We start from the raw sequence: 57,671 nt of genomic DNA on the forward strand, positions 1-57,671 counted from the left end.
CGATGAAGGCGCCCAGCGTCTCCAGCGTGTAGTGGATGACGTCGGGGTTGTTGTAGAGGTTCCACGGGGTGATCAGCACCGAGCCGACCGCGGCGATCATCCCGCCGGCCCGCCAGCTGATGCGTTGCGGGCTGACGTTGGAGAAGTCGAAGGCCGGCGAGATGAAGTTGGCGACGATGTTGATGCCGATCGTGGCGATGGTGAAGGTCAGGGCGCCCAGCACGATCGCGAAGGTGGAGTCGATCCGGGACACCGTCGCCACCGGGTCGGTGATCAGCTCGCCGAAGACCGGGATGGTCAGCGACGCGGTGACCACGACCAGCAGCGAGAACACCAGGAAGTTGACCGGCAGGCCGAGCAGGTTGCCGCGCCTGACCGCGGTGAAGCTCTTGCCGTACCGGGAGAAATCCCCGAAGTTCAACATCGGCCCGGAAAAGTACGAGACCACGAGCGCGATGGCGCCGAGCATGACCGGCACCGCGGACCAGCCCTTGTACTTGACGTCGCCCAGGGTCAGGTTGATCGAGCCCCAGCCGGCCTTGTGGATCAGGTAGCCGCAGAGCACGAACATCACCACGTAGACGGCCGGCCCGCAGAAGTCGATGAACCGGCGGATCGTCTCCATGCCGGTCCAGAACACGGCGGCCTGCAGGACCCAGAGCAGCGCGTACGTGCACCAGCCGAGCAGCGGCAGCCCGAGGAAGCCGTACTGGCCGACGTCGGCGTAGGGCATCAGCGACGGGAACAGCTTGAGGACCACCACGTCGAGGGCGGCCGACGCGAGGTAGGTCTGGATGCCGTACCAGGCGACCGCGATCAGCCCGCGGATGATCGCCGGCACGTTGGCACCGAGCACGCCGAACGACGAGCGGTTGATCACCGGGTACGGCACGCCGGTGACCTGGCTGGGCCGGGCGACCAGGTTGCAGAAGAAGTAGACGATCGTGATGCCGACGACCAGCGCCACCAGCACCTGCCAGCTCGACAGGCCCAGGGCGAAGAGGCTGCCCGCGGTCACGTACCCGCCGACGCTGTGCACGTCGGACATCCAGAACGCGAAGATGTTGTACGAGCCCCACGTCTGTTTCCGCAGCGGGGCGAGGTCCTCGTTGGAGAGCCGGGGGTCGTACTCCGGCTTGGTGAATCCGCTGCCCACCGGATGTCCGGCGGCCTCAATGATGTCGGCCATGGGGTCAAACTAAGAACGGACTGTTACGGGATTATGACTGGAACGGTATATCTTCCCGGGTCGACAAGGTGGCCATGAACGCCTGCAACCGCCGATGATGAGCCGCGCAGACGGCCAGCAGCCGGTCGGTGTCCCGGTCGCCGAACGCCGCCAGCATCTCCGCGTGGTCGCCGTGCAACGACTCCCGCTCGACGCTCTCCAGATGGGACATCGGCTGCAGCGGCTCGGTCATGTTCCACGCCGTGTCCAGCATGTGCAGCAGGCGACTCATCCGGCACGGGCGGATCAGCGCCAGATGGAACCGGCGGCTCTCCCGATGATGCGCCCGCACGTCGCCCAGCGTCACGGCGGCGTCGAGCGCGGCGTGCGCCTCCCGGGCCGACACGTCGTCGTCCGGGCCGGCCAGCGCCACCGCCGCCCGCAGCGCCGCCGTCTCCAGGGCCTCGCGCACCAGGTAGAACTCGCCGAACTCCCGCGCGGTCATCATCGCGACCCGGTAGCCGCCGTTCGGCCGATGATCGACCAGACCCTCACCGATCAAGGTCATCAAGGCTTCGCGTACGGGGATCCGGCTCACCCCGAACGCGGCCGCGACCTGATCGACCGGGATCGGCGAACCCGGCGGCACCTCACCGTCGAGGATGGCCGCGCGCACCTCATCCAGGATCACGCTCTGCGGGCTGCCGACGGGCTTGTCCGCGAGCCGCGAGATCAGGATCGATCGCCGTCGCGGACCAGGCATGCCTCACCCTAAGCGCTGCTGATTATCGATGCGTTTCGTCCGCCCACAGCGGAAGCCCTCCGCGTTCGGCCGGCCGGCTGGCTAGATTCGAGCGATGGACGTTCGCTGGCAACCGCGACCCGACCGGCCCACCGACCCGTGGTCCCCGCCCCCGGTCCCCGGCCCGGGCGCCCAGGTGCCCGGCTGGCTCGAGGAACGCCTCTTCGACCAGCGGATCGTCATGGTGCGCGGCGCGCTGACCGCCGGCGACGCCACCGGCATCGCGGCCGCCCTGCTCACCCTCGACGCGGCCGGTCCCGCCCCGGTCCAACTGCACGTGGCCAGCCCCGGCGGCGAGCTCGGCGCCGCCCACGCGATCACCGACGTGATCGACGCGATGATCTCGCCGGTGCACGCGGTGGTCACCAGCGAGGCCGGCGGGGCGACGCTCGCGGTGCTGGCCGCGGCCAGTCAGCGGTCGGCCTACCGCCATGCCCGCTTCCGGCTCACCGAGCCGCGCACGGCCGGCGTCACCGGCACCGCCGACGAGGTCGCGTCCGCCGCCGGCCAACACCTGCGCGAGCTGGAAGAGATGGTGCTGCGGCTGGTCGAGATGACCGGCCAGACCCGCAGCCGCATCGAGGACGACCTGTCCACCGGCCGCGTCATGAGCGCCACCGAGGCCCGCGACTACGGCCTGATCGAGACCATCGTCGGCGACGACAAAGGGCCCGCCTGAATCAGGCGGGCCCCGCAGTCCGAAGCTGGTTACTCAGCGACCTTGACACCCATCGAACGGGCCGTGCCGGCGACGATCTTGACCGCGGCGTCCATGTCGTTGGCGTTGATGTCGGGCATCTTGCGCTCGGCGATCGACCGCACCTGGTCCTGGCTCAACGTGCCGACGGTCTGGGTCAGCGGGTTCGACGCGCCCGACTGGATACCCAGCGCCTTGCGGATCAGGAAGCTGGTCGGCGGCGTCTTGTAGGTCAGCTGGTGCGAGCGGTCCTCGAACACCGAGACGATGACCGGGATGATCTCGCCCCGGTTCTTCGAGGTGGCCTCGTCGTACTCCACCTTGACGGCGCGCATGTTGGCGCCGGTCGGGCCGAGCATCTTTCCGAGGTCGACCATCGCGGCGTTACCCGCCTCAAGCGCGAGGGTTACCTCATGGGTCTTCTTCTTGGGCGGCATTGCTTTCAGGCTCCTTCTGGTGTGCTGCACGGGCCGAAAGTCGGAGCCTCGCGAGCATCTGAACGCACAACAACCCCGAGACCTTACAGCGGCGCCCAGAAGAGGGTCAAAACAGCAGGGATCACGGGTTTCCAGCGACAAGTGTAGCCGCCCGTGCTCGCCTACCGGCGGCCAGGTCGGGATGGTCCAACCAAAAGACCCAGTGTGAGGTGGCGTACGTGATACACCCCCGGGGCGGCGTCCGCAACCACCGCCCGCGACAATGGGAGCATGCAGACCCGTTCGGACCTACGCAACGTCGCCATCATCGCGCACGTCGACCACGGCAAGACCACCCTGGTCGACGCCATGCTGCGGCAGGGTAGCCAGTCCCACGCCCGCGGCGAGATGGCCGACCGCGCCATGGACTCCATGGATCTGGAGCGGGAAAAGGGCATCACCATTCTCGCCAAGAACACCGCCATCAGCTACCAACCGGCCGACGGCAAGCCGGTGACCATCAACATCATCGACACCCCGGGCCACGCCGACTTCGGCGGTGAGGTCGAGCGCGGCCTCACCATGGTCGACGGCGTCGCCCTGCTCGTCGACGCCTCCGAGGGCCCCCTGCCGCAGACCCGCTTCGTGCTGCGCAAGGCGCTCCAGGCCAAGCTGCCGATCATCCTGATCATCAACAAGGTCGACCGGCCCGACGCCCGCATCAAGGAGGTCGTCGACGAGACGTACGAGCTGTTCCTCGACCTCGACGCCGACGAGCACCAGATCGAGTTCCCGATCGTCTACGCCTGCGCCCGCGACGGCGTCGCCTCGCTGAAGCAGCCCAAGGACGGCACCATCCCCGAGGACACCACCGACCTCGAGGTGCTGTTCAGCACGATCCTCGAGACCATCCCCGCGCCGACCTACACCGAGGGCGCGCCGCTCCAGGCCCACGTCGTCAACCTCGACGCCTCGAACTTCCTCGGCCGGCTCGCGCTCTGCCGCGTCCACCAGGGGACCATCCGCAAGGGCCAGACCGTCGCCTGGTGCAAGACCGACGGCAGCGTCAGCAACGTCCGCATCTCCGAGCTGCTGATCACCGAGGGCCTCGACCGCAAGCCGGCCGAGAGCGCCGGCCCGGGCGACATCATGGCCGTCGCCGGCATCGCCGACATCATGATCGGCGAGACGCTGGCCGACGCCGAGAACCCGATCCCGCTGCCGCTGATCACCGTCGACGAGCCGGCCATCTCGATGGTCCTCGGCACCAACACCTCACCCATGGTCGGCAAGGTGAAGGGCAGCAAGGTCACCGCCCGCATGGTCAAGGACCGGCTCGACCGCGAACTGGTCGGCAACGTCTCGCTGCGCGTGCTGCCGACCGAGCGGCCCGACGCGTGGGAGGTGCAGGGCCGTGGCGAGCTCGCCCTGGCCATCCTGGTCGAGCAGATGCGGCGCGAGTCGTACGAGCTGACCGTCGGCAAGCCCCAGGTCGTCACCCGGCTGGTCGACGGCAAGATCCACGAGCCGGTCGAGCGCCTCACCATCGACGCCCCCGACGAATACATGGGCGCCATCACCAGCCTGCTGTCCACCCGCAAGGGCCGGATGGAGGAGCTGATCAACCACGGCACCGGCTGGCTGCGCATGGAGTGGCTGGTCCCGGCGCGCGGCCTGATCGGCTTCCGCACCGAGTTCCTCACCGACACCCGCGGCACCGGCATCATGCACCACATCTTCGAGGACTACGAGCCGTGGTTCGGCGAGCTGCGGACCCGCAGCAACGGCTCCCTGGTGGCCGACCGCGCCGGCCCGGTGACCGCGTTCGCCATGACCAACCTGCAGGAGCGCGGCTCGCTGTTCGTCGAGCCGACCACCGAGGTGTACGAGGGCATGATCGTCGGCGAGAACTCGCGGGCCGACGACATGGACGTGAACATCACCAAGGAGAAGAAGCTCACCAACATGCGGCAGTCGACCTCCGACGAGACGGAGAAGCTGATCCCGCCGCGCAAGCTGTCCCTGGAGCAGGCCCTCGAGTTCTGCCGCGAGGACGAGTGCGTCGAGGTGACGCCGGCCGCCGTACGCATCCGCAAGGTGGTTCTCGACCAGCAGATCCGCGGCCGGGCCGCGGCCCGGCGCAAGCACCAGTGATCAATGGTTGAGCCCTGGGGCCCGTGTCGTCAGACGCGGGCCCCGACCAGTTCTTTCTTCTTGTCCCGTGACGACTTGGCCAGGCTCGCGACCGTGGCGATGCCCAGCGTCCCGAGGATGACCAGCAGAGACAGCCAGATCGGGATCTCCGGTGCCCAGTGGAAGCCGTGGCCGCCGTTGATGAAGCTGATCGTGTTCGTGTGCAGCGCCTCGAGGACCAGCTTCACGCCGATGAAGGCGAGCACGAAGGCCAGCCCGATGTTCAGGTAGACCAGGCGTTCCAGCAGGCCACCGAGCAGGAAGAACAGCTGCCGCAGGCCCATCAGCGCGAAGACGTTCGCGGTGAAGACCAGGTACGGCTCCTTGGTGATGCCGAAGATCGCCGGGATCGAGTCGAGCGCGAAGATCAGGTCGGTGGTGCCGATCGCGATCATCACGATCAGCATCGGCGTGAACAGCCGCTTCCCGGTGGTGGCGACCGTGGTGGTCATCCGCCCGTCGCCGAACGACGAGGAGATCGGGAAGGCCTTCTTGGCCCACCGGATGAGGATGTTCTCCTTGAAGTCGTCCTCGTCGTTCTCGCCCTGCTTGAGCAGCGTGATCGCGGTGTACACGAGGAAGGCGCCGAAGATGTAGAAGACCCAGGAGAACTCCGCGATCAGGGCGGCGCCGGCGGCGATGAACAGGCCGCGCATGACCAGGGCCAGCACGATGCCGATGAGCAGCACCTTCTGCTGGAAGACCCGGGGCACGGAGAACCGGGCCATGATGATCACGAAGACGAAGAGGTTGTCGACCGACAGGCTGTATTCGGTCAGCCAGCCCGTGTAGAACTCACCGGCCGCCGTACCGCCCGCGAAGATCCAGATGCCGGCGCCGAAGAGCAGGGCCGCCCCCACGTAGAACCCCACCCAGGAGCCGGCCTCGCGCATGCTGGGCTCGTGTGGCCGGCGGCCGACGATCAACAGGTCGACGGCGAGCATCACGACGAGCGCGGCAAGGGTGGCGATCCACACCCAGCTGGAGACAATCACGGTCGGGGAACCTCCGGCAGACACGAGTTATCGCCAGATGGGGGATCCAGCGACGTGCGGCTGTCGAAGGTCTCTTCCGCCGCGACCAGCTGATCTGGCCGCGACCGCCGGCCCCGGGACCAACCCCCGGGTGAGGATCAGAACCGTGTTGACGAGACCGGCGCGGCAGGAATACTCCCCTTGCAACCTCGCCATTGTGTCGCATCCTGCTTCGTTTCCACACATGTCTCCGGCAAGAAGTGCGCGACATCTCCCCGTCACCTGGCGCAATCCTCCCACTACACACCTTGTGAGACATCCTAGGAGGCTAGCTCATTCATTTCTCACTCCGCGATGTGGCAGGCTGCGATCATGGTTCTCGAAGTCGCGCTCATCGACGTGATCCCCGGCCACGAAGACGCCTTCGCCGACGCCTACCGCCAGGCCCGGCCCCTGTTCGACGATGTGGAGGGCTGCCGCTCGGTGCGGATGACCCACGGCATCGAGTCGCCCACCCGCTTCGTCCTGCTGATCGAGTGGGACAGCGTCGAGGCCCACGACCAGAACTTCCGCGCCACCGAGAAGTTCCAGCAGTGGCGCGGCTTCATCGGGCCCCACTTCGCCGGCCCGCCGCTGGTCGAGCACTTCACCGACGTCAGCTAGGCCGTGTTTCATGACCCGGCCAGGGCCGCGGCAAGGCTCCGGCCGGGCTTGAAACACACGTTTACGGCGTCATCGGCTGAGGCTTGATGATCACCTGGTCGGGGCGGATGCCCCAGGCGGTCGCGGCGATCGACCGGATCCGGTCCAGGCCGGCCCGGTCCACCCCGCCGTCGAGGTACCAGGCGTTCATCGTCCAGTCCTTGTCGCCGCCGGGCCGGTGCTTGAAGTTGCTCGCGCCCCACCGGATGCCGGGTTCCCCGATCAGCGGGTTGCCACCGGGCTTCTCGTCCGCGCCCAGCCGCTTCCGCACCGTGACGACGAACCGCATCCCCCGCACCGTGGTCACCCGGGCGTCCCGCACTCCCGGCGCGTCTCGGAGCCGCTCGGCCAAGTGTCGAACCTCGGTCAGCGACTGGGTGCCGGTCGGGATCATCGCCGGTCCGGTGACACCAGCGGCCCGGAACGCGGCCGCCAGGTCGGGCACCGACTCGTCGTCGTTCGACCAGAGCACCGCGGAGACCCCCGGCAGGGGCCCCCAGGCGTCGTCAACGGACCGACCGGGGTCCGGCGTCCACGCGATGACCGGGATGTCGACGACCAGCGGCGCCAGCACCGGGTCGCGCTCGGCCACGGTGAGGACCGACGGCGGTGGCGGCGCGGGATCGGGACCGTCCACGACGACCACGGTCCCGGCGGCCACGCAGGCCGCCAGCACACCGGCGCCGGCGACCGCCGACCAGCGGTGACGTCGCTGACGGCGGCGGGCGCCCAGCACGACCGCGTCGAAGTCGCCGGGCCGGGCCCGGGTGGTGGCGTCGTCGGCGGCGACGCGAAGCAGTTCGTCCAGCTCAGGCATGGCGCGCCTCCAGGATCAACTCGTCGGCGGACAGCAGCTCACGCAGGGCGGCCCGGCCCCGGGACAGCCGGGCCTTGATGGTTCCGGCCGGCACACCAACCTCGGCCGCCACCTGGTCGACGCTGAGGTCACAGAGGTGGTGGAGAACGATCGCGCGGCGTTGCGCCTCGGGCAGCTGGGCCAGGGCGGCCACGATCAGCGGCGTCTCCACACCGGGCCCGGGATCGTCGCGCGCCGGGCCGGCCCGGCGCCACGCGGCGAGGGTGGACCGGGCGGCCCGCCACCGGCTCACCGCCAGCCGCCGGGCCACCGTCCGGATCCAGGCGTCCGGCGAGTCACCCGGGGCGAACGACCGGCGCCGGTTCCACCCGCGGATGAACGCTTCCTGCACGACGTCCTGCGCCTCGCTGAGGTCGCCGGTCATCAGATAGACCTGGCCCACCACCCGGCTGTAGGCGGCCGCGTACCAGGCCCGGTATTCCTCGTCCGTCACGTCGTCCCCCGATGTCGCTTCCGCGGTGTCATCCGGAGACACGCAGCCCGGGGGTTGATCGGTTGCGTGCTATTTCACGCCGGTCATGTCCATGCCGCGGAGTTCCTTCTTGAGCTCCTTGACCTCGTCGCGGATGCGGGCCGCGAGCTCGAACTGGAGCTCGCGGGCGGCGCCGAGCATCTGGTCGCTGAGGTCCTGGATGAGCTGGGCCAGCTCGGCCCGGGCCATGCCCTCGCGGGCCGGCGTGGCCGCCGAGCGCGGCGGCTTCGACCGGGTCTCGGGGACCGGGCCCTTGCCCCGCGACATCTGCCGCCCGCCGCCGCCCACGACCGCGGCGGTGCCGACCGCGGCGTCGGTGTCCTCGGCCTCCTTGTAGATGTCGTCGAGGATGTCGTGGATCCGCTTCCGCAACGCCGTCGGCTTGATGCCGTTCGCCTCGTTGTGGGCGACCTGCTTGGCCCGGCGGCGGTCGGTCTCCTCGATCGCGGCGCTCATCGACGGCGTCATCTTGTCGGCGTACATGTGGACCTCGCCGGAGACGTTCCGGGCCGCCCGGCCGATGGTCTGGATCAGCGAGCGGCCGGAGCGCAGGAAGCCCTCCTTGTCGGCGTCGAGGATCGCCACCAGCGACACCTCGGGCAGGTCGAGGCCCTCACGCAGCAGGTTGATGCCGACCAGCACGTCGTAGTCGCCCTTGCGCAGTTCCTTGAGCAGCTCGACGCGTCGCAGCGTGTCGACCTCGGAGTGCAGGTAGCGCACCCGGATGCCGTTCTCGAGGAGGTAGTCGGTGAGGTCTTCGGCCATCTTCTTGGTCAGCGTGGTGACCAGGACCCGCTCGTCCTTGTCGGTGCGCAGCTTGATCTCGTGCATCAGGTCGTCGATCTGGCCCTTGGTCGGCTTGACCACGACCTCGGGGTCGACCAGGCCGGTCGGCCGGATCACCTGCTCGACGAACTCGCCCTGCGCCTGCTGCATCTCCCACGGGCCCGGGGTCGCGGACAGGAACACCATCTGACCGACCCGCTCGAGGAACTCGTCGAACCGCAGCGGCCGGTTGTCGGCGGCGCTGGGCAGCCGGAAGCCGTGCTCGATCAGGATCCGCTTGCGCGAGGCGTCACCCTCGTACATGCCGCCGATCTGGGGGATCGTCACGTGTGACTCGTCGATGACGGTGATGTAGTCGTCGGGGAAATAGTCGAGCAGCGTGTACGACGGCTCGCCGTAGGTTCGCCCGTCCATGTGCATCGAGTAGTTCTCGATGCCGTTGCAGAACCCGACCTGCCGCATCATCTCGATGTCGTAGGTCGTCCGCATCCGCAACCGCTGGGCCTCGAGCAGCTTGCCCTGTCGTTCGAACTCGGCCAGCCGGTCGGCCAGCTCGGCCTCGATCTGGCCGATCGCCCGTTCCATCCGCTCGGGGCCGGCCACGTAGTGGGTGGCCGGGAAGATCACCAGCTCGTCGACCTCGCGGACCACCTCGCCGGTCAGCGGGTGCAGGTAGTAGAGCTTCTCCACCTCGTCGCCGAACAGCTCGATGCGCACGGCGAGTTCCTCGTACGCCGGGATGATCTCGAGCGTGTCGCCCCGCACCCGGAACGTGCCCCGCTGGAAGGCCATGTCGTTGCGCGAATACTGAATGTCGACCAGGCGGCGCAGCAGCTTGTCGCGGTCGACCTCGGCGCCGACCTTCACGGTCACCGACCGGTCGATGTATTCCTGAGGCGTACCCAGGCCGTAGATCGCCGAGACGGTCGCCACCACGATCGTGTCGCGCCGGGTCAGCAGCGACATCGTCGCCGAGTGACGCAGCCGCTCGACCTCTTCGTTGACCGACGAGTCCTTCTCGATGTAGGTGTCGGACTGCGCGATGTAGGCCTCGGGCTGGTAGTAGTCGTAGTAGCTGACGAAGTATTCGACCGCGTTGTTGGGCAGTAGCTCGCGGAACTCCTTGGCGAGCTGGGCGCACAGCGTCTTGTTGGGCGCGAGCACCAGCGCCGGCCGCTGCAGCTTCTCGATCAGCCAGGCCGTGGTGGCCGACTTGCCCGTGCCGGTGGCGCCCAGCAGCACGGTGTTGCGGTCGCCCCGGCGCACCCGTCGATCGAGCTCGGCGATGGCCGTCGGCTGGTCACCGGCCGGCTGGAATTCACTGATGACCTCGAAGCGGCCGTCGAGTCGTGGGATGTCGAGCGCCATGCTGACCACGGTACGTCGGGGGTACGACAAGTTCGGCCCGGCCGCGGTTTGCGGGTGATGCCAATTCGCCTCGCCGCCGGATGCAACCGGGCACGGGGGTCCTACTCTGGTGCGGTAGGCCGCTTGCGGCGGCCGCCCGGCGAGGCTTCCGGACCCACCACACGGTCCCTCCCCGCCGGGCATCGAGATCGCAGCACCCGGGTCATACCGGCGAGCGCGAACCGATGGCCTTCACGGGCCGGCCGCCGCGAGCGGCCCATTATTTCTCCTGTGACGCTGAGCCTGCCTGTGACGCACTCAACACACTCTGAGTAGTTTCTGAGATACCACCCGTCACCAGCGGCGCTAACAACCCGGCAATACGGCGTCTACCTGCGGCTTCTTGAAGATTGAGCTTGCAACTTATTAGCGTGTATCAATCTCCATGACCCCAGAAGCCAGGGAGCACCATGAGCACGCACAAGTACGCCGGACCGATCTGGTCGCTCTTCCGCATCGTGGTCGGCCTGCTGTTCACCCTCAACGGCACGGTCACCGTGTTCGGCGTCCTCGGCGCCGCCGGCAAGCACGCCGCGCCCCTCGGTCAGTGGCCGGGCTGGTGGGCCGGCCTGATCCAGCTCGTCTGTGGACTCTTCGTGCTGGCCGGCCTGTTCACCACGCCGGCCGCGATCGTGGCCTCCGGCTCGATGGCGTACGCGTACCTCACCGTCCACCAGCCCCAGGCCCTGCTGCCGACCCAGAACGGCGGCGCCTCGGCCGCCCTCTACTGCTGGGCCTTCCTGGCCATCGCGGTGCTCGGCGCCGGCCCGTGGTCGCTCGACGCCGCCTTCCGCCGCGACGCCAGAACCAAGGACCTCGTAACCAGCAGCTGATGAACGTCTGTTGCTAGTTCCGCCGCCTCCGTCAGCATCTGTCGGAGGCGGCGGGAGGAAGCACAGTTCTGAGGTTCTCGATGAAGGCGGCCACGGCCTCGTCGGCGTTGCCGCCGATCACCTCGTGTGCCGCCGCGCGGACCTCCGGGACGCCGTTGGCCATCGCCACGGCCCGATCGGCGACGGCGAACATCGGCAGGTCGTTCGGGCTGTCGCCGAAGCAGATCAGCGACGTCGCGCCGACCTCCTCGCGCACCTCGGCCAGGGCGGCCGCCTTGGTCGCCCGCTCCGAGGTCAGCTCCAGCCACCAGGTGCCCCGCACGTAGACGTCCTCGCTGTAGACCGTGTGGCAGATCGCCGCGTGGACCTCGAGGGCGGTACGGAGCGGCGCCAGCCGGGCCGGGTCGCCGAGCAGCGCGATGCTGATGACGGTGGCCGGGTCGATCTCGGCCCACGAGGTCAACGGGAGCAGCCGCGGGTCATCCCGCCGGGTCTGGAGGAACGGGGACATGGCCGGGGTGGCGAGATCGGCGAGGAAGCAGAGGCGGTCGCGGTCCTCACGCATGACGAACAGGACGGGCTGCAGATCGGGGTGGGCCGTGGTGTGCGCGAGCACGGTCTCGACGACCGCCGCGTCGAGCAGGCGGGGTGGCCGGGCCGCGCCGGTGCGGGGGTCGACGATCATCGCCCCGCCGTAGGTGATCACCGGCAGGGTCAGGTCGAGGGCCGCGGTCACCTGCCCGGCGGAGGCGAAGGATCGGGCGGTCGCGTACGTGAACAGCCCACCGTCGGCCAGGAAGCGGTTGATCGTGTCCACGCTGCGGGCGCCCAGGGTGCCGTCGGGCCGCAGCAGCGTTCCGTCCAGGTCGGAGATCAACAGCTCGCTCACCGCTGCGGGCCTTCCGCCCGGACGCGCACCGTGACCGGGCAGCCGGGGTCGGCGCTGGCGAACTCCCCCGGGGCGATCCGCGGGAAGCCGGCGGCGGTGAGCCGATCGGCCTGGTCGGCGGCGCCGGCCTCGACGATCAGGTCGGAGCCGCTGACGGTGATCCGGGCCTCGGCGCCGAGGGCATGCTGGACGCGGGCGACCAGGCGCGCGGGCGGCACGGCACGGTCGCCGGAAGCGGCGCGGCCCAGGCGCAGGTTCTCCTCGAACGGGACCAGCCGGTCGCGCCACAGGGCGGCCAGGAAGGCGTCGAGCTCGTCGAGGGCGCTGTCGTTGGGGATCAGCACGTCGGCCACGGCGGCCCGCTCGGCGTCGCTTGCCTGGGCGGCGATGCGGGAACGGGCCTGGTCGGCCGGCATGCCGCGGGTCTCGGCCAGCCGGCGGACCCGGGTATCCAGGTCGGCGGTCACCACCAGGACCAGGTGGTACGAGGGCGCCTGGCCGGTCTCGACCAGCAGCGGGACGTCGTTGACCAGGATCGCGTCGGCGGGCGCGGCGGCGGCCAGCTCGTGCGCTCTGGCGCGTACCCGGGGATGAATGATCTTCTCGAGCCGGTGGCGGGCCTCGTCGTCGCCGAAGACCTTGGCCCCCAGCGCGGGGCGGTCGAGCTCGCCGCCGGGGCCGAGCACCCCGTCGCCGAACGCGGCCACCACCTCGGCCAAACCGTCGGTTCCGGCCGCGACCACCTCGCGGGCCAGCTTGTCGGAGTCGACGATGACCGCTCCCCGGCGGGCGAGCCGAGCCGCCACCGCGCTCTTGCCCGCACCGATCCCGCCGGTCAGACCCACCTTCAGCACGGGTCGAGTATTCCGGAAAGGCGAAGGCCCGCCCACGACCGGGGTCGCGGGCGGGCCTGCCTTACTACAGGGCGGAGTTAGTTCACTTGCCGCCGGCCAGCTTCTCGCGAAGCGCGGCGAGCGCCTCGTCGGTGGCCAGGGTGCCGGCCGGCTCCTCCGACGCGCGCGCCGGGGCCGGCGAGCTCGAGGAGGTCGCGCCGCCGCCGCCACCGGGGGTGGAGGAGGAAGCGCCGGGAATCACGGCCGGAGTCGGGTTGAGAGCAGCCTCGGCGTCGGCCTCGCGGGACGCCTGCACCTGCTTGGTGTGGGCCTCCCAGCGCTCGCGGGCGTCGGCGTACTGCTTCTCCCACGTCTCGCGCTGCTTGTCGAAGCCCTCGAGCCACTCGCCCGTCTCGGGGTCGAAGCCCTCCGGGTAGATGTAGTTGCCCTCGGTGTCGTAGGTGGCCGCCATGCCGTAGAGGGTGGGGTCGAAGTGCTCCTCGCCCTCCACGAAGTTCTCGTTCGCCTGCTTCAGCGAGAGCGAGATCCGGCGACGCTCGAGGTCGATGTCGATGACCTTGACCATGACGTCCGAACCGACCTGGACGACCTGCTCGGGCAGCTCGACGTGACGCTCGGCCAGCTCGGAGATGTGCACCAGGCCCTCGATGCCGTCGTCGACGCGGACGAACGCGCCGAACGGAACCAGCTTGGTGACCTTGCCCGGCACGATCTGGTTGATCGCGTGGGTCCGGGCGAACTGACGCCACGGGTCTTCCTGGGTCGCCTTCAGCGACAGCGAGACACGCTCGCGGTCGAGGTCGACGTCGAGCACCTCGACCTCGACCTCCTGGCCGACCTCGACGACCTCGGAGGGGTGGTCGATGTGCTTCCAGGAGAGCTCGGAGACGTGCACCAGGCCGTCAACACCGCCGAGGTCGACGAAGGCGCCGAAGTTGACGATGGAGGACACGACGCCCTTGCGGACCTGGCCCTTCTGGAGCTTGTTGAGGAACTCGGTGCGGACCTCGGACTGCGTCTGCTCGAGCCAGGCCCGGCGGGACAGGACCACGTTGTTGCGGTTCTTGTCCAGCTCGATGATCTTGGCTTCGAGCTCGCGGCCCACGTACGGCTGCAGGTCACGGACACGACGCATCTCGACCAGCGAGGCGGGGAGGAAGCCCCGGAGACCGATGTCGAGGATGAGGCCGCCCTTGACGACCTCGATGACGGAGCCGCGCACGACGCCGTCGTCCTCCTTGATCTTCTCGATGGTGCCCCAGGCGCGCTCGTACTGAGCGCGCTTCTTCGAGAGGATCAGGCGGCCTTCCTTGTCCTCCTTGGTGAGGACGAGGGCTTCGATGTGGTCACCGACCGACACCACTTCCGCGGGGTCCACGTCATGCTTGATCGACAACTCACGAGAGGGGATCACTCCCTCGGTCTTGTAGCCGATGTCGAGCAGGACCTCGTCCCGATCGACCTTGACGACGGTGCCTTCGACAATGTCGCCGTCGTTGAAGTACTTGATGGTCTCGTCGATGGCCGCGAGGAATGCTTCCTCCGAGCCGAGATCGTCGACGGTGACCTTGTTGGCGCTCGAGGTGGCCTCGATGCTGCTCGTCATGTGGACTGTTGCTCCGAACGGATGGTGTCGTGGTGTCTCTCGCGCCCCGCGGAACTGCCGGCGGGCACAGCACGAACATCCTTCAGTGATCATGACGGGCGGTCTGATCAAGACGACGTAGAACGGGCTGAAACCGACGACTTGCGGAACCTGCTCCCTGCCGAGGTACACGATCCGCGAGCGCATCGACTAGCTTACCGTGCGCATTACCACAGGTTGCAAGCCCTCCCGAGGACCCGGGCAGAAACTTCACCGAGACGCGAGGTTTGCCCCGGTTTGGGGCCGTCCCTGATGTGTCTAGGCTAGCGCAGTGATCGATAAGGTTACCCGTCGGCCCGTGTCGGATGCCGAGAGCCGGGTCGCGAGCCGCGGGTGGTGGGACGCCGACGCCGACGAATATCAGGACGAGCACGGCGCCTTCCTGGGCGACGTCGACCTCGTCTGGTGCCCCGAGGGGCTGCGTGAGGCCGAGGCGGGGCTGCTCGGCGACGTCCGCGGCCGCCGGGTGCTCGAGCTGGGGTGTGGCGCGGCGTCCGGCTCACGCTGGCTCCAGGGCGCCGGCGCCGAGGTGGTCGCCCTCGACCTCTCGGCGGGCATGTTGCGGCAGGCACGCGAGACCTCAGACCGTTCCGGGGTACGCGTACCGCTCGTCCAGGCCGACGCGCTGGCGCTGCCCTTCGCCGCGGGCAGCTTCGACATCGTGTTCACCGCCTTCGGCGCGGTCCCGTTCGTGACCGACTCGGGCGCGGTGATGCGCGAGGTGGCCCGCGTGCTCCGGCCGGGCGGCCCCTGGGTCTTCTCGATCACCCACCCGATGCGCTGGGTCTTCCTCGACGAGCCGGACGAGCGCGGCCTGCTCGCGGTCAACTCGTATTTCGACCGCCGGCCGTACGTCGAGGAGGACGGGTCGGGCACGCCGACCTACGTCGAGCAGCACCGGACCCTCGGCGACCGGATCCGCGAGCTGGTGGCGGCCGGGTTCCGGATCCGGGACCTGGTCGAGCCGGAGTGGCCCGAGGGACACGAGCAGGTCTGGGGCCAGTGGAGCCCGCTGCGCGGCCGGCTCTTCCCCGGCACCGCGATCTTCGTCTGCGACAACGGGTGAATGACCAGAAATGACCACGAAGACGGCGGACGAGACGCGGACCGAGTTCGGCGAGGCGGTCACCGTGACCGCCTCGCGGCTGGAGAAGTGGCTGAAGACCGACGAGTCACGCGAGGTCGGGCAGAAGGCCGGCGGCGCGCCGGCGCCGGTCAGACGGCCACGCCGACCGCGTCGGTCACGGCGATCAGACCGGCCATCAGGGCGATCGCCGCGGGCACCAGCCGGTAGTAGACCCAGGTGCCGCGGCGGTCGCTGTCGACCAGACCGGCCTCCCGCAACACCTTGAGGTGGTGCGAGATGGTCGGACCGGTCAGCGCGAACGACCCGGTGAGGTCGCAGACGCAGACCTCACCGCCGCCGGCCGACGCGATCATCGAGAGTAGCCGAAGGCGGACCGGGTCGCCGAGGGCCTTGAACATCGGCGCGAACGCGGTCGCCTGCTCGGCGTCGAGCGCACTCCGCGTGATCGGTTGCCACGCGGGCGTGTCTGTGCGTGACGTCGTGTCCATGGAAGAGCCTGGCATGTGGCACAGCTAAGCAAAGCCTCGCAAGTCCATTGTCTGCGCAGGTCGGAGCTGCTTGCTTCGAGGTTTGCCGAAATCCCTGCACCGGTTCACAGAGTTCACATCGATATGACGCTCAGTGGTCGGCGCCGTTCCAGTCGCGGCCCGCGCCGACCGACACCTCGAGCGGCACCGACAGTGGGTAGGCCGCGCCCATCTCGCGCCGGACCAGTTCCTCGAGCGGCTCCCGCTCCCCCGGCGCCACGTCGAAGACCAGCTCGTCGTGCACCTGGAGCAGCATCCGCGACCGCAGCCCGGACCCGCGCAGCGCCTCGTCGACCTTGAGCATCGCGACCTTGATGATGTCGGCCGCCGAGCCCTGGATCGGGGCGTTCAGCGCCATCCGCTCGGCCATCTCGCGCCGCTGGCGGTTGTCGCTGGTCAGGTCGGGCAGGTAACGCCGGCGGCCGAGGATGGTCGCGGTGTAGCCGTCCTGCACCGCCCGCTTCACCACGGCCTGGAGGTAGTCGCGGACCCCACCGAACCGGGTGAAGTATTCCTCCATCAGCCCGCGAGCCTCCTCGGTGGAGATGCTCAGCTGGTTGGAGAGGCCGAACGCGCTCAGACCGTACGCCAGGCCGTAGTTCATCGCCTTGATCTTGCGCCGCTGGTCGGGCACGACCTCTTCGACCGGGACGTGGAACACCGACGACGCGGTGATCGCGTGGAAGTCGAAGTCGGTGTTGAACGCCTCGATCAGCGCCTGGTCGCCGGACAGGTGGGCCATGATCCGCATCTCGATCTGGCTGTAGTCGGCGGTCATCAGCTGGTCGAAGCCGGCGCCGACGACGAACGCGCGGCGGATCCGCCGGCCCTCCTCGGTGCGGATCGGGATGTTCTGCAGGTTGGGGTCGGTCGACGAGAGCCGGCCGGTGGCGGCCACCGTCTGGTTGAACGTGGTGTGGATGCGCCCGTCGTCGGAGACCGACTTGAGCAGGCCGTCCACCGTGGACTTGAGCTTGGCCACGTCACGGTGGCGGAGCAGGTGGGCCAGCAGCGGGTCGCCGGTCTGGGCGAAGAGGCTCTGCAGCGCGTCGGCGTCGGTGGTGTAGCCCGACTTGATCCGCTTGGTCTTGGGCAGCCCGCGCTCGGTGAACAGGATCTCCTGGAGCTGCTTGGGTGAGCCGAGGTTGAACTCGCGGCCGACCACCTCGTGTGCGCCCTGCTGGGCCGACTTCACCTCGGCGGCGAAGTGGGCCTCGAGCTCGGAGAGGTACTCGGTGTCGGCCGCGATGCCGACGTGTTCCATCTCGCCGAGCACCACCGACAGCGGCTGTTCCACCTCCATCAGCAGGCGCTGTGAGGCGCCGTCGTCGCGGGACAGCTCCTCGGTCAGGGTGTCGGCCAGGTCGAGGGTGGCGCGGGCCCGGAGCATGACGTTCTGCTCGGCGACGTCCTCCTCCTGGTCGCCCAGCACGTCGAGGGTGAGCTGGCCGTCGTCGGGGGTGTCGACCCGCAGCTCGCGCTTGAGGTAGCGCAGGGCGAGATCGGTCAGGTCGTACGCCCGCTGGTCGGGCTTGGCCAGGTAGGCGGCCAGGGCGGTGTCGACGCGTACGCCGGCCAGCGCCCAGCCGTGGGCCCGGAACGCCAGCCTCGCGGGCTTGGCGTCGTGGATCACCTTGGGCCGCGCCGCGTCGGCCAGCCAGGCGGCCACCGCCTGCTCGTCGGCCTCGTCGAGCGCCGCCGGGTCGAACCAGGCGGCCGGGCCGTCGCCGGTGGCCACCGCGACGCCGGTCAGCTCGCCGCTGCCGCGCCCGAACGTGCCGGTGACGGCGACCCCGACCGGCGCCTCGCCGGCGTGCTCGCCCAGCCAGCCGGCCACCCCACCGGCGCGCAGCACACTGCCGGACAGGTCGAACCCGGACTCGGCCTCGGGCTCGACCGCCTCGAGGTAGGAATACAACCGCTCGCGCAGCACCCGGAACTCGAGCGCGTCGAAGACCTGGTGCACCGCCTCGCGGTCCCAGCCGTGCCACTTGACGTCGTCGGGGCCGAGCGGCAGCTCGAGGTCGCAGACCAGCTTGTTGAGCTCGTAGTTGCGCATCACGTCGGCCAGGTGGGCGCGCAGGTTCTCGCCCGCCTTGCCCTTGATCTTGTCGGCGGCGGCGATGATGCCGTCCAGGCCGCCGTACTCGTTGATCCATTTCGCCGCGGTCTTGTCACCGACGCCCGGCACACCGGTCAGGTTGTCGCTGGTCTCGCCGACCAGGGCGGCCTTGTCGCGGTAGCGATCGGGGCGGACGAAGTATTTCGCCTCGATCGCGTCGGGCGTCATCCGCCACACCTCGGAGACGCCGCGCACCGGGTAGAGGATCGTCGTGTGCTCGCCGGCCAGCTGGAACGCGTCTCGGTCGCCGGTGGAGATGATGACCTCCATGCCGGCCTCGATCCCCTGCGTGGCGAGCGTGCCGATCACGTCGTCGGCCTCGTAGCCCGGCTTCTCCACCACCGGGATCCGCAACGCCTCGAGCACCTCCTTGATCAGGCTGACCTGACCCTGGAAGGGCTGCGGTGTCTCGGACCGGCCGGCCTTGTAGTCGGCGTACTTGTCGGTGCGGAAGGAATGCCGGGAGACGTCGAAGGCGACCACGATGTGGGTCGGCTGCTCGTCACGCAACATGTTGATCAACATCGACGTGAAGCCGAACACCGCGTTGGTCGGCTGCCCGGTCTGGGTGGAGAAGTTCTCGACCGGCAGCGCGAAGAACGCGCGATAGGCCAGCGAGTGGCCGTCGAGCAGGAGCAGGCGGTTCTTGGCTTCAGCGCTCACGGGTGACGACTCTAGTCGGGGGGTGTGACACAAACGCCGGGGGCGGCCACGCGAAACGCGGCCGCCCCCGGCGCCTGGTCTCAAATTCGCCCTGAGGTGATACGCCCCGAAAGCGAATTTGCGACCAGGCGGTACTAAACGATCAGGCGACGCCGAGGTACGCCTCTTTGATCGAGGCGTCGTGCAGCAGTTCCTGACCGGTGCCCTGCTTGACGATCCGGCCGGTCTCCAGCACGTACGCCCGGTGGGCCCGGGACAGCGCCTGCTGGGCGTTCTGCTCGACCAGCAGCACCGTGGTGCCCTGCTGGTTGATCTCCGTGATGATGTCGAAGATCTGCTGGATGATCATCGGGGCGAGACCCATCGAGGGCTCGTCCAGCAGGAGCAGCCGCGGCCGCGCCATCAGCGCCCGGCCGACCGCGAGCATCTGCTGCTCGCCGCCGGACAGGGTGCCACCGGCCTGCTTGCGCCGCTCGGCCAGCCGCGGGAACAGGGTGAGCACCCGGTCGAGGTCCTTCGCCACCTCGGCCGTGTCGCGCCGGGTGAAGGCGCCCATGTCGAGGTTCTCCAGGACCGACATGCCCGGGAAGATGCCCCGGCCCTCCGGCGACTGACAGATGCCCAGGGGCACCCGCAGGTCGGACCGCAGGTTACTGATGTCCTTGCCGTCGAACCGGATCTTGCCCGACGCCAGCGGGTTCAGTCCGGAGATGGCACGCATCGTGGTGGTCTTGCCGGCGCCGTTCGCCCCGATCAGGGCGACGATCTCACCCTCGTCGACATGGATGGACATGCCGTGCAAGGCCTCGATCCGGCCGTACTTGACGACGATCTCGTCCAGCTCAAGAAGCATCTGCGGTCTCCCCCAGGTAAGCGGCGATGACCTTGGGGTTGTCCCGGACCTCGGCCGGGGTGCCCTCCGCGATCTTCTTGCCGAACTCCAGCACCACGATCCGGTCGGTCACGCCCATGACCAGCCGCATGTCATGCTCGATCAGCAACACGGTGTAACCCAGGTCGCGGATCCTGCGGATCAGCTGGAGCAGGGCCTCCTTCTCGGCCGGGTTGAAGCCGGCGGCCGGCTCGTCCAGGCAGAGCAGCTTCGGCTCGGTGGCCAGCGCCCGGGCGATCTCGAGGCGGCGCTGGTCGCCGTACGGCAGGTTGCGCGCCTCCTCGTTGGCCCGGTGCTCGATCCCGACGAAGCGGAGCAGGTCGAGCGACTTCTTCTCGCCGGCTCGCTCCTCCAGGGTGTGCCGGGACAGCCCGAACGTCTTGGCGCCCCAGCGACGGACCTGCTGGGTGAACCGGATGACGCCGTTGTCCGAGTCGACCTGGGGCAGTTCGTCCGGCTTGACCCGCACGCGGTAGAGCCGGAACAACGCGCCGACGACGCTCGTCTTGTGTCGGGAGTCGGTACCGACCATGACGTTCTCGAGCGCGGTCATCTCGGGGAACAGCCGGATGTTCTGGAACGTCCGGGCCACACCCATGTGGTTGATCTCGTGCGGGCGACGCCCGGTGATCCGCTGATCGTCGAACGTCACCTTGCCCGAGGTCGGCTTGTAGACGCCGGTCATGACGTTGAAGCAGGTCGTCTTGCCGGCGCCGTTCGGGCCGATCAGGCCGAGGATCTCGCCCCGGTGGATGCTGAAGCTCACCTCATTGAGAGCCACCACGCCGCCGAACTTCAACGTCACGTTGTCGACGTCGAGCAGCACCGTACGAGTCAGGTCAGACACCGGCGGGCACCTCCTCCTGTCGGTCCTTCAGCTCGCGCGCCCGCCGCCGGCTGGGAAGCAGGCCCTGCGGACGGATGAGCATGATGATGACGAGCGCCAGACCGAAGACCAGGAACCGCCACTCGGCGAAGTCCCGGAACCGCTCCGGCAGGTACGCCAGCATGAACGCGCCGATCGCAACGCCGCCCATGTTGCCCGCGCCGCCGACCACGACCATGGCGACGAACAGGATGGACAGCTGCGCGTTGAACTGGTTGGGCTCGATGAACCCGGCCCGGCTGGCGAACAGCAGACCGGACAGGCCACCGAGGGCCGCCCCGATCGCGAACGCCCACAGCTTGAACTTGAACGGGTAGACGCCCATCACCGCGGCCGCGTCCTCGTCCTCACGCACCGCCAGCCACGCCCGGCCGACCCGGCTGTTCTCCAGCCGGCGGACCAGGAACACGATCAGCAGTACGACGCTGAGCGCCAGCCAGTACCACGGCTTGGCGTCGAGCAGGCCGAACACGTTGTTGTCGGCGGACGGCGCGCCCTGCGGCCCGGGGATGGCCGCCACCCCGGCCGGGCCACCGGACCAGCTCACCGAGTTGCGCACCACGCGCTGGATGATCTCGCCGAAGCCGAGCGTCACGATGGCCAGGTAGTCACCGCGCAGCCGCAGCGTCGGCCAGCCCAGCAGCACACCGGAGATCATCGCCAGGACCAGCGCGATGATGATGCACACGGCCCAGGCCATCGCCCATTCCTGGCTCAGTCCGAACCGCTCCTGGATCGCCTGGACGACGGGTGACTGCCGGGATCCGAACAGCGCGACGCTGTAGGCGCCGACCGCGTAGAACCCGACATATCCGAGGTCGAGCAGGCCGGCCAGCCCGATCACCACGTTCAGGCCCAGGGCGATCAGCACGTAGACCGCGCAGGTGAACAGCACACCGGCCCAGTTGTTGCCGTTCGCGATGTAGTCGGTCCGCAGCCAGGTCAGGCCGGGGATGCCGAGCAGCGGCAGGTAGTAGAGGAAGACGATGCCGGCCAGGTAACCGATCCAGCGCTGCCACTTGGGCAGCGCCCGCCACCGGTCGCCGATGCTGACGCGGGTCTTGCCCTGAGGCTTGTCCGCGTCCTTCTCAACCGTCTGTGTCATGCCCGGGCCCTCCCCAGCGACTCACCCAGCAGACCGGTCGGCCGGAACAGCAGCACCAGGACCAGTACGACGAACGCGGCGACGTCTTCCCAGTTGGACGAGGTCAGCGTAGCCGCCCAGACCTCGATCACGCCCAGGACCAGACCGCCGACCAGGGCGCCCCGGAGGTTGCCGATGCCGCCCAGCACGGCCGCCGTGAACGCCTTGAGGCCGAGCACGAAGCCGACGTTGAACCGGGTGTTGCCGTACCGGACCGCGTAGAGCAGCGCGGCGGCCCCCGCCAGAAGACCACCGAGCAGGAAGATCAGCATGATCACCCGGTCCTTGTTGACGCCCATCAGCGCCGCGGTGTCCGGGTTCTGCGCCACCGCGCGCACGCCACGGCCGTACCGCGTGCGGTTGATGAACACGTCGAGGCCGATCATCATCAGGATGGCCGCGATGATCGTGAGCAGCTGGGTGTTCGAGACCGACGTGTTGCCGATGCTGAACACGACCTTCTGCGGGACGATCGTCGGCATACCGACGACCAGGCGTCCCCGCCACACCCCGAAGGCCTCGGAGAGGACCAGGGAGAGGCCGATCGCGGTGATCAGGAACGCCAGGGGTGGTGCGTTCATGGACCGCAATCTCTTGTACGCGATGCGCTCGACCGCCACGGCGGTGGCGCCGGAGGCCAGGGCCCCGGCCACCAGACCAGCCGCCAGGAAGACCAGCATCATGCCGATCCCCGGGTTGTTGGTCGCGCCCAGAAGGGTCCAGGTGCCCACGACGGCGAAGGTGCCGACCATGAAGACCTCGGAGTGGGCGAAGTTGATCAGCTTCAGAACGCCGTAGACCAGCGTGTAGCCGAGCGCGACGAGGGCATAGATGGAGCCCTTCGCCAAGCCGTCCACCGTGTGCTGACCCAGGTGCCCGAAGAGTTCGTCGAAATTCACAAAAACTCCTTATGCACCAGATACGGCCGAGGGCGTAGGACACCCCCGGCCGCACCACGTACCGATGAATCAGCTGGTGAGCTTGATTTCCTGCTCGGGCTCGAAGTTCGTGCCCGAGATCTTGTAGGACCAGATGGCGACCTTGGACTTGTCCACGTCACCGGTCGGGTCGAACTTGATGTACTTCGAGACGCCCTGCTTGTCGTACGAGTCGACCCAGGCGAGCAGGTCGGCGCGGGTCTTCTTGCCGGCCTTGAAGCCGTCGAGGAAGACGTTGGCGCCGTCGAAGCCCTCAGCGCCGTACGAACCCGGAGCGATGTTGTACTCGGCCTGGTAGTCCTTGGCGAACGTGCCGCCGGCCTTGTCGGCCGGGAGACACGGGCAGGTGACCACGGCGTCGTTGGCGGCGTCGCCGGCGCCCTTCGGGAAGCCGGGGTCGTACAGGCCGTCGAAGCCGAGGAACTTCGCCGTGACGCCGGCCGCGCGGGCCTGCTTCAGCAGCGGAGCCGCCTCGTTGGTGTAGCCGCCGTACGCGATCAGGTCGGCCTTCGCGCTCTTGATCTTGGAGATCGTGGCGTCGAAGTTGGTCTGGTCGGTCTGGACCTTGTCCGAGCCGGCCACCGTGGCGCCCAGGCCCTTCTTGACCACGTCGATGATGCCGACGCCGTAGGTCTGACCGTCGTCGATCAGGAAGACCTTCTGGCTCTTGGAGACGTTCTTGATGTACTCGACCGCGGCGGCCCCCTGGGTGCCGTCGTTGCCGACCACGCGGTGGAACGACTTGTTGCCACCGGCGGTGAGCTCGGTGGCGGTTGCCGACGGGCTGACCATGACCATGCCCGCGGCCTCGTAGATGGGCATCGTGGCCTTCGACTCACCGGAGAAGTGACCGCCGATGACGCCGACGAACGACTGGTCCTGAGCGACCTGGTTCGCGATCGGGGTCGCCTGGTCGGCGTTACCCTGCGTGTCGAACTCCTGCATGGTGACCTTGCAGTTGGGGTTCGCGGTGTTGAACTGCTTCACCGCGAGCTTCGCCCCGTTGAGCGACGGGATGACGAGGCCCGCGTTCGGGCCGGTGAAGGCGCCGAAGATCGCGATCTTTCCACCGCAGTCGGCAGCCGTCGTGTCGCCGCCACTGCCGCCGGAGTCCTGACATCCGGCCGCCGCGAGCATGGCGGCGGCGAGCCCCACGGCACCGAGGGCTCGAACAAAATTACGCCTCAAGGCTTATGACCTTTCCTCTGATGCAGGGTGCGGCGGGCCCGGTCCCTGTGATGGGTTGAACCGCTTTCCTGCGCACTGCTCGTGATGGCGCAGCGTACTTGGGTGTCAATTACCTAAGTAGGGTCTAGCCAGCACGCTTGCCAAACCGTTACAGAGTGTCTGCTCGAAGGTTCCTCAGCGGAAGGGCCGAGCGGACACAATTCGGGGAACCGGCCCCGTTACAGCGGCGTTTCCCGCAGGTAAAAGCGGTCATTTCGCCCGTCGGAGTGATCACCGGATCGTGGTCCCGGGCCCCGGATTCCGTTTCACAGCGTGATCGGCGGGGCGGGCCGCGACGCCGGCCCCGCCGATCGGCGGACCACCGTGCCGGTCAGCCCGCGAGCTTGAGCTCCTGGCCGGGCTGGAACTTGCCGCCGCTGATCTCGTACGACCAGACCACGACCTTGGACTTGTCGACGTCGCCGTTCTGGTCGAACTTGATGTACTTCGAGACGCCCTGCTTGTCGTACGCGTCGACCCAGGTCAGCAGGTCGGCGCGGGTCTTCTTGCCCGCCTTGAACCCGTCGAGCAGCACCGTCGCCGCGTCGAAGCCCTCGGCGCCGTACGCGCCCGACGGCTCTTTGTACTCGGCCTCGTAGTCCTTCGGGAAAGTGCCGCCGGCCTTGTCCGCCGGCAGACACGGGCAGGTCACGATGGCGCCCTGGGCGGCCTCGCCCGCGCCCTTCGGGAACCCCGGGTCGTAGAGGCCGTCGAAACCGAGGAAGGTCGCCTTGACCCCGGCCGCGCGGGCCTGCTTCAGCAGCGGAGCCGCCTCGTTGGTGTAACCGCCGTACGCGATGATGTCCGCGTCCGCGCTCCTGATCTTCGAGATCGTGGCGTCGAAGTTGGTCTGGTCGGTCTGCACCTTGTCCGAGCCGGCCACCAGCGGGCCCAGGCCGTCCTTGATCACCTTGATGATGCCCGAGCCGTAGGTCGAGCCGTCGTCCACCACGAAGACCTTCTTGCTCTTCGCGACCGTCTTGACGTACTCGACCGCCGCCGCGCCCTGCGTGTTGTCGTTACCGACCACCCGGTGGAACGACTTGTTGCCCGCCGCCGTGAGCTCCGGAGCGGTGGCCTCGGGGCTGACCATCGCCATGCCCGCCGCCTCGTAGATCGGCATCGTGGCCTTCGACTCACCGGAGAAGTGCCCGCCGATCACCGCCAGGAACGACTGATCCTGAGCCACCTGGTTGGCGATCGGGGTCGCCTGATCGGCGTTACCCTGCGTGTCGAACTCCTGCATGGTGACCTTGCAGTCCGGGTTCGCCGCGTTGAACTTCTTCACGGCCATCTTGGCCCCGTTGAGCGAGGAGAGCACCGCGCCCGCGTTGGCGCCGGTGAAGGCGCCGAAGATCGCGACCTTGCCGCCGCAGGCCGCCTGGGTCTCCCCGCCGCTGCCGCCCGCGTCCTGACAACCGGCCACCGCGAGCATGGCGGCCGCCAGCCCCACGGCGCCCAGGGCCCGTCCAAAGTTGTGCCTCAAGGCTCATGCCCTCTCGTCTGCGCTGTTCCCGTGCCCCTGTGCGGGCGCAGCGTATGGCGCGGGCAAATGCCACAGTAAGGTCGCGGGGCCACAACACCGGTAAGCCGTTACGCAGTGCGGCAAAAGGTGCCCCGGGAGACGTGGCCGAACGGGCATCGGCCCGATCAGGCCGGCGTCTCCGCGAGATAGGTCCGTCCGGTCACGCCGTCGTCGGTGAGCAGCAGCAGACGGCCGTCCGCACCCGCGGTGAGCGTGACCGCGTGATCGGCGCCGGCCGTCACCGCGGGCAACGTGACCGGCCGCCACGAGCCGCCCCGGTCGGCGGACACCCAGCCGGCGTAGCCCTGGGCGTCGGCGGTGACCGCGAGCAGCCGCCCGTTCGACGCCACGAGCGACCGCACCGACGTGCCGCCGCCGGGACGGACCACGCCGAAGGTCCCCGCCGGTTGCCACGTGTCACCGTCAAGCCGCCACGCTCCGAAGGCGGCGCCCCGGAGGCCCACGGCCATGGGTACGCCGTCCAGCACGGTCACGCGCTGCAACTCGTCGTAGTCCTCCGTGCCACCGGCGGCCGGCACCCGGGTCCAGCCGCGGCCGTCCGGCGACCGCCAGCTCATCGGGTCGCGGTCGACCCGGCCGGCCGCGATGATCCCGCCGACCACCAGCCAGCCCGGGGGCAGGGCGGCCGCGTCGAACGCGTACGTCTCACCCGCCTGGTCCGAGGTCAGGCCGGCGGCCCGCTCGACGATGTCGAACCTCGCGGCGTCCGGCGAGACCCAGGCCGCCGCCCCCGACATCCGGTTGCCCGAGATCAGGAAGCCGCTGGGGCCCGCGTCGAGCCGGTTCACGTTCAGCGCCTGCGGGCCGCCGAACAGCTCGAACGGGGCGGTCACCTCCTGGAGCACCCCGTCGGCGTCCTGCGACCAGGAACTCGTCCGCGGGTTGCCGTGCGCCCCGCCGACCTTGGCGCCCAGGGCCGCCAGCCGGCCGTTCGCACAGGCCACGGCGTACAGGATGTTCTGTTCGCCGTAGAAGGTCTTGGGCTTGAAGGTCATCGGGGACCAGGCCGTGCCGTCGCGGGTCAGCCACGCCGCGGGCCGCGTACCCCCGGACTTGTCCCGCAGCGCGCCCACCACGAAGAACGCGCCGCCGCACGAGGTCGCCTCACGCAGCATGATCGCGGCACCGGACGGGTCGGCCGGCAACGCGGCCGGCTGCCAGGCGATGGTCACCGGCGGGACGGCCGGCGGCGGAGCGGGGTCGTCGCAGCCACCCACCGCCCCGGCGGCCAGCACCACCGCGGCCAGCACCCGGGCGGTGGCCGGCCTCACTGCGGCGGTTCCGCCTCGGCCTGCTGCTCGGCCAGGATCCGGTCGGCGACCTCACGCATGGTCAACCGGTGGTCCATCGCGGTCCGCTGGATCCACTTGAACGCCTGGGGCTCGGTCATCTGGTACTTGGTCATCAGCTCGCCCTTGGCCCGCTCGACCGACTTGCGGGTCTCGAGCCGGTCGGTCAGCCCGGCCACCTCGGACTCGAGCGCCGAGATCTCCGAGTACCGGGAGAGCGCGATCTCGATCGCCGGCACCAGGTCGGACTTCTGGAAGGGCTTCACCAGGTACGCCATCGCGCCCGCGGCCCGCGCCCGCTCGACCAGGTCGCGCTGGGAGAACGCGGTGAGGATGACCACCGGGGCGATCTTGGCGCCGGCGATCCGCTCGGCCGCGGCCAGCCCGTCCATGATCGGCATCTTGATGTCGAGGATGACCAGGTCGGGTGAGAGGTCTTCGGCCAGGCGCACAGCCGTCTCGCCGTCACCGGCCTCACCGACGACGTCGTAGCCCTCCTCGACGAGCATCTCGGCCAGGTCCAGCCGGATCAGCGCCTCGTCCTCGGCGATGAGAACCCGCCTGCGCTCAGCGCTCGCCTCCGTGTCGGCCACGTACCCCTACCCCTCAACCCGCTGCGTCCGCGACACCCGGGTATCTGGGTGTCACCCCCAACAGCGTAGTGGGTAGTGTGTGTCAGGCTCGTGACGGCTTCACCGTCAGGAGACGTACCTCTGCGTCCCCGTATCCCAACCGGCAGAGGAAATGGTCTCAAACACCATCCAGTGTGGGTTCGAATCCCACCGGGGACACCACCACCGCCATCCCGCTTTCGGCGAAAAGTCCGCTTGAGGCGCTTCTTCCTGGTGTCATGGGCAAGTACCAGGACCCCGGGAGGCGTTCATGTTCACGACCGGACCGTTGAGTGCCGTGCGGCACGCCATGTGGGGCTGGCTGATGCTCGCCGGCGTCGCCTGGCTGGCCGTCGGCTGGACCGTGCTCCGGCTCGAACCGGCCGACATCGTGCGGGTGGCCGGGCCGGTCGTGCTGTTCGGCGCGCTCACCGAGGCGCTACGGGCCTGCGCCGGGGCGCGGACCTGGTGGATGAACGCGTCGATGTGCCTGCTCTTCACGGCCACCGGCGTGGTGCTGCTGACCGGACAGACCTCCTCGTACACCACGCCCGCCGCGCTGATCGGCTGGTACCTCATGGTGCGCGGGGCGGTCGACGTGGCCGTGGCCATGATGACCCGGGACACCGACCGGGTGTGGGGCCTGATCATGGTGGTCGGCGTGCTGGAGGCCGGCCTGGGCTTCTTCTCGGCCAGCCCGCTGTCGCGGACGGCCGATCTGGTGGTCACCGTGATCGGCGCGCTCGGCCTGCTGCGCGGCGTGGCCGACCTGGTCACCGGGCTTCGCCTCCGAGAGGTACGCGCGGCCCGCGCCGACATCCTCGACCTGCCACCGGAGCGCGCCGAGGGCCTGAGCGGCTACACCGCCGGCCTGGCCGACTTCGACACCGCCCCGCCCAAGCCGCCCGTCGCCGTCCGGCCGGCCCCTCGCCACCGCGCGGCGCCCCGCTCCTCGGCCGACGCTGCCTCGGCCGGCGCTGTCTCGGCCGGCGGCGCGGACGTCTCGCCGGGCGCTGACCCGATGTGGCCGGGCGGTCCCACCGAGCACGCCCTGGGCGCCTCGGGCGGCGCTCCCTCGGCCGCCGCCGAGCCCGGCCTCGCGGCCGCGGGCGGGATGGCCGCGGCGGGCTACGTGGCCGCCGGTGGCGAGACCACCGAGCAGGCCGGCCCGATGATCGTGCCGGGACCGCCCGGGGCCGCCATGGCCTACGCCCCCGAGCCCGCCCCACACACAGCCGCCACAGAACAGCCCGCCACCCCGGCCGCCACAGAACAGCCCGCCACCCCGGCCGCCACAGAACAGCCCGCTGCCACAGACCGGCCCGCCGCCCCGGCTGCCTCTGCCGCGCCGGCCGCTCCCCAGGGGGACGACTTCCACCAGGAGGTTCTGCGGACCACAGCCGACCTCGACGCCATGCTCGCCCTGGCCGGGGTCACCGGCGCGGCGGTCGGCCACCACTTCGACGACGAGGACATGCCCGAGGTCCCGGACACCCCCGAGGGCGTCAACTCCCCCGCCGAGTCCTCCCGCAAAACCCACCAGTCCGGCTGACGCGGGCCCGTCCCCTGCTCTGAGCAAAGGGCCGGCGACGGGGTTCGGGCGCGGAGCGCCCAGAGGGCGACCACTCACTCAGAATGAAGGGTGGGCGGCTCTGTTCTGGCCGGCCACGGCCTTGGAGCCGCACGCCCGGCCTCGGCGGGAGCGACGGTCAGAACCACCCACCCAGGTGCGACATAAAGCTCTTGACCTGAGTTATTTGCCCGCGCCGACGCGGCGGAGCAAACCCTCCTGAACCGCGCTGGCGATGTGAACGCCCGATTCCGTGAACAATTTCCCGCTGGCCAGGCCGCGGGCGCCGCTGGCCGACGGGCTGGTGCAGTCGTAGAGGAACCACTCGTCGGCGCGGTACGGCCGGTGGAACCACAGCGCGTGGTCGAGGCTGGCGCCGATCACGCCGCCCGGCCCCCACACCTCGCCGTGCGTCGACAGGACCGCGTCGAGCAGGGACAGGTCGGAGGCGTAGGTCAGGGCGCAGGCGTGGATCAGCGGGTCGTCCGGCAGCGTGCCGTTGATGCGCATCCACACGCGCTGCTCGGCGTTGACCTCGCGGTCGCCCGGCGGGACCCAGCCGGGCACGCCGACGTAGCGCAGGTCGATCGCCTGGGGGGCCGCGTTGAAGGCGCCCGCGCGCTCGGGGTAACGCTTCACCCAGTCGTGCATCGTGGGCACCTCGGCGGGCCCGGGCACGTCGGCCGGCGGTGTCGACGGGTGGTCCAGGCCCTCCTCGTGGACCTGGAACGACGCCGACATGAAGAAGATCGTCCGGCCGTTCTGCTGGGCCGTCGAGCGCCGCACCGAGAACGACCGGCCGTCGCGGATCGTCTCGACGTGGAAGTCGATCGGCACCGTCGGGTCGCCGGGCCGCACGAAGTAGCCGTGCAGGCTGTGCACCGTCCGCTCGGACGGCACCGTGCGGCCCGCGGCGACCAGGGCCTGGCCGGCGACCTGCCCGCCGAAGACGCGCTGCGCCCCGGTCTGCGGGCTCTCGCCGGTGAAGGTGGCCGCGTCGATCTGCTTCAGGTCGAGCAGTTGCAGAAGCTGATCGACGGCGGCCTGGCCCTGGAGTGGCATGTTCACACGCTACTGGGATCGGCCAGCGAACCCAGTTGGTGCACCCGGAGCGTGTTGGTCGAGCCGGGGGCGTTCGGCGGGCTGCCGGCCACGACGACCACGTATTCGCCCGGCTTGGCCAGGCCGAGGCCCAGCATCTTGGCGTCGACCTGACGGAACATGTCGTCGGTGTGCTGGACGAAGTCGGTCAGGAAGGTCTCGACACCCCAGGTCAGGGCGAGCTGGTCGCGCACCTCGGCGATCGGGGTGAAGGCGTACAGCGGGAGCTCGCAGTGCAGCCGGGACAGCCGCCGGACGGTGTCGCCGGTCTGCGAGAAGGCGACCAGCGCCTTCGCGCCGATGTTGCGGGCGATCTGCGAGGCGGCGACGGTCAGGGCGCCACCATGGGTACGCGGGTCGTGCTGGAGCCGCGGCACCCCGATCGGGCCGCTCTCGGTCGTGGTGACGATGCGGGCCATCGTGCTGACCGTGAGCACCGGGTACTTGCCGACGCTGGTCTCGCCGGAGAGCATCACCGCGTCGGTGCCGTCGAGCACCGCGTTGGCCACGTCGGAGGCCTCGGCCCGGGTCGGGCGGCTGTTCTCGATCATCGAGTCGAGCATCTGGGTCGCCACGATGACCGGCTTGGCGTTCTCGCGGCAGAGCTGCACGGCGCGCTTCTGCACCAGCGGCACCTGGTCGAGCGGCAGCTCGACGCCGAGGTCGCCACGGGCCACCATGACGCCGTCGAAGGCCAGCACGATCGCCTCGAGGTGGTCGACCGCCTCGGGCTTCTCGACCTTGGCGATGACCGGGCGGGTGACGCCCTCCTCGCTCATGATCTGGTGGACCAGCTTGATGTCGTCGGGCGAGCGGACGAACGACAGCGCGATCACGTCGCAGCCCATGCGCAGCGCGAAGCGCAGGTCTTCCTCGTCCTTGTCGCTCATCGCCGGCACGCTGACCGCGACGTTGGGCAGCGAGACGCCCTTGTTGTTGGAGACCGGGCCGCCCTCGACGACCAGGCAGACGATGTCGTTGCCCTCGACCGCGGAGACCTCGACGGCGACCTTGCCGTCGTCGATCAGCAGGCGGTCGCCGACCTTGACCTCCTGCGGCAGCCGCGTGTAGGTGCAGGAGACCCGGTCGGGGGTGCCCTGGATGTCGTCGCTGGTGATGGTGACGACGTCGCCGGTACGCCACTCGTGCGGTCCGGCGGCGAAACGGCCGAGCCGGATCTTCGGGCCCTGCAGGTCGGCCAGCACCGCGACGGCGCGGCCCGACTCGGCGGCGGCCTCGCGGACGAGGTCGTAGACGTGCTTGTGATCATCGTGGCTGCCGTGGCTGAAGTTCAGCCGGGCCACGTCCATGCCGGCCTCGACGAGCCCGCGGATGCGCTCGGGGGACGCGGTGGCCGGACCCATGGTGCAGACGATCTTTACTCGGCGTGACACAGCCATCAGGCTATTTCTCCTCCGGGTCGGCCCGCGGACCGACCCCCGGTCCCAGGGGTGCTCAAACGGCTAAGAGCTTAGCGCCCTGGCCGGGTTGTCATCGGCACAGCCGGGGCAGGTTCCTCGCTTCGGCCTCGGCGACCGGCCGGATGACGGCACACAGCCGTCGCACAGCGTCATCGGGGTCGAGGTGGAAGAGGGCGACGGTCCAGTCGCCGGAGGCGGCCGCCAGGGTCCGGCCGTCCGGGGAGAACTCCAGGTCCTGGATCGTGTTGCCCTGGGCGCGGGCGGCCGCGATCGGGTCGCCGGTGGCGGCGTCCCAGAGCCGGATCGGGTCGCCCTCCTCGTTGCTGGAGGTGGCGAGGATCCGGCCGTCCGGCGACCAGGCGACATGGTCGGCCTCGAAGTCGTGCCGCCCGATGGATCCGTCCGGTTCCAGGCCGGCGGTGCGGAACACGGCCGCGTGCCCGGCCCGGGTGGCGACCGCGTACCTGCTGCCGTCCGGGCTGAACGCGCCGTCGCCGGCCGCTTCGGCGAACGGCAGCGAGCGGCTCGCCACCAGGCGCATGCCGTCGACCTGCCACTGGAACACGGCGCCGGTCTGGTTCCCGTCGTCGGCCCTGGCGGTGGCACTGGAATTGCCGGTGCCCAGCAGCCGACGGCCGTCCGGGGTGAAGGCCAGCCGCATGATCAGATGATCGGTCGCGTCGACCCCGGCGACCCGGGCGCCGGTGCGGAGATCCCAGACGATCACCTTGGGCTCGCGGCGGCGTTCGCGCACGTAGCTCGACTTGTCGGCCGCCCGGTCGGCGCCGTCGCCGTCGATGCTGACGGCCAGCAGCGTCCCGTCCGGCGAGACGGCCGGGCTGCTGGCGATCCGCCGGGGGCCGGCCCGGAAGGTGTGCCGGAGCTTGCCGTCCGCGTCGAAGGCCAGGATGCGGCCGTCGGACAGGGTCGCGACGATGACGCCGCCGGCGCCCCAGGCCAGACCGATCGGTCCGCCGTCGTGGCCGGTCAGCTCGATCGTCGAGACGATGTTGCTGGTGGCGGTGTCCCAGACGCGGATCCGCGGGTCGCTGGAACCGCTGGCCATGCGGGTCCCGCCCGGTTCGAAGGCGACGTAGCCGACGAGCTGCGGGTGCGGCAGCCGGTCGACGTCGAGCCGGAACAGCATGGGCGGGGCGCCGAGGCCGGCCGCGGCGAGCAGGTGCCCGTCGGCCGAGAGGGCCATCGAGGTGGCCGTGCCGCGGAACTCGCTCATCTCCGGCCGCGGGCCGCCGCCGTCCGACTTGATCCGCTGGATCTCGTTCTCCTCGCCGCCCTGGGCGAGCACCGTGCCGTCCGGTGTGACAGCGAGTTGCCCGCCGCCGAGCGGATTGTCCGGGTCGCTGATCCGGCCGAGGCGGCGTCCGGTGACGGGGTCCCAGGTGACCAGCTCCAGCGACTTCAGGCCGGAAGTGATCAGTGTGCCGTCCGGCGCGAACGCCACATCGAAGTAGGTCTGGTCGGTCAGGGTGAGCAGCGTTCTGGCGTCGGCCCGCCGCACCACCACCACCCGCTGGGGCCCGGACAGGGCGACATGGCGGCCGTCGCGGCTCACGGCCATGGCCAGGACGCCCGCCAGGCCGACCGGGGTCGTACCGGCGACCCGGCCGGTGGCCGGATCCCAGGTGGCGAGCAGCCGGCCGACCGGCTCGCCCTCGGACCGGACCGCGAGCAGCCCGCCGTCACCGGGGAGCCAGGCGACGCCGCCGAAGGCGTTCAGCGTGCGCAGCTGCCGGCCCGTCACGCCGTCCCACAGGGCCACCCCGCCGGGCAGCGACAGCGACGACGACGCCAGGTAGCGGCCGTCGGGCGAGAACTTCAGCGAGACCAGGACGGTCTCCGTGCCCGGGACTCGGAAGTCGCCGCCGACCTGGCGGAGCGTACGGGCGTCCCAGAGCTGGAGCCGCCCGTCGTAGTAGCCGACCGCCACCCGGCTGCCGTCCGGGCTGACCGCGATGCGGTAGGCGCCGTCCCGGGTGCCGAGGTGGCCCAGGGTCACCGTCTGCTGGGTGGAGATCAGAGCGGTGTGCGCCTCGGAGGTGTGCGCGGCGTCCCAGCCGTTCACCGCCTTCGTCCTGGCCTCGAAGTCGTTGAGCGAGATGGCCGTGCGCGCCTCCGCGGCGAGCTGGCGGGACAGCGCCTCGAGCCGGTTCCGCTCGGCGGTGTTGCGGGTCACCAGGGCGGCCACGCCACCGGCCACGGCGAGCAGCAGGAGAACGGCGAGACCGGCGACCAGCCGGCGGAGGCGGTTGGTGGTGCGGCGGGCCGCGGACGTGCCGGCCGCGAGGAAACGCCGCTGCGCCTCGGGCACGTCGCCGCGGCCGGTCGCCCACTCACGGGCGGCGTCGAGGCGGGCGCCGCGGTAGACCGAGTCCTGATCTTCGCCCGCGGCCAGCCAGTCCTGGGTGGCCAGGGCGAGGCGCTGCCGCAGCAGGATGGTCTCGCGCTCGTCGACCAGCCACCCGGCCAGCCGCGGCCAGCCGGTCAGCAACGCCTCGTGGCTGACCTCGACGGTGTCCTCGCCGGTGGTCACCAGGCGCGCCTCGATCATCGGCCGGAGCACGTCCAGATCGGTCTCGGCGCGGGCGGCGCGGCGGCGGACCGGGAGGTCGTCCACAATGGTCACCAGGCTGAGCACGGCCCGGCGCAGCGCCGCCCGGCCGGCCTCGTCCAGTCCGAGGTAGATCTCCTCGGCCGACTCGGCCACGGCGCGCCGGATCCCGCCGGTGGCACGGTAACCGGCCACCGTCATGGTGTCGCCCTCGCGGCGGTCCCAGGTGGCCCGCAGAGCATGCGCGAGCAGCGGCAGCGCGCCGCCACGATCGATCGCGCCGAGGTCGGCGAGCAGCAGGTCCTCGAGGCCGGGCTCGAGGTGATAGCCGGCGATGGCGGCCGGTTCGCGGATGGCGCGCCGCAGATCCACCTCGCTCAGCGGCCCGGCCACCACCTGCCCGATGGCGAGCATGCCGGCCAGCGGCGGCAGTTCGGTGCATTGTGGATAGAAGTCGGCGCGCACCGTGATGATCAGCAGGTCGGGCGCGAGATCGGCGAGGGCCTCGGCGAACGCGAGCCGCTCGGCCGGGTCGGCGCACTGGGTGAACAGCTCCTCGAACTGGTCGACGAAGACGACCTTGCGGTCCTCGCCCAGCGCGGCCAGGCGGCCGGTCAGCTCGGCCCGCGGGGACGCGCCCGGCGTCATGATCACCCACGGCAGGTCCATCGTCATCGCGGGCAGCACGCCGGCCCGGATCAGCGACGACTTGCCCGCGCCGGAGACGCCGACCACCACCAGCGGCGGGCCGCCGACGGCCTGCTCGCTCAGCCGGCCCAGCAGCGAGGCGACCAGCGTCTCGCGGCCGCGGAAGTAGCGGGCGTCGAGCGCGTCGAAGCTGGCCATGCCCGGATAGGGGGCGGGACCGCCCGGGTCTTCGCCCCGCGAGAGGGCCTTGTTCGGGATCGGCCGCCGGCCGCGTACTTCCTGCATGATCTGGTGGGCCGCGACCAGGCTCTGCCGCAGCAACTCGGTCTGCTGCCGCTGCTCGACGCCGATCCGGGCCAGCGCGTCCGCGGCGTCCGAGGCCAGCAGGTGGAGGCGGCCCACATCCGCGCCGAGCGAGCCGAACGCCGCGATCAGCTCGCTGCGCACCCCGTCGTCGGCGGCCCGCAACGCCACCTCGACCGCGTCGATCGCCTGCAGCACCGAGGCGATCTCGTCACGCAGGCCGGTGTCCCCCGCGTCGAGCCGGGCCACCAGGTCGACGGCGAGCGCCTCGCGGAACTCGTCGGCGGACGCGTCGTTGCGCAGCCGGTCGGCCGTGCCGGCGAGCGCGTCGGACAGATAGTTGCTGCCCATGCCGCCGAGCTGGGACAGGGCCGCGCTCATCTCGTTGGACGCGCCCAGCGCCGCGCCCGCGACCGGCGCCACCGCGGCGGCGGCGAGGAACGCAACGATGCCGTACGGCGACGCCCGGCGCAGCCCGGAACCCGCGGATCGGACCCAGGCGCGCACCCCGTCACGGGCACGCGCGACGGGCACCGTGTGATCGATCAAAGGCTCACCCCACAGGCGACGCACCGGGCGTCGCCCATGGTGTCATCGAACGGCGGTGAGCGGCAATGATCCAGGGTGGACGGGAGCGGGCAGCTCGCCGAACGCGCCGAGGTAGTTGTGGATCGCGGCGGCGGCGGCCCGGCCCTCGGCGATCGCCCAGACGATCAGCGAGGCGCCCCGGTGCATGTCGCCGGCCACGAACACGCCGTCCACATCGGTCTGCCAGTCCGGGCGGGCGTCGACGATGCCGCGGGCGGTGCGGGTCACGCCGAACTGGGCCAGGAGCGGCTGCTCCTCCGTACCCTCGAACCCGATCGCGAGAAGGACCAGATCGGCGCGCAACTCGCGCTCCGAACCCGGCACGACGGTGACCGTGCGGCGGCCGTCGACGCGCTCGACGACCACGTCGGCCACCCGGATCGCCCGGACGTTGCCCTCGCCGTCGTCGACGAACTCCTGCACGGCGACGCCGAACACCCGGTCGCCGCCCTCCTCGTGCGCGGGGTAGTTGCGCAGGATGGTCGGCCAGGTCGGCCACGGGTGCAGCTCGCCGGCCCGGACCTGCGGTGGCAACGGGTACTGGTCGAGCTGGGTCACCGACGCCGCGCCCTGCCGGTGGGCGACGCCCAGGCAGTCGGCGCCGGTGTCGCCGCCGCCGATGATCACGACGTGCTTGCCCCGCGCGTCGATCGGCGTGCTCTCCTGCAGGCCGGCGGCGACCCGGTTGGCCGGCACGAGATGATTCATGGCCAGATGTACGCCGTTGAGCGCGCGTCCCGGCGTGTCCGACGCGTCCCGGCCGGCCAGGGCGCCGCAGGCGAGCAGCACGGCGTCGTACCGGTCCTTGAGGTCGTCGGCCGTCACGTCGGCGCCGACGTCGATCGAGGTGCGGAACTCGACGCCCTCGGCCTCCATCTGGGCCATCCGGCGGTCGATGTGCACCTTCTCGATCTTGAAGTCGGGGATGCCGTAGCGGAGCAGGCCGCCGATCCGGTCGTCCCGCTCGTAGACCGTGACCGCGTGCCCGGCCCGGGCCAGCTGCTGGGCCGCGGCCAGGCCGGCCGGGCCGGAGCCGACCACGGCGACCCGCTTGCCGGACGCGGCCGGGGCGGGCTGCGGGCGGACGTACCCGAGGTCGAAGGCGTGGTTGGCGATCTCCACCTCGACCTGCTTGATGGTCACCGGGTCGTCGCCGATGCCCAGGACGCACGCCTCCTCGCAGGGCGCGGGGCAGAGCCGGCCGGTGAACTCCGGGAAGTTGTTGGTGGCGTGCAGCGACTCGGCCGCCGCCTGCCACGCCCCGGTGCGGACCAGGTCGTTCCAGTCCGGGATCCGGTTGCCGAGCGGGCAGCCGTCGTGGCAGAACGGTACGCCGCAGTCCATGCACCGGGTGGCCTGGTCGCGGATCAGCTCCTCGCCGGCCGGCGGGTAGACCTCGCGCCAGTCCTGGATGCGGACCGGCACCGGCCGGCGCTTCGGGAGCTGGCGCTCGTACCGCAAAAATCCCATCGGATCAGGCACTTCTAACCCCCATGACCGCCTCGTCGACGTTGCGACCGGCGGCCTCGGCGGTCTTGATCAGCTCCATCACGCGCTTGTAGTCGCGCGGCACCACCGCGGTGAACTCGCGCACCGCGGCCGGCCAGTCGGCCAGCAGCCGCGCGGCCACCTCGGACTGGGTCTCCTCGTGGTGCTTGCGCACCAGCGTGTGCACGGTCTCCTGCTCCTCCTCGGTGAGAGGGGTCAGGTCGACCAGCTCGGGGTTGACCCGGTCGGGGTCGAGACCGAGCACGAACGCGGTGCCGCCGCTCATCCCGGCCGCGAAGTTGCGCCCGGTCGAGCCGAGCACCACCACGGTGCCGCCGGTCATGTATTCGCAGCCGTGGTCGCCGACGCCCTCGACGACCGCGCTGGCGCCGGAGTTGCGCACCGCGAACCGCTCGCCGGCCCGGCCGCGCAGGAACAGCTCGCCCGCGGTCGCGCCGTACAGGATCGTGTTGCCGGCGATGATGTGCTTCTCGGCCTCGCGCAGGAACGGCGCCTGCTCGTCCGGCCGCACCACGACCCGGCCGCCGGACAGGCCCTTGGCGACGTAGTCGTTGGTGTCGCCGATCAGCCGCAGCGTCACGCCGCGCGGCAGGAACGCGCCGAACGACTGGCCACCGGTGCCGCGCAGGGTGAGGTGGATGGTGTCGTCGGGCAGGCCGGTGCCGCCGTACCGCTTGGTGACCTCGCCGCCGAGCATCGCGCCGACACTGCGGTGGTCGTTGCGGACGTCGAGCTCGGCGCGGACCTCGGTGCCCTCGGTCAGGGCCGGCCGGGCCAGCTCGATGAGCTTGTTGTCCAGCGCCTTCTCGAGGCCGTGGTCCTGCGGGACGATGCCGCGCCGGGCCGCGCCGGGCGGCAGGTCGGGCACGTGCAGGATCGGCGACAGGTCGAGGCCGCCGGCCTTCCAGTGGTTGACCGCGGGCACCACGTCGAGCATCCCGGCCTGTCCGATCGCCTCGTCGATCGAGCGGAAGCCCAGCTCGGCCAGGTATTCGCGGACCTCCTCGGCGATGAACATGAAGAAGTTCTCGACGAACTCGGGCTTGCCGGTGAACCGCTCGCGCAGCACCGGGTTCTGGGTGGCGATCCCGACCGGGCAGGTGTCCAGATGGCAGACGCGCATCATGATGCAGCCGCTGACGATCAGCGGCGCGGTCGCGAAGCCGAACTCCTCGGCCCCGAGCAACGCGGCCACCACCACGTCACGGCCGGTCTTGAGCTGCCCGTCGACCTGCACGGTGACCCGGTCGCGGAGCTTGTTGAGCAGCAGCGTCTGCTGGGCCTCGGCCAGGCCCAGCTCCCACGGCGTGCCGGCGTGCTTGAGCGAGTTGAGCGGGGACGCGCCGGTGCCGCCGTCGTGCCCGGAGATCAGGATGACGTCGGCCTTGAGCTTGGCCACGCCGGCGGCGACGGTGCCGACGCCGATCTCGGAGACCAGCTTCACGTGCACCCGCGCCGCCGGGTTGACCATCTTCAGGTCGTGCACCAGCTGGGCCAGGTCTTCGATCGAGTAGATGTCGTGGTGGGGCGGCGGCGAGATCAGGCCGACGCCCGGGGTGGCGTGCCGGGTCTTGGCGATCCACGGCCACACCTTGTTGCCCGGCAGTTGGCCGCCCTCGCCCGGCTTCGCGCCCTGCGCCATCTTGATCTGCAGGTCGTCGGCGTTGACCAGGTATTCACTGGTCACGCCGAAGCGGCCGGACGCGATCTGCTTGACGCTGGAGCGCCGCTCCGGGTCGTACAGCCGCTCGACGTCCTCGCCGCCCTCGCCGGTGTTGGACTTGCCGCCCAGCCGGTTCATCGCGATGGCCAGGGTCTCGTGCGACTCGGCCGAGATCGAGCCGTAGCTCATCGCGCCGGTGGCGAACCGCTTGACGATCTCGCTGGCCGGCTCGACCTCGTCGATGCTGATCTTCTGGGCCGGCCGGAACCGGAACAGCCCGCGGAGCGACCCGGCCTCGGCGGCCAGCCCGTCCACCTTCTCGGTGTACCGGCGGAAGACGTCGTACTGCTTGGACCGGGTCGCGTGCTGGAGCAGGAACACCGTCTCGGGGTTGAAGAGGTGCACCTCGCCCTCGCGGCGCCACTGGTATTCGCCGCCGACCTCGAGGCGGCGGTGGGTGCGCTCGGCCGGGTTCTTCGGGTACGCCTTGTCGTGCCGCGCCTTGACCTCGGCGTGGATCTCGGCCAGCCCCGAGCCGCCGATCCGTCCCGACGTGCCGGCGAAATAGCGCTGGAGCAGCTTGTTGTCCAGGCCGACGGCCTCGAAGACCTGGGCGCCGCAGTACGACGACACGGTCGAGATGCCCATCTTGGACATGATCTTGAGGACGCCCTTGCCGAGCGCCTTCACGTAGTTGCGGACCGCCTTGCGCGAGTCCATCCCGGCCAGCGGCCCGGTGGCGATCAGGTCGTCCACCGTCTCGAAGGCCAGGTAGGGGTTCACCGCCGCGGCGCCGTAGCCGATCAGCACCGCCGCGTGGTGCACCTCGCGGCAGTCGCCCGACTCGACGACCAGCGCCACCTGGGTGCGGGTCTGCTCGCGGACCAGGTGTTGATGCACGGCCGCGGTCAGCAGCAGCGACGGGATCGGCGCCAGGCCGGCGTTGGCGTCGCGGTCGGAGAGCACGAGGATGCGTACGCCGTCCTCGATCGCCTCCGACACATGGCGGCAGATCTGGGTCAGCCGCGCCTTGATGCCGGCCCCGCCCTCACGCAGCGGGTACAGCCCGGACACCCGGACCGCCTTGAACCCGGGCAGGTCGCCGTCTTCATCGATGGACAGCAGCTTGGCCAGCTCGTCGTTGTCGATGATCGGGTACGGCATGGCGATCTGCCGGCAGCTCGCCGGCCCGGGGGCCAGCAGGTTGCCCTCGGGCCCGATGGTCATGCCCAGGCTGGTCACCATCTCTTCGCGGATCGCGTCGAGCGGCGGGTTGGTGACCTGGGCGAACATCTGGTGGAAGTAGTCGAACAGCAGCCGCGGGCGCTGGGACAGCGGCGAGATCGGGGTGTCCGTACCCATCGAACCGAGCGGCTCGGCGCCGAGCCGGGCCATCGGCGCCACCAGGATCTTCAGCTCCTCCTCGGTGTAGCCGAACACCTGCTGGCGGCGGGTGACCGAGTCGTGGGTGTAGATCACGTGCTCACGTGGCGGCAGATCCTCGAGCCGGATCAGGCCGGCGTGCAGCCACTCGTCGTACGGCTGGGCCGCGGCCAGGCCGGCCTTGATCTCGTCGTCGTGCACGATGCGCCCGGCCCCGGTGTCGACCAGGAACATCTTGCCGGGCTGCAACCGGCCCTTGGCCACCACCGTGGCCGGGTCGAGGTCGAGCACGCCGGCCTCGGAGCCGAGCACCACCAGGCCGTCCCGGGTGTGCCACCAGCGGCCGGGCCGCAGCCCGTTGCGGTCGAGCACGGCCCCGATGATCGTGCCGTCGGTGAACGCCACGCTGGCCGGGCCGTCCCACGGCTCCATCAGGCTGGAGTGGAAGCGGTAGAACGCCTTGCGGTCCGGCGCCATCGCCGGGTCGTTCTCCCACGCCTCGGGGATCATCATCAGCACGGCGTGCGGCAGGCTGCGCCCGGCCAGGTGGAGCAGCTCGAGCACCTCGTCGAAGCCGGCCGAGTCGGACGCCTCGGGGGTGACGATCGGGAACAGCCGCTTGATGTTGCCCGGCAGCACGGTCGACCGCAGCAGGGCCTCGCGCGCCTGCATCCAGTTGCGGTTGCCGCGGATCGTGTTGATCTCACCGTTGTGCGCGATGAAGCGGTACGGATGAGCCAGCGGCCAGGACGGGAACGTGTTCGTCGAGAACCGGGAGTGGACCAGGGCGATCGCGCTCTCGGACCGCGGGTCGGTCAGGTCGGCGAAGAACTCCGGAAGCTGGTCGGGCGTCAGCATGCCCTTGTACGTGATGGTCCGCGACGACAGCGACGGGAAGTAGGCGGCGATGCCACGCTGGGTGGTCTCCCGCTCGGCCTGCTTGCGGATGCAGTACGCCACGCGGTCGAGGTCGAGCCCGCTCAGCGGGTCGCCGGACCGGCCGTCGGGCGAGTCGGTGAGCCGGTGGGCGGCCAGGAAGACCTGCATGATGTACGGCCGGGCCTCCTCGGCCGTGGCCCCGAGACCGTCCGGACGCACCGGCAGGTCACGCCAGGCCAGCACCTCGCCCCCCTCGACCAGGGCGTACTTCTCGAAGATCTTGATCGCCCGGGCCCGCGCGCCGGAGTCGGACGGCAGGAAGGCCAGACCCGTCGCGTACGACCCGGCCGGCGGCAGCTCGGCGTCGACGATCTCGCGATAGAGCCCGTCGGGCACCTGGATCATGATGCCGGCGCCGTCGCCGGTGTTGTACTCGGCGCCGCGGGCGCCGCGGTGGTCGAGGCGGATCAACGCCGACAAGCCCTGGGCAACCACCTCGTGGGAACGGCGTCCATGCAGGTCGGCCACGAAGGCCACGCCGCACGCATCACGCTCCTGCTGTGGGTCGTAAAGCCCCTGGGGGTGCGGAAGAGCCACCGGGCCTCCAGTCGTCTCACTCATTTCAATTCAAGGTCGGGACGACGTCGGCCCTGCAAAGTCTCTCGATACTACGTTAGGGACCGAGGATCTCCGCCAGGTGTGGATGAATCACACAACACCGCAGGCTGCGGGTAGTCTCGTGACACCTGGTGGTTGGATAGTCTCGCGCGGTGGCGCTACCTGACTCTGACGTCTTCGTCCGGCTCGAACGCTTCTACGACGCCGTGCCCCGTGACGCCGCGGTCGCGGAGGACATCGGGGGTTTCGTGCTGTTCGTGCGTCGGGGCAGCACCGGCTGGCCCTATTACGCCCGGCCCCGGTTGGGGGCAGAAACGCCGTCCGCCGCCGATATTACTGCCGTCCGCCGCCGGCAACGAGAGCTGGGCGCGCCGGAGAGCTTCGAATGGGTCCACGAAACCACGCCTGACCTGCTCGCCGTGGCCCGCTCGGCCGGTCTTGCGGTGTTGCTCGCCCCGCTCATGGTGCTGGAGCGGGCGGCCCTGGTCCCCGACCTGCCGCTGCCCGGGGCGAAGATCCGCTTCCTCGACCCGGCCGGGCCCGGCTTCGGCGCCGACCTGAGCGCCAGCCGGGCGGTGGCCAACCTCGGCTTCGGCACGGCGCACGGCACGGCGCCGACCACGACGGCCGCCCCGGCCGGGCCCCGCGAGCGCGACGCGCTGCCGCCGCTCGGCGAGGACGCGGTCGAGGAACAGCGCGGGCGCCACGCCGGCGGGCGTTTCACCGGCGCGGTGGTCGAGTCGCCGGCCGACGGCATCCTGGCCAGCGGGATGTGTCAGCGGGTCGGCGACGTGGCCGAGATCGCCGGCGTGGCCACCCTGCCGGCCGCCCGCCGCCGTGGCTTCGCCTCCCAGCTCACCGCCAGCCTGGCCCGGCACGCCCTGGAGAACGGCGTCGACCTGGTCTTCCTCTCGGCCGGCGACGACGACGTGGCCCGCCTCTACTCCAAGGTCGGCTTCCGCCGCGTCGGCACGGCCTGCATCGCCGAGCCCGCCCCGGCGCCCCTCTGACAGTGGTCGGCCAGGACGGTGTTCGGGCCGCGGATACCGTCCTGAGCTACCACTGACCTGAGTGACGACACGGGGTTCTACTCGGGCGGGACCCAGTCGGCCGCCGGGCCGTGGGAGTGGCCGAGCAGGCGCGGGCGCAGCGAGTTGAGGGCGGCGTCCCGGGCGCGCAGCGCGAGGCGGCCGCGCGCCTGCACCACCGCGGACATCCGGCGGGTCTGCCGCACCACGCTGTTCGTGCGGGGGCGGCGGGCCCGGCTGTACGCCTCGACCGCCGCGGTCAGCTCCGGTCCCGGCGCCGCGCCGGCCACCAGCGAGCGCAACGTGGCGGCGTCCTCGAAGGCCAGGCACGCGCCCTGACCCAGGTGGTGCGGCATCGCGTGGGCGGCGTCGCCCAGCAGCACCACACCGCCGGGGCCGGACGGGAACCCGTACGCTCGGGGCAGCGGACGCAGCTCGCGCACCTCCTGAGGCACCAGATCCTCCGGGCGGGTCGCCGCCAGCAGCTCACCGACCGGCGCGTGCCACCCGGCGAACCACCGCCGCAGCAGGGCCAGCTGGGTGGCCGGCGATTCCGGGCGGGCCGCGCCGGCCGCGGTCGCCACCCAGTAGACGCCGCCCCGGCCGGCCGCGCGCTCGCCCAGCGGGATCGCCACGAAGCGGTAGCCGGCGCCGAGCGTCTCACCGCCGTCGCCGGTCAGGTCGGGCGCCCGGAACGCCGGGATCACGGCCTGCCAGGCGGCGAAGCCGGAACCGACCGCGGCCGCCTCGGGAGCCAGCGCCCGGCGGACCGCGCTGTCGATGCCGTCCGCGGCCACGATCAGGTCGGCCTCGTACTCGGTGCGGCCGTCGCCCACGGCGGGCCGGCGGCCGGGGCCGCAGCGGACCACCGAGATTGCCACGCCGGTGCGGATCTCCACGTCGCCGCCGAGGCCGGCCACCAGCGCGTCGTACAGGTCTTCGAGATGGGCCACGGCGGGGCCGTAGCCGGAGGCGGCCCGGGGCCGGGGCGACACCAGCCACTGGCCGTCGGGGCGCCGGACACCGCCGTCGGGCAGCGGCGCGGCGATGGCCGACCAGCCGCCGTCGGGGTCGAGCGCGCTCAGCGCGCGCAGGCCGTTGGGCCACAGCACGAGCGCGGTCGGCGAGGCGGCCACCCGCTCGCCGCGTTCCAGGAGGGTGACCCGCCAGCCGGCCCGGGCCAGGGCGGCCGACGCGGCCAGGCCGGCCATGCCCGCACCCACCACGACGGCAGTGCGCACGGTCGCCTCCTGTGCTCGTACGCCCGAGCCTTCCGGGCCGGCCGGGTCAGCTCTCGTCGGACTTTCCCGCGGACGACGCCGCGGGGGTCTCGCCGTCCGCGCCGGCCGGTTCCGCCACGGTGGTGACCGTGGGCGGCAGGATTCCGGTTCGTTGATACTCGTCGAATCGGTCCTCGCTGACAACCTGGTACGCCTTAGGCGCGCGCGGCTGGGCGTCGGCGGCGTCGGACACGTCCACCTGCGACACCCCGCTCTCGGCGGCCGGCTCGGGCGCGGTCTCCGGCGCGTCGACCGGCACCAGGTATTCGCGCGGGCCCTTGGCCAGGAGGAAGAAGGCCAGCCCGCCGAGGAAGACGATGATCGAGGTGAAGACGTTCAGGCGTACGCCGAAGAAGTGCGTCGCCTCGTCCGTACGCATCATCTCGATCCAGAGCCGGCCCACCGTGTACCCCATCACGTACACCGCGAAAGCGCGCCCACGGCCGAACTGGAACTTCCGGTCGAGCAGGAACACCAGCGCCGCCACGCCCAGGCACCACAGCGCCTCGTAGAGAAACGTCGGGTGGTAGAGCTCGGGCAGGGTGACCGCCTTGCCGTCGATCACCGTGGCGTGGCCGGGGTTGGCGCGGTCCATGTCGTGCACGCGCAGGCCCCACGGCAGCGTGGTGACGCCGCCGTACAGCTCGTTGTTGAACCAGTTGCCGACCCGGCCGATGGCCTGCGCGATCGGCAGACCGGGCGCCGCCGCGTCGAGGAAGACCCTCAGCGGGATGCCCAGCTGCCGGGCGGCCAGCCAGGCGCCGACCGCGCCACCGGCGATCGCGCCCCAGACACCGAGGCCGCCCTCCCAGATGTAGAGGGCACGGACCGGGTCGCCACCGGCGCCGAAGTAGTCACCGGGCGAGGTGATGACGTGGTAGAGGCGGGCGCCGATGATGCCGGCCGGCACCGCCCAGACCGCCATGTCGAGTGAGGCCCACGGCGCGACACCACGCTTGCGGAGCCGGGACTCCATCACCAGCACGGCGGCGACGATGCCGAGCACGATGCAGAGCGCGTACGCCCGGATCGGCAGCCCGAGCAGGTGCCAGACGGACGTTTCAGGGCTGGGGATGGCGGCGAAGTTCTCCACGGCGGACACGGTACCGTCGCATGGTCACGGAACGAGCGTCAGGGGCGGTTCCGGACACCCTCCGCGAGTTCCGCGCTCAGCGCACGCAACTTGCGTTCCCCCTCGGCCGCGTCGGGCGCGTCGAGAACGCAACGGATCAGCGCGCTCCCCACGATCACGCCGTCGGCGAACGCGGCCACCTCGGCGGCCTGCACACCGTTGCCGACACCCAGCCCGACACCGACCGCCATGTCCGGGTCGACGTGCCGGACCCGGGCCACCAGATCGGGCGCCTGCCGCGACACCGCGGTGCGGGCGCCGGTGACACCCATCAGCGCGGTGGCGTAGACGAAACCGCGGCACTGCCCGACGGTCATCGCGATCCGCTCGTCGGTCGACGACGGCGAGACCAGGAAGGTCCGGTCGATCCGGTGGGCGTCCGAGGCGGCGATCCACTCGGCCGCCTCGTCCGGGATCAGGTCCGGCGTGATCATGCCGGTGGCGCCGGCCGCGGCCAGGTCGCGGGCGAAGGCGTCGACGCCGTACTTCTCGATCGGGTTCCAGTAGGTCATCAGCACCACCGGCACCCCGCGGGACGCGACCGCCTCGATGATCCGCAGCGTGTCGCGGGTGCGTACGCCGGCGGCCAGCGCGATGTCGCTGGCCTTCTGGATCACCGGGCCGTCCATCACCGGGTCGGAGTACGGCAGCTCGACCTCGATCACGTCGCAGCCCGCGTCGGCCATGGCCAGCATCGACGTGATGCTGTGGTCGACCGTGGGAAAACCGGCCGGCATGCAGCCGATGAGCACCGAGCGGTTCTCCGCCTTCGCCTTGCCGAAGACGTCGGCGATGCTCACTCCTGCTCCCCCATCACGATTTCTTCGCGCTCGTTCAGGATCCCGAAGTACGCGCCGGCCGTGTGCACGTCCTTGTCGCCACGGCCGGACAGGTTCACCACGATCACCGGCTCGCGGCCCAGCTCGGCCCGCAGTCGCGGGGCGATGCGGGCGGCGCCGGCCAGCGCGTGTGCGCTCTCGATCGCCGGGATGATCCCCTCGGTCCGGCAGAGCAGCTGGAACGCGGCCATCGCCTCGGCGTCGGTGACCGGCTCGTAGGTGGCCCGGCCGGTGTCGTGCAGCCAGGCGTGTTCCGGGCCGACACCCGGGTAGTCGAGGCCGGCCGAGATCGAGTGCGAGTCGACCGTCTGGCCGTCGTCGTCCTGGAGCACGTAGGTGCGGGCGCCGTGCAGCACCCCCGACGAGCCACCGGTGATCGACGCGGCGTGCCGGCCGGTCTCCAGGCCGTCGCCGCCCGCCTCGAAGCCGTACAGCCGGACGTTCTCGTCGGGCACGAAGGCGTGGAAGATGCCGATCGCGTTGGAGCCGCCGCCGACACAGGCCGCGACCGCGTCCGGCAGCGCGCCGGTCTGTGCCAGCACCTGCGCCCGGGCCTCGGTGCCGATGCCGCTCACGAAGTCGCGCACGATCTCCGGGAACGGGTGCGGCCCGGCCGCGGTGCCCAGCAGGTAGTGGGTGGTGTCGACGCTCGCGACCCAGTCGCGGAGGGCGTCGTTGAGCGCGTCCTTCAGGGTGCGCGACCCGGTGGTGACGGGTACGACCGTCGCGCCCAGCATCCGCATCCGCGCCACGTTCAGCGCCTGCCGCTCGGTGTCCACCTCGCCCATGTAGACCACGCACTCGAGGTCGAGCAGGGCGGCCGCGGTCGCGCTGGCCACGCCGTGCTGGCCGGCCCCGGTCTCGGCGATCACCCGGGGCTTGCCCATCCGCTGGGCCAGCAGTGCCTGGCCGAGCACGTTGCGGACCTTGTGCGCGCCGGTGTGGTTCAGGTCTTCGCGCTTCAGCAGGATCGTCGCCCCGAGCTTGGCCGAGAGCCGCTCGGCCGGGTACAGCAGCGACGGCGTGCCCGCGTAGCCGGTCAGCAGATCGGCGAACCTCTGGTTGAACGCCGGGTCCTGCCGGGCCTCCCGATAAGCCGCCTCGAGCTCGTCAAGAGCACGGACCAGGGCCTCGGGTACGAAGCGGCCGCCGAACTTGCCGAAATGTCCCTTTACCCGGGTCGGCGCGCTCATCGCACGGGCCGCGGCGTCGCCGGGTGGTTGCCGGCGTTGACCAGCTCGGCCACGGCGTCACGCGGGCTCTTCTTGGTGACCAGACCCTCACCCACGAGTACGGCGTCAGCACCCGCCGAGGCATAGCGGATCAGGTCGTGCGGTCCGCGTACCCCCGACTCGGCGATCTTGACCACCTTGCCCGGCAGACCCGGGGCGATCCGCTCGAACACCGACCGGTCCACCTCGAGCGTGCGCAGGTCGCGGGCATTGACCCCGATCACCTGCGCGCCGGCCTCCAGGGCACGGTCGGCCTCGTCCTCGTTGTGCACCTCGACGAGCGCGGTCATGCCCAGCGACTCGATCCGCTCCAGCAGACCGGTCAGCACGTTCTGCTCGAGCGCGGCCACGATCAGCAGCACCAGGTCGGCGCCGTGCGCCCGGGCCTCGTGGATCTGGTAGCTGGAGACCACGAAGTCCTTGCGGAGCACCGGCACATCGACCGCGGCTCGCACCGCGGCCAGGTCGTCCAGCGACCCGCCGAACCAGCGGCCCTCGGTCAGCACGCTGATGCAGCGCGCGCCGCCGGCCGCGTACTCACCGGCCAGCTCGGCCGGATCGGGGATGTCGGCGAGCGCGCCCTTCGACGGCGACGCCCGCTTCACCTCGGCGATCACGGCGACGCCGGGCTTACGCAGGGCCGCGTAGGCGTCGATGGCCGGGGGCGCCTTGGCGGCGAGCTCCCGGATCTGCTCCAGCGGGATCTGCTCCTGCCGGACGGCCACGTCCTCGCGGACCCCCGCCAGGATCTCCTCGAGCACGTTCGCCGGTCCCGTCTCACGCTCGGCGGGTCCGCCCCCCGCCCCGGCCTGATCGGATGTCACGTAATGACTCCCCTCTCCGGGTGTCCTCGGCCCGATGCTAGGCGTCCGGGGACGACGGCAAGCCCCCGGGGTATGGCGTGGCTTACATCCTGGCCTGCGGCATAATGCGCCGCCGGGCGCATGTCACGTCTGTCACAAACGTCCCGTTGGCACCCCGCGCCGAGCTGGACACCTTCGGATGATCGGCTGACCCCCCATCGAGTTGACGGTGGCTTCACGGATCGGAAATACGACTCGGCCATCATTTCTGTCGGGCACACTTGCCCGTGGCGAACCGGCCGGATCCTCCCTGGTCAGATGCCACGCCCGGCCCGCGTAGATCGAGTTTCGGAGTTGACCATGGCCACCGCAGCCGGCACCCAGCCGTTGGGCGCACCGCCTTCGGGCATCGCCTCCCTCTCCCGAGCCGTCGTCGCCGCGGCCGCCGACCTCGTCCTTAGCGTCGAGCGCGCGATGGTCGGCGACGCGAAACTGCGCACCGCCCAGAGCAACGCCTGGGACGCCCTGTGCGAGGACCGGGCCCGCGCCCGGGCCCGCGCCGAGATGGACGCCATGGTCCGCGCCATCCTCGCCGCCACCGCCACCTCGGCGGCGGCCGAGTCCGAGGGCCCGGCCCAGCCGGCCCGGCGGCGCCGCGCTTCCCGCCGCCTCACGACCGGCGCCCGCCGCTAGACCCGGTCCCGCGCCGCCCTCGCGACCCTGGCGGGCCCTTTCGCCACCCGCGGCCCTCACGATTCGGCCGGCTACGCGTGCCGGTGGACGACGTCAGGCGGTCGGGTCGTCGCCGCGGTCCAAGGCGTCCCAGGCGGCCCGGGTGTCCGTGGCGGTGACGTCCGGCTTCAGACCGGCGGCGGCAGACGGCTCGGACGGACCGCCCGGCTGGGCGAGCGGGGACGGCGCCGTGCCGCGCTCGTACCTGGAACCCATGGCCGGCCATCGATGACCGCGCCGCGCCGCGCCCAGGCCGCCCAGCACGATCAGCGCGGATCCGATCACGCAGACCGCGGGCCAGACGATCGAGCCCGCGCGCGCCGCGCCCGCGTCGAGGCCCGAGCGGGCGGCGATCGCGGCGACCGCCAGGCCGGCCCCGACCGGCATCAGCAGGACGCCCAGCCCACGCCGCAGCCCGCCGCGGGTCGCCAGCAGCGCGCCGGCGCCGCCCAGCGCGACCACGGCGAGCGCGATGATCCAGCCCTGAGCCGCCGCGCCGGTCGTCTGCTCGCGCAGCTCGGGCAGGCCGGGCCGCTCGGTCACGGCCACCGCCCACACCCGGGTCGCCGCGAAGATCGCCAGCCCGGCGCCGGCCACGCAGCCCAGCACCGCGGCCGCCAGCCCCCGCCCGCCGCTCCCCGCCTCTTTGTCCCGCGCCTCTTTGTCCCGCGCCTCGTCGTCCCGCGCCTCGTCGTCCCGCGCCTCGTCGTCCCGCGCCTCGTCGTCCCGCGCCTCGTCGTCCCGCGCCTCGTCGTCGGGCGTCGCCGGCGGCTCGCTCGCGGTCGGCTCGGCGGAGGCGGCGGGCTCGGTCATCGGGCGGCGCGGAGGGTCTCGGCGGCGGCGATCGCGGCCAGGACGGCGGCCGCCTTGTTGCGGGTCTCCTGCTCCTCGGACTCGGGGTCGGAGTCGGCGACGATGCCGGCGCCCGCGCCCACGTAGGCGACGCCCGCGCGCATCAGGGCGGTGCGGATCGCGATGGCCATGTCCATGTCGCCGCCGAAGCCGAAGTAGCCGACCGTGCCGCCGTACAGGCCGCGGCGGACCGGCTCGAGCTCCTCGATGATCTCCATCGCCCGGACCTTGGGCGCGCCGGACAGCGTGCCCGCCGGGAACGTCGCGGCCAGCGCGTCGAACGCCGTCCGGTCGGCCCGCAGCTCGCCGACCACCGTCGACACGATGTGCATGACGTGGCTGTAGCGCTCGATCCGCGCGAAGTCGGGCACCTCGACCGTGCCCGCCCGGCAGACCCGGCCCAGGTCGTTGCGGCCCAGGTCGACCAGCATCACGTGCTCGGCGCGTTCCTTCGGGTCGGCCAGCAGCTCGGCGGCCAGCGCGTTGTCCTGCTCGGGGGTCGCGCCCCGCCAGCGGGTGCCGGCGATCGGGTGGAGCAGCGCGCGCCGCACCCCGCCGGACTCGGCGCTGACCTTGAGGTGGGCCTCGGGCGACGAGCCGACGATGTCGAAGTCGTCGAAGCGCAGGAGATACATGTACGGGCTCGGGTTGGTCGCCCGGAGCACGCGGTAGACGTCGAGCGGGTCGGCGTCGGTGACCCGCTCGAAGCGCTGGCCGACCACGATCTGGAAGCACTCGCCGGCCCGGATCGCCTCCTTGGCCTGCTCGACCGCCTTCTGGTAGCCGCCGGGCGCGGTACGGCTACGGACCTCGCCGGGCGCCCGTCGCTCCACCGTGGAGATCATCGGCGGGGTGGGCCGGGACAGCGCCGTGGTCATCGCGTCGAGCCGGCCGACCGCCTGGTGGTAGGCGGCGCGGCGGGCCCGGTCGTCGGCGTCGGCCGGGAGCACCGCGTTGGCCACCAGCACGGCCGAGCCGTCGAAGTGGTCGAGCACCACCAGGTCGGTGGCGAGCATCATGCCGAGCTCGGGCACCGGCACGTCGTCGATCGCGGTGGCCGGCAGCCGCTCGAAGCGGCGTACCAGGTCATAGCTCAGATAACCCACCATGCCGCCGGTCAGCGGCGGAAGCCCGGCCACCGCCGGCTCGGCCGGGCCGGCCAGCGCCGCGACCGTCTCACGCAGGGCCGTCACCGGATCACCCGTCCGGGGTACGCCATCCGGCGGCACGCCCAGCCAATGCGCCTGTCCGTCCTTCGCCGTCAGCGTGGCGGCGCTGCGCACCCCGACGAATGAATAACGCGACCACGCCGCACCCTGCTCGGCCGACTCCAGCAGGAAGGTGCCGGGGCCGCCGGCCAGCTTCGTGTAGACCCCGATGGGCGTCTCGCCGTCGGCCAGCAACCGCCGTGTGATCGGCACCACACGCCGCCGGAGCGCGACGAACTCGTCCTCGTTCGGGACCACCGCGCCGCTGGTCATGCGTCCACCCCCGGCGCGGTCACCGGCAGGTCGTCGAAGAAGCAGGTGTGCGACCCGGTGTGACAGGCCGCGCCGTCCTGCTCGACGGTGACCAGCAGGGCGTCGCCGTCACAGTCGAGCGCGACCCCCTTGACGTGCTGGAAGTGGCCGGACGTGGCGCCCTTCACCCAGTACTCCTTACGGCTCCGCGACCAGTACGTGGCCAGTCCCGTGGTCAGCGTGCGGTGGAGCGCCTCGTCATCCATCCACGCGAGCATCAGCACGTCGCCGGAGCCGTGCTCACGCACGATCGCCGCGACGAGCCCGTCGTCGTTACGCCGGAGCCGGGACGCGATGGAAGGATCAAGCCGGGTGTTCGAGTCGGGTGCTGCCACCCGCACATTGTTGCGCAGTCTTCTCTCCGGTCGGCGGGGGCTGTGGGCAACCCACGATCCGGTCACGGAGGCCGCACCAGGGGTGTGTCCGGCGGGCGAGGGCGGTACGGTCGTCCGGTGCGTCGCACCTCCGCAGGGGTGCATGCTGCCTTTCGACGGGAGTCTTTGACCGATGGAGCCGACGTCCAGCCCCGACCACGCCCGGCAGTCTCGCGGCCTGGCACGCTTCTGGCCAGGCTCACACGGCTCCGCCGCGCCCGGGCAGCGCACGTCCGATGAGGACGCGCAGGACGACACGGTGATCGAGAACCCGCCGGGCTCGATGCCCTCGCACTCGGGCTCCACCCAGGCCGCGGCCGCCGCCCAGCTGGCCGGCAACGCCGCCAAGGCCCAGCACGGCGAGCCCCAGATGGTGGCGCTCGGCACCCGGCGCGGCGACTACGAAGCCGGTCGGCAGTGGAACGGCAACCAGGGAGGTTTTCCGCCGGTGGACGCGGATCGGGCACAGCAGAACGGCGAGACCCCGCGGCACGGCGGCGCCCCGATCCCGAACGGGACCACGGGCGGCCAGGCCCCGATGCCCCAGCCGGCGCCGCGGCCGGCGTTCGGCACCCCGACGCCGCCGTTCGCCCAGCCGTCCACTCCGTTCACGCCGGCGTCGCCGTTCGCGCCCGCGGCCCCGTTCACGCCGCAGTCGCCGTCGTCCCAGGCCACGCCGCAGGCCTCCCAGCCGCCGTCGGGTGTGCCCTCGCCGGGGGCTCAGCCATCGCCGGGCCTGCAGCCGGCGTCGGGTTCTCAGTCGCCGCTGGCACCGCAGCCGCCGTCGGGCGGCCAGTCGCCGTTGGTGCCACAGCCGCTGCCGGGGGGCCAGTCGCCGTTGCTGCCGCAGCCGCTGCCGGGGGCCCAGTCGCCGCTGGCGCCGCAGCCGCTGTCAGGCCCGCAGCCTTCGTCGGGCTCTCCGTCGATGTTTTCGCCGCAAGGCCCGCAGGGGTCTTCGGGGGCTGGGCAGTCGTCCACCGGTCAGTCGCCGTCGGCGGGTCAGCAGCCTGCGGGCCAGCAGTCCTCCGCCGCCCATCAGTTGACGCCGGCGTCTCCGCTCGCGCCGGAGTCGCCCGGCTCGCCGCCGAACGCGCGGCCTGGGATCGCATTGCCGGCGACGAACTCCTCACTTTCTTCGCCCGACAACGGCCGGTCCGGCATTTCGGAAAAGTCTGACATGGACGACGAGGATGGGCCTCGGGTGATCTCCCTGGGCGGCGGGCCGGACTCGCCCCGCGGCGCTGCTCTCGGCAGCATCACTGACACGCGCGGCAACGACCCGCGCGAGGCGGACCTTCGCGGAACCGACCCACGCGCTGCCACCCTGGGCGGCGTGACCGACGGGCGCGGCGCCGGCGATTCGCGCGGGGCGGCGCTCGGCGGGTCCAACGACTCTCGCGGCGGCGCGCTCAACGCATCCGACCCGCGCGGCGCGACTCCGAACAGCGCGTCCGACCCGCGCGGCGCGACGCCGGGTGGTGCCGCCGACCCGCGCGGCGCGACGCTGGGTGGCGTGGCCGACCCCCGTGCGGCGACCAACTCGCGCGGCGTGGCGCTTGGCAGCTCGACCGACTCCCGCAGCGGGGGTGACTCGCGCAACGGAGCCGGAGCGCGTGACGCGCGGAACACTTCCGACCCGCTTGGCGTGGCGCCGGACAGGGAAGGCGACTCGCGCGGCGCGACGCTGGGTGGCGTGGCTGACCCGGGTGGGCCGGGCGATTCACGCGGCGCGACCCGGAGCATTGCCGGCGACCCCCACGCAGGCGATTCGCGCGGCACGACATTCGGCGGCGGCAGCGCAGGCGAGCCCCGCGGCGTGGGCGACTCGCGCAACGCGACATCGGGCGGCACGGCCGACGCCCGCGGCACGGCCGACCCCCGTAACACGACCGACCCGCGAAGCGTGGCCGACCCAAGTGGCAAAGCCGACCCGCTGGGCACCCCGTCGGCCGGCGCAGGCACCACGTCGGGCAACGCAGCCGAACCCCGTGGCGCATCCACTGAGGCTCAGCAGGCCGGCGCCGCCGGGCTCGGTGACACGACAACCCCGGGTGGCGGGCGCCGTCGCGCCGCGGCCGAGGATGAGGCCTGGGAGGACGAGGTCGCCCGGCAGAACGGCAGCGCCAACGGCAGCAACGGCCGGCCCACCGGGTGGGCGACCGTGCCGACGTCCGGAATTCCGTCGCTGGCCAGGCAGCCTGTCCCGGTGCCGCCGACGCCGCGGCGGTCGGCCAGTCTCGAGGATGCCGACGACCTTCCGCGGGCGGGGCGACCCGCTGACGCGCCCACCTCGGGCGGGCCGCTGCGGCCGGGTGACGTGACGATGGGGCAGATCTCGTTCTGGGACGAGGAGGCCATCGCGCATTTCCGCAAGCAGTGGCACCAGGTCAAGGGCGACTTCGTGGACGACCCGGTGACCGCGCTGACCCGGGCGCACGACCTGCTGACCGAGGCGGTCAACGAGCTGACCGAGGCCCTGCTGGCCGAGCGCGACGAGCTCGACCCGCTGGACGGCCGGACCACACCGGACACCGAGAGCATGCGGATGGCCATGCGCGGCTACCGCGAGTTCCTCGACCGGATCCTCGCCCTCTAGGGAAGAGCCGGAGAGAAAGAGCCGCATAAGAAGAGCCGCCCAGAGGAGGCGGCTCTTTTTATGTCCGCAGAATTCATCTACCGTTGAGTTCAACGCATGATGAATTCTGGAGGCGGCACATGGACCATGCCATCACGATCGAGGGCCTGGTGGTCGAGCGCGGCCGCCGCACCGTCCTGCACGGCCTCGACTGCGCCATCCCGGCCGGCCGGGTCACCGGGCTGCTCGGCCCCAGCGGCAGCGGGAAGACCACGCTGATCAGGGCGATCGTCGGGGTGCAGGTGGTCCGGGCGGGCACCGTGACCGTGCTCGGCCAACCGGCCGGCGCCCGGGAGCTGCGACGTCAGGTCGGTTACGTCACCCAGGCGCCCAGTGTCTACGCCGACCTCTCGGTGCGGGAGAACGCCCGATATTTCGCCACGCTCTACGGCCTGGGCGCCGCCGAGGCGGACCGGGCGATCAGCGACGTCGGCCTCGCGACCGCAAGTGACCAACTAGTCGGTAACCTGTCGGGCGGTCAGCGCAGCCGGGCCTCGCTGGCCTGCGCGATGATCGGGCGCCCGCGACTCCTGGTGCTCGATGAGCCGACCGTCGGCCAGGACCCGGTGCTGCGGGCCGACCTCTGGCAGAAGTTCCACGAGCTCGCGGCGGGCGGCACCACGCTGGTCGTGTCCAGCCATGTGATGGACGAGGCGGGCCGCTGCGACCGGCTGATCCTGATCCGCGAGGGGCGCATCGTCGCCGACGATCCACCCGAGACGATCAAGCGGCGCACCAACACCGGCGACCTCGAAGCGGCGTTCCTCACCCTGATCAGGACAGCGGCATGATCACGCTGGCCACCGCCGCCCGGATCCTGCGCCAGTTGCGGCATGACCGGCGTACCGTCGCGCTTCTCGTCGTTGTTCCTTCCGTTCTGCTGGCCCTGCTGTATTTCATGTACGACGGGAGCCGGGCGTTCGACCGGATCGCGCTGATCATGCTGGGCGTCTTCCCGTTCGTGATCATGTTCCTGGTGACCAGCATCGCGATGTTGCGCGAGCGGACCAGCGGCACGTTGGAGCGTCTGCTCACCACGCCCCTCGGCAAGATCGACCTGCTGTTCGGGTACGGGATCGCGTTCGGCCTGGCCGCCACCGTGCAGGCCGCGGTCGCGGTCGGGACGGCGTACCTCGTCCTGGGTCTGGAGACCGACGGCTCGGCCGGCCTGGTCGTGCTGATCGCCGTGATCAACGCCGTGCTGGGTGTCGCCCTCGGCCTGTTCTGCAGCGCCTTCGCGCGCACCGAGTTCCAGGCCGTACAGTTCCTTCCGGTGGTGGTCGTGCCGCAGCTGCTGCTGTGCGGGCTGTTCGTGCCGCGCGGGCAGATGGCGGGCTGGCTCCAGGCGATCAGTGACGTGCTGCCGCTGACCTACGCGGTCGACGCGCTGACCGGGGTGGGCACGACGACGATGTGGCGCGACCTGGTCATCGTGTCGGGCGCCGTGGTGCTCGCGCTGCTCCTGGCGGCGGCGACCCTTCGGAGAAGGACGGGATAGGTGCGACGCAGCGGGCGGCGACCGGGCAACCAGGACACCCGCGAGGCGATCCTGGTGGCCGCCCGCGCGATCTTCGCGGAGCGTGGTTTCGACAAGGCGTCGATCCGGGCCATCGCGACCGCGGCCGAGGTCGATCCGGCGCTGGTGCACCACTACTTCGGCACCAAGGACAAGCTCTTCCTGGCCAGCTTGGAGATGCCGGTGGACCCGGCCGAGCTGGTGCCCAAGGCGCTCGACGGCCCGCGTGAGGAGGCCGGCGAGCGGCTGGTCCGGCTGGTGCTGAACGTGTGGGACTCGCCGGCCGGCAAGGCGGCGGTGGCGTTGCTGCGTTCGGCGATGAGCAACGACTGGACGGCCCGGCTGGTGCGCGAGTTCGTGGTCACACAGGTGCTGCGCAAGGCGATCAGCGAGCTGGGCATGGACGGCGAGGACGCGCCGCTGCGCGCGTCGCTGGTCGCGACGCAGATCGCGGGTCTGGCGATGATGCGCTACGTGCTGAAGGTCGAGCCGGTCGCGTCACAGGACCCCGAGACTCTGGTACGCGCCATAGCGCCCAATGTGCAGCGCTACCTGGTCGGCGACATCTCCTGAGCCCGGTTTCACCGTCGCTCTCGGGGGCGCTCGGTGGCGAGCCGAATGTGAACCTGGCTTACCCGCACCGGTGGCACAAGACCGGGTGCAGCAGATGCGCGAGATCGTGCCGGTCCTCGACGCGCCGCGGGAACGGCAGCCGGGCCAGCCGCTCGCCGACCCGCACGACGAAGCCGTACCGGTCGAGGCGCACCAGCTCGGGCCGGGTCACGTTCTTGGCCGCCTTGCCGAGGGCCTTGCGGACGAACTCGGCGATCTCGTCGACGTGGTGGTCGGCCAGGTCGGCGATCAGGTCGAACTCGATCGTGCGCAGCGGGTCGGGGCTGGCTTCGGCGTACTCGTCGGGGTCGACGTCGACCAGCTTGCCGTTGCGCTCGTAGCGGACCTCGGCGACCTCCATCCGGTGCAGCACCTGGGAGTCGCCCACGTCGAGCAGGTCGGACGCCGGGTCGGTGTCGGCGTAGTCGAGGGTCGCGGCGCGCGCCTCGTCGCCACTCAGGCGCCGGGCCCAGCCGGCCACCCAGACCCGGCCGATCGACGGCGCGCCGGCCAGCGGCGGGATGTCAGCGATGTCGAGGACCAGCGCGGTGTCGTCGGTGCCCGGCTCGGGGCACAGGGCGGCGGTGAGCACCCCGTCGGCCGGTGAGAGCAGCAGCAGGCGGCCTTGCGGGTCGGCGACGTGGCGCACCGGGAACGGTCCCTGACGCCTCGCGATATGCGCGCTGGCGGGCAGGTGACCGGCCGCGAGTGTGCGCGCGACCTCGGCGTGGGTGGGCTGCATGTGACGTTCCTCCGGGCACCGGTTAGGCTGACCTTAGTAAGGTGAGGCTAACCGTATCAGGCGCGTTTTGGGGAGACACCAGTTCCCAACAGCCTCGAGCAGGCGACACGAACGAGGAGACCCGTGAACAATTCCCGACCCAAGGCCCGGCTCTCGCGGGCCCTCGGCATCCCGCTGACCCGCAAGTGCGTGAAGTACTTCGAGCGGCGGCCGTTCCCGCCGGGGGTGCACGGGCGTGGTCGGCGTAAGACGTCGGACTACCAGGTCCGGCTGCTCGAGAAGCAGCGTCTGCGCCACCAGTACAACATCAGCGAGGCGCAGATGCGGAAGGCGTACGACGACGCGCACCGCGGCGAGGGCAAGACCGGCGAGACCATGGTGGTCCTGCTGGAGCGCCGGCTGGACGCCACGGTGCTGCGCGCCGGGCTGGCCCGCAGCATCTACCAGGCGCGCCAGCACGTCGCGCACGGCCACT

General features: G+C 71.0%; 47 protein-coding genes, 1 tRNA gene and 1 pseudogene (2 of these 49 cut by a window edge). 15 read left to right on the plus strand and 34 right to left on the minus strand.

The genetic code is table 11. From position 1 onward, the window contains the following. Together AB0M54_RS07415 and AB0M54_RS07420 are read right to left on the minus strand one after the other, a co-directional pair. Nucleotides 1-1,189 carry the 5' portion of an NCS1 family nucleobase:cation symporter-1 gene (locus AB0M54_RS07415; RefSeq protein ID WP_364469733.1) on the minus strand. 305 nt of this gene lie to the left of the window's left edge, so the window shows 1,189 of its 1,494 coding nt (coding positions 1-1,189); its start codon is at nt 1,187-1,189; its stop codon lies off the left edge, out of view. Nucleotides 1,190-1,220: 31 nt separating this feature from the next. Continuing rightward, entirely contained in the window at nt 1,221-1,931 is a 711-nt protein-coding gene (locus AB0M54_RS07420; protein WP_364325226.1) for a GntR family transcriptional regulator, read from the minus strand. Nucleotides 1,932-2,025: 94 nt separating this feature from the next. Here AB0M54_RS07420 and AB0M54_RS07425 point away from each other — a divergent pair, with 94 nt between their 5' ends. Next, complete coding sequence (locus AB0M54_RS07425) at nt 2,026-2,649, plus strand: ATP-dependent Clp protease proteolytic subunit (protein WP_364325229.1); 624 nt, start codon at nt 2,026-2,028, stop codon at nt 2,647-2,649. 29 nt (nt 2,650-2,678) lie between these two features. Here AB0M54_RS07425 and AB0M54_RS07430 read toward each other — a convergent pair whose 3' ends face one another. Beyond that, nucleotides 2,679-3,104: a 50S ribosomal protein L11 gene (locus AB0M54_RS07430; RefSeq protein WP_364325232.1), complete on the minus strand. Its 426-nt coding sequence runs from the start codon at nt 3,102-3,104 to the stop codon at nt 2,679-2,681. A gap of 270 nt (nt 3,105-3,374) precedes the next feature. Between AB0M54_RS07430 and typA the strand changes: the two genes are divergently transcribed. Continuing rightward, nucleotides 3,375-5,237 (plus strand): translational GTPase TypA, encoded by a 1,863-nt coding sequence (gene typA / locus AB0M54_RS07435; protein WP_364325235.1) that lies wholly within the window; start codon nt 3,375-3,377, stop codon nt 5,235-5,237. 29 nt (nt 5,238-5,266) lie between these two features. On the opposite strand, the gene AB0M54_RS07440 is transcribed toward typA, so the two are convergent. Then, nucleotides 5,267-6,271 carry a TerC family protein gene (locus AB0M54_RS07440; RefSeq protein ID WP_364325238.1) on the minus strand — a complete coding sequence of 335 codons (1,005 nt, stop codon included), beginning with the start codon at nt 6,269-6,271 and terminating at the stop codon, nt 5,267-5,269. A gap of 351 nt (nt 6,272-6,622) precedes the next feature. On the opposite strand from AB0M54_RS07440, the gene AB0M54_RS07445 reads away from it, so the two are divergent. Beyond that, nucleotides 6,623-6,913, plus strand: coding sequence for an antibiotic biosynthesis monooxygenase family protein (locus tag AB0M54_RS07445; RefSeq protein WP_364325241.1), 291 nt, complete (start codon nt 6,623-6,625; stop codon nt 6,911-6,913). A gap of 61 nt (nt 6,914-6,974) precedes the next feature. Here the strand turns inward: AB0M54_RS07445 and AB0M54_RS07450 are convergent, their stop codons facing one another. From AB0M54_RS07450 to uvrB, 3 genes are all read right to left on the minus strand, one after another. After that, on the minus strand, nt 6,975-7,769 hold the full coding sequence (locus tag AB0M54_RS07450) for a hypothetical protein (protein WP_364469735.1): 795 nt from the start codon (nt 7,767-7,769) through the stop codon (nt 6,975-6,977). Next, nucleotides 7,762-8,262 carry a SigE family RNA polymerase sigma factor gene (locus AB0M54_RS07455; protein ID WP_364325247.1) on the minus strand — a complete coding sequence of 167 codons (501 nt, stop codon included), beginning with the start codon at nt 8,260-8,262 and terminating at the stop codon, nt 7,762-7,764. Before AB0M54_RS07455 ends, AB0M54_RS07450 begins: the two co-directional genes overlap by 8 nt. 69 nt (nt 8,263-8,331) lie before the next feature. Continuing rightward, on the minus strand, nt 8,332-10,455 hold the full coding sequence (gene uvrB, locus AB0M54_RS07460) for an excinuclease ABC subunit UvrB (protein WP_364325250.1): 2,124 nt from the start codon (nt 10,453-10,455) through the stop codon (nt 8,332-8,334). A 449-nt stretch (nt 10,456-10,904) separates the two neighbouring features. Here uvrB and AB0M54_RS07465 point away from each other — a divergent pair, with 449 nt between their 5' ends. Next, a complete protein-coding gene (locus tag AB0M54_RS07465; protein ID WP_364469737.1) occupies nt 10,905-11,327 on the plus strand; it encodes a DoxX family protein in 423 nt (140 codons plus the stop codon). A 31-nt stretch (nt 11,328-11,358) separates the two neighbouring features. Here AB0M54_RS07465 and AB0M54_RS07470 read toward each other — a convergent pair whose 3' ends face one another. From AB0M54_RS07470 to rpsA, 3 genes are all read right to left on the minus strand, one after another. Next, complete coding sequence (locus tag AB0M54_RS07470) at nt 11,359-12,216, minus strand: HAD family hydrolase (protein WP_364325256.1); 858 nt, start codon at nt 12,214-12,216, stop codon at nt 11,359-11,361. After that, nucleotides 12,213-13,070 (minus strand): dephospho-CoA kinase, encoded by an 858-nt coding sequence (gene coaE / locus AB0M54_RS07475; RefSeq protein WP_364469739.1) that lies wholly within the window; start codon nt 13,068-13,070, stop codon nt 12,213-12,215. The genes AB0M54_RS07470 and coaE overlap by 4 nt, the downstream gene beginning before the upstream one ends. An 82-nt stretch (nt 13,071-13,152) precedes the next feature. Next, nucleotides 13,153-14,676, minus strand: coding sequence for a 30S ribosomal protein S1 (gene rpsA, locus AB0M54_RS07480; protein WP_364325261.1), 1,524 nt, complete (start codon nt 14,674-14,676; stop codon nt 13,153-13,155). Between the two features lie 310 nt (nt 14,677-14,986). On the opposite strand from rpsA, the gene AB0M54_RS07485 reads away from it, so the two are divergent. After that, nucleotides 14,987-15,781: a class I SAM-dependent methyltransferase gene (locus AB0M54_RS07485; RefSeq protein WP_364469741.1), complete on the plus strand. Its 795-nt coding sequence runs from the start codon at nt 14,987-14,989 to the stop codon at nt 15,779-15,781. A 10-nt stretch (nt 15,782-15,791) separates the two neighbouring features. Further along, nucleotides 15,792-15,905, plus strand: a pseudogene (locus AB0M54_RS07490) (DUF3140 domain-containing protein); the annotation flags it as partial. Nucleotides 15,906-15,930: 25 nt separating this feature from the next. Here AB0M54_RS07490 and AB0M54_RS07495 read toward each other — a convergent pair. The 10 genes from AB0M54_RS07495 to AB0M54_RS07540 all read right to left on the minus strand — a co-directional run bounded on the left by AB0M54_RS07495 (nt 15,931) and on the right by AB0M54_RS07540 (nt 27,629). Next, nucleotides 15,931-16,305, minus strand: a complete 375-nt coding sequence (locus AB0M54_RS07495) for a metalloregulator ArsR/SmtB family transcription factor (protein WP_364325267.1) — start codon at nt 16,303-16,305, stop codon at nt 15,931-15,933. 115 nt (nt 16,306-16,420) lie between these two features. Then, the gene (gene polA, locus AB0M54_RS07500) at nt 16,421-19,114 is read right to left on the minus strand and encodes a DNA polymerase I (protein ID WP_364325270.1); all 2,694 of its coding nucleotides are present in this window, start codon (nt 19,112-19,114) and stop codon (nt 16,421-16,423) included. A 142-nt stretch (nt 19,115-19,256) separates the two neighbouring features. Continuing rightward, nucleotides 19,257-19,967: an ABC transporter ATP-binding protein gene (locus AB0M54_RS07505; RefSeq protein WP_364325273.1), complete on the minus strand. Its 711-nt coding sequence runs from the start codon at nt 19,965-19,967 to the stop codon at nt 19,257-19,259. Continuing rightward, nucleotides 19,957-20,853, minus strand: coding sequence for an ABC transporter ATP-binding protein (locus AB0M54_RS07510; protein ID WP_364325276.1), 897 nt, complete (start codon nt 20,851-20,853; stop codon nt 19,957-19,959). The genes AB0M54_RS07505 and AB0M54_RS07510 overlap by 11 nt, the downstream gene beginning before the upstream one ends. Beyond that, nucleotides 20,846-21,997 (minus strand): branched-chain amino acid ABC transporter permease, encoded by a 1,152-nt coding sequence (locus tag AB0M54_RS07515; protein WP_364325279.1) that lies wholly within the window; start codon nt 21,995-21,997, stop codon nt 20,846-20,848. Before AB0M54_RS07515 ends, AB0M54_RS07510 begins: the two co-directional genes overlap by 8 nt. Then, complete coding sequence (locus tag AB0M54_RS07520) at nt 21,994-22,935, minus strand: branched-chain amino acid ABC transporter permease (protein WP_364325282.1); 942 nt, start codon at nt 22,933-22,935, stop codon at nt 21,994-21,996. The genes AB0M54_RS07515 and AB0M54_RS07520 overlap by 4 nt, the downstream gene beginning before the upstream one ends. A gap of 69 nt (nt 22,936-23,004) precedes the next feature. Continuing rightward, entirely contained in the window at nt 23,005-24,162 is a 1,158-nt protein-coding gene (locus AB0M54_RS07525; RefSeq protein ID WP_364325285.1) for a branched-chain amino acid ABC transporter substrate-binding protein, read from the minus strand. A gap of 370 nt (nt 24,163-24,532) precedes the next feature. Then, nucleotides 24,533-25,687 (minus strand): branched-chain amino acid ABC transporter substrate-binding protein, encoded by a 1,155-nt coding sequence (locus AB0M54_RS07530; protein WP_364469743.1) that lies wholly within the window; start codon nt 25,685-25,687, stop codon nt 24,533-24,535. A gap of 164 nt (nt 25,688-25,851) precedes the next feature. Next, a complete protein-coding gene (locus tag AB0M54_RS07535; protein ID WP_364469745.1) occupies nt 25,852-27,018 on the minus strand; it encodes a hypothetical protein in 1,167 nt (388 codons plus the stop codon). After that, nucleotides 27,015-27,629, minus strand: coding sequence for a response regulator (locus AB0M54_RS07540; protein WP_364325293.1), 615 nt, complete (start codon nt 27,627-27,629; stop codon nt 27,015-27,017). The genes AB0M54_RS07535 and AB0M54_RS07540 overlap by 4 nt, the downstream gene beginning before the upstream one ends. A 124-nt stretch (nt 27,630-27,753) precedes the next feature. Between AB0M54_RS07540 and AB0M54_RS07545 the strand changes: the two genes are divergently transcribed. Both AB0M54_RS07545 and AB0M54_RS07550 read left to right on the plus strand, forming a co-directional pair. After that, a tRNA-Leu gene (locus tag AB0M54_RS07545) sits at nt 27,754-27,830 on the plus strand. A gap of 88 nt (nt 27,831-27,918) precedes the next feature. Beyond that, entirely contained in the window at nt 27,919-29,199 is a 1,281-nt protein-coding gene (locus AB0M54_RS07550) for a hypothetical protein (protein ID WP_364469747.1), read from the plus strand. 201 nt (nt 29,200-29,400) lie between these two features. On the opposite strand, the gene AB0M54_RS07555 is transcribed toward AB0M54_RS07550, so the two are convergent. The 5 genes from AB0M54_RS07555 to gltB form a co-directional block, all read right to left on the minus strand. Beyond that, nucleotides 29,401-30,279 (minus strand): acyl-CoA thioesterase II, encoded by an 879-nt coding sequence (locus AB0M54_RS07555; protein WP_364469749.1) that lies wholly within the window; start codon nt 30,277-30,279, stop codon nt 29,401-29,403. 2 nt (nt 30,280-30,281) lie between these two features. Beyond that, a complete protein-coding gene (gene pyk / locus AB0M54_RS07560) occupies nt 30,282-31,718 on the minus strand; it encodes a pyruvate kinase (protein WP_364325302.1) in 1,437 nt (478 codons plus the stop codon). Nucleotides 31,719-31,809: 91 nt separating this feature from the next. Next, the gene (locus tag AB0M54_RS07565; protein WP_364469751.1) at nt 31,810-35,793 is read right to left on the minus strand and encodes a WD40 repeat domain-containing protein; all 3,984 of its coding nucleotides are present in this window, start codon (nt 35,791-35,793) and stop codon (nt 31,810-31,812) included. 57 nt (nt 35,794-35,850) lie between these two features. Then, on the minus strand, nt 35,851-37,329 hold the full coding sequence (locus AB0M54_RS07570) for a glutamate synthase subunit beta (protein ID WP_364325308.1): 1,479 nt from the start codon (nt 37,327-37,329) through the stop codon (nt 35,851-35,853). Then, a complete protein-coding gene (gene gltB / locus AB0M54_RS07575) occupies nt 37,322-41,902 on the minus strand; it encodes a glutamate synthase large subunit (RefSeq protein ID WP_364325311.1) in 4,581 nt (1,526 codons plus the stop codon). Before gltB ends, AB0M54_RS07570 begins: the two co-directional genes overlap by 8 nt. 149 nt (nt 41,903-42,051) lie before the next feature. On the opposite strand from gltB, the gene AB0M54_RS07580 reads away from it, so the two are divergent. Further along, entirely contained in the window at nt 42,052-42,909 is an 858-nt protein-coding gene (locus AB0M54_RS07580) for a GNAT family N-acetyltransferase (RefSeq protein WP_364469753.1), read from the plus strand. 77 nt (nt 42,910-42,986) lie between these two features. Here AB0M54_RS07580 and AB0M54_RS07585 read toward each other — a convergent pair whose 3' ends face one another. The 5 genes from AB0M54_RS07585 to trpC are packed head-to-tail and all read right to left on the minus strand — an operon-like array spanning nt 42,987 to nt 48,171. After that, nucleotides 42,987-44,168, minus strand: coding sequence for an NAD(P)/FAD-dependent oxidoreductase (locus AB0M54_RS07585; protein WP_364469755.1), 1,182 nt, complete (start codon nt 44,166-44,168; stop codon nt 42,987-42,989). A gap of 46 nt (nt 44,169-44,214) precedes the next feature. Beyond that, on the minus strand, nt 44,215-45,300 hold the full coding sequence (lgt, locus tag AB0M54_RS07590) for a prolipoprotein diacylglyceryl transferase (RefSeq protein ID WP_364469757.1): 1,086 nt from the start codon (nt 45,298-45,300) through the stop codon (nt 44,215-44,217). A gap of 38 nt (nt 45,301-45,338) precedes the next feature. After that, nucleotides 45,339-46,139 (minus strand): tryptophan synthase subunit alpha, encoded by an 801-nt coding sequence (gene trpA, locus AB0M54_RS07595; RefSeq protein WP_364325323.1) that lies wholly within the window; start codon nt 46,137-46,139, stop codon nt 45,339-45,341. After that, a complete protein-coding gene (trpB, locus tag AB0M54_RS07600) occupies nt 46,136-47,371 on the minus strand; it encodes a tryptophan synthase subunit beta (protein ID WP_364469759.1) in 1,236 nt (411 codons plus the stop codon). Before trpB ends, trpA begins: the two co-directional genes overlap by 4 nt. After that, nucleotides 47,368-48,171, minus strand: coding sequence for an indole-3-glycerol phosphate synthase TrpC (gene trpC, locus AB0M54_RS07605; RefSeq protein ID WP_364325553.1), 804 nt, complete (start codon nt 48,169-48,171; stop codon nt 47,368-47,370). The genes trpB and trpC overlap by 4 nt, the downstream gene beginning before the upstream one ends. A gap of 402 nt (nt 48,172-48,573) precedes the next feature. Between trpC and AB0M54_RS07610 the strand changes: the two genes are divergently transcribed. Next, nucleotides 48,574-48,906, plus strand: a complete 333-nt coding sequence (locus tag AB0M54_RS07610; RefSeq protein ID WP_364325329.1) for a hypothetical protein — start codon at nt 48,574-48,576, stop codon at nt 48,904-48,906. Between the two features lie 93 nt (nt 48,907-48,999). On the opposite strand, the gene AB0M54_RS07615 is transcribed toward AB0M54_RS07610, so the two are convergent. Genes AB0M54_RS07615 through hisI form a run of 3 tightly spaced genes read right to left on the minus strand, consistent with a single transcriptional unit; the run spans nt 49,000 to nt 51,652 of the window. After that, the gene (locus AB0M54_RS07615; RefSeq protein WP_364469761.1) at nt 49,000-49,758 is read right to left on the minus strand and encodes a Trp biosynthesis-associated membrane protein; all 759 of its coding nucleotides are present in this window, start codon (nt 49,756-49,758) and stop codon (nt 49,000-49,002) included. Further along, entirely contained in the window at nt 49,755-51,278 is a 1,524-nt protein-coding gene (locus AB0M54_RS07620) for an anthranilate synthase component I (RefSeq protein WP_364469763.1), read from the minus strand. The genes AB0M54_RS07615 and AB0M54_RS07620 overlap by 4 nt, the downstream gene beginning before the upstream one ends. Continuing rightward, nucleotides 51,275-51,652 carry a phosphoribosyl-AMP cyclohydrolase gene (gene hisI, locus AB0M54_RS07625; protein ID WP_364325338.1) on the minus strand — a complete coding sequence of 126 codons (378 nt, stop codon included), beginning with the start codon at nt 51,650-51,652 and terminating at the stop codon, nt 51,275-51,277. Before hisI ends, AB0M54_RS07620 begins: the two co-directional genes overlap by 4 nt. Nucleotides 51,653-51,824: 172 nt before the next feature. Here hisI and AB0M54_RS07630 point away from each other — a divergent pair, with 172 nt between their 5' ends. From AB0M54_RS07630 to AB0M54_RS07645, 4 genes are all read left to right on the plus strand, one after another. Beyond that, nucleotides 51,825-54,287, plus strand: coding sequence for a hypothetical protein (locus AB0M54_RS07630; protein ID WP_364469765.1), 2,463 nt, complete (start codon nt 51,825-51,827; stop codon nt 54,285-54,287). Nucleotides 54,288-54,406: 119 nt separating this feature from the next. Further along, nucleotides 54,407-55,117 (plus strand): ABC transporter ATP-binding protein, encoded by a 711-nt coding sequence (locus AB0M54_RS07635; RefSeq protein WP_364469767.1) that lies wholly within the window; start codon nt 54,407-54,409, stop codon nt 55,115-55,117. After that, on the plus strand, nt 55,114-55,824 hold the full coding sequence (locus AB0M54_RS07640) for an ABC transporter permease (protein WP_364469769.1): 711 nt from the start codon (nt 55,114-55,116) through the stop codon (nt 55,822-55,824). Before AB0M54_RS07635 ends, AB0M54_RS07640 begins: the two co-directional genes overlap by 4 nt. Next, complete coding sequence (locus AB0M54_RS07645) at nt 55,825-56,415, plus strand: TetR family transcriptional regulator (RefSeq protein ID WP_364325349.1); 591 nt, start codon at nt 55,825-55,827, stop codon at nt 56,413-56,415. A 58-nt stretch (nt 56,416-56,473) separates the two neighbouring features. Here AB0M54_RS07645 and AB0M54_RS07650 read toward each other — a convergent pair whose 3' ends face one another. Continuing rightward, nucleotides 56,474-57,196, minus strand: coding sequence for a DUF2470 domain-containing protein (locus AB0M54_RS07650; RefSeq protein WP_364325352.1), 723 nt, complete (start codon nt 57,194-57,196; stop codon nt 56,474-56,476). 123 nt (nt 57,197-57,319) lie between these two features. On the opposite strand from AB0M54_RS07650, the gene rpsD reads away from it, so the two are divergent. Beyond that, nucleotides 57,320-57,671, plus strand: the 5' portion of a protein-coding gene (rpsD, locus tag AB0M54_RS07655; protein ID WP_364325355.1) for a 30S ribosomal protein S4. Its footprint extends 257 nt past the window's final position; only the first 352 of its 609 coding nucleotides appear in the window; its start codon is at nt 57,320-57,322; its stop codon lies beyond the right edge, outside the window.

Source organism: Actinoplanes sp. NPDC051470 (assembly GCF_040682035.1).
GTDB lineage: Bacteria > Actinomycetota > Actinomycetes > Mycobacteriales > Micromonosporaceae > Actinoplanes.

What these genes read in the sequence shown, in the direction of transcription:
- rpsA (WP_364325261.1), bottom strand. Translation starts at nt 14,676, where the DNA reads ATGACGAGCAGCATCGAGGCCACCTCGAGCGCCAACAAGGTCACCGTC.
- AB0M54_RS07620 (WP_364469763.1), bottom strand. Translation starts at nt 51,278, where the DNA reads ATGACCAGCGGCGCGGTGGTCCCGAACGAGGACGAGTTCGTCGCGCTC.
- AB0M54_RS07640 (WP_364469769.1), top strand. Translation starts at nt 55,114, where the DNA reads ATGATCACGCTGGCCACCGCCGCCCGGATCCTGCGCCAGTTGCGGCAT.
- AB0M54_RS07515 (WP_364325279.1), bottom strand. Translation starts at nt 21,997, where the DNA reads ATGACACAGACGGTTGAGAAGGACGCGGACAAGCCTCAGGGCAAGACC.
- AB0M54_RS07650 (WP_364325352.1), bottom strand. Translation starts at nt 57,196, where the DNA reads ATGCAGCCCACCCACGCCGAGGTCGCGCGCACACTCGCGGCCGGTCAC.
- AB0M54_RS07495 (WP_364325267.1), bottom strand. Translation starts at nt 16,305, where the DNA reads ATGCCAGGCTCTTCCATGGACACGACGTCACGCACAGACACGCCCGCG.
- uvrB (WP_364325250.1), bottom strand. Translation starts at nt 10,455, where the DNA reads ATGGCGCTCGACATCCCACGACTCGACGGCCGCTTCGAGGTCATCAGT.
- AB0M54_RS07450 (WP_364469735.1), bottom strand. Translation starts at nt 7,769, where the DNA reads ATGCCTGAGCTGGACGAACTGCTTCGCGTCGCCGCCGACGACGCCACC.
- AB0M54_RS07430 (WP_364325232.1), bottom strand. Translation starts at nt 3,104, where the DNA reads ATGCCGCCCAAGAAGAAGACCCATGAGGTAACCCTCGCGCTTGAGGCG.
- AB0M54_RS07610 (WP_364325329.1), top strand. Translation starts at nt 48,574, where the DNA reads ATGGCCACCGCAGCCGGCACCCAGCCGTTGGGCGCACCGCCTTCGGGC.
- AB0M54_RS07465 (WP_364469737.1), top strand. Translation starts at nt 10,905, where the DNA reads ATGAGCACGCACAAGTACGCCGGACCGATCTGGTCGCTCTTCCGCATC.
- AB0M54_RS07555 (WP_364469749.1), bottom strand. Translation starts at nt 30,279, where the DNA reads ATGCCACTCCAGGGCCAGGCCGCCGTCGATCAGCTTCTGCAACTGCTC.
- AB0M54_RS07445 (WP_364325241.1), top strand. Translation starts at nt 6,623, where the DNA reads ATGGTTCTCGAAGTCGCGCTCATCGACGTGATCCCCGGCCACGAAGAC.
- AB0M54_RS07550 (WP_364469747.1), top strand. Translation starts at nt 27,919, where the DNA reads ATGTTCACGACCGGACCGTTGAGTGCCGTGCGGCACGCCATGTGGGGC.
- AB0M54_RS07635 (WP_364469767.1), top strand. Translation starts at nt 54,407, where the DNA reads ATGGACCATGCCATCACGATCGAGGGCCTGGTGGTCGAGCGCGGCCGC.
- pyk (WP_364325302.1), bottom strand. Translation starts at nt 31,718, where the DNA reads ATGGCTGTGTCACGCCGAGTAAAGATCGTCTGCACCATGGGTCCGGCC.
- AB0M54_RS07505 (WP_364325273.1), bottom strand. Translation starts at nt 19,967, where the DNA reads ATGCTTCTTGAGCTGGACGAGATCGTCGTCAAGTACGGCCGGATCGAG.
- AB0M54_RS07425 (WP_364325229.1), top strand. Translation starts at nt 2,026, where the DNA reads ATGGACGTTCGCTGGCAACCGCGACCCGACCGGCCCACCGACCCGTGG.
- trpB (WP_364469759.1), bottom strand. Translation starts at nt 47,371, where the DNA reads ATGAGCGCGCCGACCCGGGTAAAGGGACATTTCGGCAAGTTCGGCGGC.
- AB0M54_RS07630 (WP_364469765.1), top strand. Translation starts at nt 51,825, where the DNA reads ATGGAGCCGACGTCCAGCCCCGACCACGCCCGGCAGTCTCGCGGCCTG.
- typA (WP_364325235.1), top strand. Translation starts at nt 3,375, where the DNA reads ATGCAGACCCGTTCGGACCTACGCAACGTCGCCATCATCGCGCACGTC.
- gltB (WP_364325311.1), bottom strand. Translation starts at nt 41,902, where the DNA reads ATGAGTGAGACGACTGGAGGCCCGGTGGCTCTTCCGCACCCCCAGGGG.
- AB0M54_RS07615 (WP_364469761.1), bottom strand. Translation starts at nt 49,758, where the DNA reads ATGACCGAGCCCGCCGCCTCCGCCGAGCCGACCGCGAGCGAGCCGCCG.
- AB0M54_RS07420 (WP_364325226.1), bottom strand. Translation starts at nt 1,931, where the DNA reads ATGCCTGGTCCGCGACGGCGATCGATCCTGATCTCGCGGCTCGCGGAC.